Raw genomic sequence first — 45,752 nt, forward strand, 5'->3', positions numbered from 1 at the left:
AGCACATAATGGCACATCAGCTCGAAGCTCTCCGTCTCCACCACGGGTGAAACCTGACGGGAACTCTTGTTGGCCGCAAAATCCAGAAGATGCCGAACGCCAAAGCGGATGGAAGGTGCGATGTGAGGATGATCCAGACAATCGCGCAGGCGTAATTCCGGCCGGCTGGCCAAGGGGTGATCCGCCGCCATCACCGCATGCACGGTTTGCGGCACAAGCTGGATGACCTCGAAATCCACCATATAGATAGGCTCGAACACCAGAGCCAGATCACTGGCATAGCTGGCCAGTTCCTGTTCGGCCTGGTCACGGTCGCGCACATTCACGCTGAAGGTCACACGGGTATGTTCGGCGCGATAGGCGGCGATCTGCTCCGGCAGAAAATAGGGCAAAAGCGCCTGTGAACAGGCAATGGAGACATGACCGCGACGCTCGCCGATCAGATCCGCCACATGCCCCTGCACCCGCGCCAGGTCTGAGAGGGTAGCGCGGTAATGGTGCAGCATCAGTTCTCCGGCCGGATTGAGCCGCACCCCATTGGGCAGACGCTCGAAAAGCTCAGAGCCGAACTCCTCCTCAAAACGACGGATGCGCCGGTTCAGGGCGGAAGCGGTGATGTTCATATCTTCCGCCGCGCGCCGCATGGAGCCCGCCCGCGCCACGGCTTCAATCAGCCGGAATGTCTGCAAGTGTCTCATATTTAAAGATATTATTTGAGCGTTCGAATTTTTGCAACGGGCTGGTGAAATCATAGCAATTTATCGAACGCCTCGGAGCGCGCAGGGTTAGGTCAACACTTCTTCCCTACCTGCCCCAAACGAGGACTGGCATGTCTATCTCCCGGCGTGATTTTCTGAAGACCAGCGGCGTCCTGCTTGGCGCTTTGCCCTTTGCCCGCTCCCTCCCCGCTCAGGCAGCCCGGCGCGAGACACTCGTCGCCGTCATCAGCCAGACCGTGAACAGCCTTGATCTGCACCGCGTGGGCACCAACCGCGCCAGCTATCAAGTTGCCGTCAACTGCTATGACCGGCTGGTGAGTTTCGGCAGCAAGGCCCTGCCTTCCGGCGAGCTCTCCTATGATTATTCGAAGATCGAGCCCGAGCTGGCCGAGAGCTGGACGATCTCCGAGGATGGCAAGACCCTCACCTTCAAACTGAAGAAGAACGCCGTCTTCTTCGACGGCTCACCCGTCACGGCACATGATGTGAAATGGTCTTTCGACCGGGCGGTGTCTGTGGGCGGCTTCCCCACCACCCAGATGAAAGCTGGCGGCTTCCAGCGCCCGGACCAGTTCGAGGCCCTGGATGATGAAACCTTCGTGGTGAAGCTGGATCATCCCTCCAAGTTGTCCCTGCCCGATCTGGCCGTGCCGGTGCCCTTCGTCATCAATTCCCGGCTGGCGAAGCAGCACGCCACCAAGGAAGACCCTTGGGCAACCGACTATCTGCACAAGAACACCATTGGTTCCGGCGCCTACAAGGTTACCCGCTGGGATGCCGGACAGCAGGTGGTGTTTGAGCGCAATGACAAGTGGGTTGGCGGGCCTCTCCCGGCCGTGCGTCGCGTCATCATGCGCGAAGTGCCCTCCGCCGCCACCAGCCGTGCACTGATCGAGCGCGGTGATGTGCAGGTGGCCTTCGATATTCCCGACAAGGACGCCTCCGAACTCGCCAGCAAGGTGCAGGTCTATTCCACTCCTATCGAAAACTGCCTGCACGTTCTGTGCATGAACACCAAGTTCGAGCCCTTCCAAGATGAGAATGTGCGCAAGGCCGTGGCCTTTGCCGTGCCTTACGAGGCCATCTTCAAGGCGGCCGCCTATGAGCGTGGCGCACCCATGTGGGGCGGCTCCGAAGAGGTGACGAGCATCGCCTGGCCGCAGAAGTCGCCCTACAGCACAAATCTCGACAAGGCGAAGGAATATATGGCCAAGTCCGGCTTCGCGCAGGGCTTCGAGACCACGCTGTCCATCTCCACCGGCCTGTCCGCCTGGATGGAGCCTGCCGCCCTGCTGATTCAGGAAGCCCTCGCCAAAATCGGCATCAAGACCCAGATCGAGAAGATCCCCGGCGCCAACTGGCGCACCGCCGCTCTCGTGGAAAAGCGCCTGCCGCTGCACCTCGAAAACTTCGGTGGGTGGCTGAATACGCCGGATTACTACTTCTTCTGGGCTTATCAGGCCGGACATCTGTTCAATTCATCGAACTATGACAACCCCGAAATCAACAAGCTGGTCGATGAAACCCTGCACATGTCCATGAATGACCCCGAATATGCGCCCAAGATCAAGCGCATGATCGAGATCATCTTTGAGGATCTGCCGCGCGTGCCCCTCTACCAGCCGGCTCTCAATGTCGCGCTCAACGGGGCCACGGGTTACGAGTTCTGGTTCCACCGCCAGCTCGACCTGCGCACACTCAAGCTGGAGGGCTGACCATGGCCGGGCGTTCGGGAGCCATTCTGGGGCGCATCGCACAGGCGGTGCCCGTCATTCTGGGTGTGGTGGTGATTTCCTTCATCCTCACCCGCGCGCTGCCGGGAGACCCGGCCGTGCAGTTCGCCGGCCTTGCCGCAACGCCCGAGTCCATCGAGGAAGTGCGGGTCAAACTCGGCCTCGACAAACCCATGCCCGAGCAGTTCGCCATCTATGTGGGGCAATTGCTCCATGGTGATCTGGGCCAATCCGTCGCCACCGGTCGCCCGGTGGCGGAGGAGCTGGCGAGCCGCCTGCCCGCCTCGCTGGAACTGACCTTCTTTGCTCTCATCCTGTCCTGCGTGGTGGCGGTGCCGCTTGGCATTCTCGCTGCCACGCGACCGGGAAGCTGGGTGGATCAGATCTGCCGGCTTCTTGTCACGGCAGGCGTCTCTCTGCCCACCTTCTTCACCGGCCTCGTGCTGATCTATGTCTTCTATTATCAGCTGGGCTGGGCCCCCTCCCCGCTCGGACGGCTGGATTTCATCTTCATCGAGCCTGAGCGCGTCACCGGCTTCTTCCTGATTGACGCCGCGCTGGCGGGGGATGCCGAAACCTGGTTCGGTGCGCTGAAGCAACTCATTCTGCCGGCCATCACCCTGGCCCTGTTCACGCTGGCCCCCATTGCCCGCATGACCCGAGCCTCCATGCTCTCTGCCCTTTCGGCCGATTATGTCCGCACTGCCAAGGCTGCCGGCCTTGGAACCCGGCAGGTGCTGTTCACCTATGCCTTCCGCAATGCGCTGCTGCCGGTCGTCACCACTCTGGGCATGGTGTTCTCCTTCGTGCTGGGCGCCAATGTGCTGGTGGAGAAGGTGTTCGCCTGGCCGGGCATCGGCTCCTACGCCGTGGAGGCGCTGGTGGCCTCCGATTATGCGGCGGTTCAGGGCTTCGTGCTCGCTATGGCGCTGCTCTTCGTCGTGCTCAACCTCATCATTGACCTCACCTATTCGGCCATCGACCCGCGCTTCGGCACGGGCGCGCGATGAGCATGCAAGGCGAAACGGAAAGGAAGGTCTCCATGGCCACCGTCATCAACGCCCCTGCGGCCTCCGGCCAGCCCCCCCGAACGGTGAAGCCCGCCGTGGCGAAATCCGGTGCACTGGCGCACACGCTTTACGTGCTGCGCGAGAACCCCGTCACCGCATTGTCCTTCGGCATGTTCGCCTTCCTCGTCGCCTCGGCGGTGATTGGCCCCTCCATTGTGCCCTATGATCCGCTGGCGACAAATTCCGCCATGGCGCTTCAGCCGCCTTCCTTCTCCCACTGGTTCGGCACGGACAATCTGGGCCGGGACGTGTTCAGCCGGGTGATCGTGGCGACCCGTCTGGACCTCATCATCTCGGTGGCAGCGGTGGCGCTGTCCTTCGTGATCGGCTCGGTCATCGGCGCCATTGCCGGCTATCGCGGCGGCTGGCTCGACATGGTGCTGAACCGCTTCCTCGACATCATCATGGCCTTTCCGCTGTTCGTGCTGGCCATGGGCATCGTGGCGGCGCTCGGCAATTCGGTGGCGAATATCATTTACGCCACGGCCATCATCAACATCCCCTTTTATGCCCGTGTGGTGCGCGCGGAGGTAAATATCCGCCGCGAGGCCGGTTTCACCCAGGCTGCCCGTCTGGCCGGCAATTCCGATGCACGGGTTCTGGCCCTGCACATATTCCCCAATGCCCTGCCACCCATGATGGTTCAGGTCTCCCTGAATCTGGGCTGGGCCATCCTGAATGCCGCAGGCCTCTCCTTTATTGGCCTTGGCGTGCGCCCCCCCACCCCGGAATGGGGGATCATGGTGGCGGAAGGCGCGAACTTCATCGTCTCCGGCGAATGGTGGCTCGCGCTCTTCCCCGGCCTCTGGCTCATGCTCGCCGTCTTCACCTTCAACCTGATGGGCGATGGCCTGCGCGACATCGTCGACCCCCGTCGGAGGACCTGAACATGCTCTCGGTCAAGGATTTTGCAGTCGCCTTCCGCACCCGGCGGGGAGAAGTCAACGCGGTCAAGGGCATCAGCTTCGAGCTGGCCAAGGGGGAGCGCCTCGGCATTGTGGGCGAGAGCGGTTCGGGCAAGTCCGTCACCTCCTATGCGCTGATGCGCATTCTGGACGCCAACGGACAGATCAAGGCCGGCGACGCCATCTATTCCGGCATTGATCTGCGCCGCGCCAGCGAACGGGAGATGCGCGACATTCGCGGCCGGGAGATCAGCATGATCTTCCAGAATCCGCGTGCCGCGCTCAACCCCATCCGCAAGATCGGCCACCAGATTGAGGATGTGTTGCGCCGGCACAACCAGGCCAGCGGCCATGATGCGCGCGAAAAGGCCATCGCCGCGCTGGAGGCCGTGAAAATCAACGATGCCGCCAGCCGCTATGACGCCTACCCCTTCGAGCTTTCGGGCGGCATGTGCCAGCGCGTCGTCATCGCCATCGCGCTGGCCTGCGACCCCAAGCTGCTGATCGCCGACGAGCCCACCACCGGCCTCGACATCACCACCCAGAAAGTGGTGATGGATCTGGTGGATGAACTGGTCCGCGCCCGCGGCATGTCCTCCATTCTCATCACCCATGATCTCGGCCTCGCCTCGGAATATTGCGACCGCATCGTGGTGATGAAGGACGGGCGGATCGTGGAAGAAGGCCAACCAGCCTCGCTCTTCACCAATCCGCAGCACCCTTATACCCGCAAGCTGGTGGAGGCCACGCCACGGCGGGATACCTCCATCCGTGATCTTCTGCCAGAAGATGAGCGCACCCCCCTAGCCCCCCACATCATCTCGGAAAAGCCGCTGCTGGAAGTGCAGGATCTGAACAAGGTCTATGCCGGCAAATCCGGCCCGGTTCATGCGGTGCGTGGCGTCAGCTTCACCATCCGCAAGGGCGAAAGCGTGGGGCTGGTGGGCGAAAGCGGATGCGGCAAGTCCACCACCTCCTCCATGCTGGTGCGGCTGATGGATTCCTCATCCGGTCAGATCCTGTTCCAAGGCCAGAACATTGCCGATATGCCGGCTGTGGATTTCGCCCGCAATCCGCTGCGCGGACGCATCCAGATGGTCTTTCAGGATGCGACCGACAGCCTCAATCCCCGCCACACGGCGCGCCAATCCATTGCCGAGCCCCTGCGCCGGCTGATGCGCATGAGCGGCAGCAAGCTGGAGGCGCGAGTAGAAGAGCTGGCCCATCTCACCGGCCTGCCGCCCCATCTTCTGGATCGCTTTCCCCATCAGCTTTCCGGCGGCCAGAAGGCTCGTGTGGGCATTGCCCGCGCCATCGCCACGGAACCGGATTTTCTGGTTCTGGATGAACCCACGGCCGCGCTGGATGTCTCCATTCAGGCCGTGGTGCTCAACCTGTTGGCCGATCTGCGCGCCCGGCTGGGCATGAGCTATCTCTTCGTGAGCCATGATCTGAACGTGGTGCGCCTGCTGTGCGACCGCGTGATCGTGATGAAGGGCGGCCAGATCGTTGAAACCGGCCCCACCGAAAAGGTGATGAACACGCCCAGCCACCCCTATACGCGCGAACTTCTTTCCGCCGCGCCGCAGCCCCCGACACGCCAGACCGCAGCGTGACCCGTCATGGAATCCCCCGCCCTGACCACGCTCTGGCCCCCCTCGATGCAGGATCATGCCATGCCGGATAATGCCCTGAACGCCCCGCTTTCCGCCCTGCCCTTCACCTTGCCGGCCCTGCGTCGTGCCTATGCGGAGGGCCTCCGCCCCGAAGCCGTAGTGGCGGAAGCCTTTCGCCGCCTGGATGCGATCGCCGATCCCGGCATTTTCATTCATGACGCACGGGAAACCGCCATTGCAGAAGCCGCTGCACTGGGTGCACCGGATGGCCGCCCGCTCTGGGGCATCCCCTTTGCGGTGAAGGATAATATTGATGTCGCCGGCATGCCGACAACGGTCGCCTGCCCGGATTTCGCCCATATGGCGCATGAGGATGCCTTTGTCATTGCGCGGCTACGGGCGGCCGGAGCCATTTGTCTCGGCAAGACAAATCTGGACCAGTTCGCAACCGGCCTTGTCGGCCTGCGCACGCCCTATCCTGCCCCCCTGAATGCGGTGGACCCGGCCATAGTTCCGGGCGGCTCCTCCTCCGGCTCAGGCGTGATTGTGGGACGGCAGATCGTGCCCTTCGCGCTGGGTACGGATACTGCTGGTTCCGGGCGGGTGCCGGCGGCGCTGAATGATGTGGTGGGGCTCAAACCCACCATCGGCACGCTCTCGGCAAGCGGTGTCGCGCCAGCCTGCCGCACGCTGGATACGGTGTCCATCTTCGCGCAGACCGTGGCAGATGCCTGGGACATCTATGCGCTGACTGCTGCCCATGATCCGGCAGACGCCTATTCGCGCACCTTCCCCGCGCCGAAACTTTCCGCCCTGCCCCCCTCCATGCGCATTGCCGTGCCGGACGCTGCCTCCCTGATGACATATGGCGACAATGTTCAGGCCGATTATTTTCGCGATATCATCGCCCGCCTGCGCACCATCGGGGCCGTTGTGGAAGAGGTGGATTTCACCCCGTTCTACGCCATTGCTGAAATGCTCTATCAGGGCCCCTGGGTGGCCGAACGTATCGCGTCCGTGGGGGCGCGGCTGGATGAGGCTCCCGAAACGCTACACCCCACCACCCGCGCCATTCTGGAAGGTGGCCGCCATTTCACCGCCGTGGATGCCTTTCAGGCTCAATATCGTCTGGCCGAGCTGAAACAACGCTGTCTGGAAGAGATTGCGGAAGCCGATTTCATCTGTGTGCCCACCATTCCGCGCTTTGTGAGCGTGCAGGAAGTGGAAGCCGATGCCATGGGCCCCAATGCACAGCTCGGCATCTATACCAATTTCGTCAATCTGCTGGATCTGTGCGGCATGGCCGTGCCCACCACGCCGCGCGCGGATGGCAGACCCGGCAGCCTCACCATTCTGGGCCGGGCGGGCACCGATGCCCGCGTCGCCGCCCTGGCGCTGAAAATCGAGCGGGATGCCGCCAGCGGGCCGGTGGAGCTGGATGATCTTGCCCCGGATGAAATCGCGCTGGCGGTGTGTGGGGCGCATATGTCCAGCCTGCCGCTGAACCCGGAGCTGACCTCTCGCGGCGCGCGTTTTCTGCGCGCCTGTCGCACCGCTCCGCATTATCGCTTCTATGCGCTGGCCGGTGGCCCGCCGGAGCGTCCGGGCCTTGTCCATACCGGTGATGAAGCAGGGGCCGGCATTGCGGTGGAAGTGTGGGCCCTGCCCCGCACCGCGCTGGGAGATTTCATGGCCGGCATTCCCGCCCCGCTTTCCATTGGCACTGTGGTGCTGGAAGATGGAAGCCGTGTGAAGGGCTTTCTGTGTGAAGCCTATGCCAGCGCAACGGCCCATGACATTACTGCAAGCGGCGGATGGCGCAGCTTTCTGCGTTCGTCCAGAACCGCTGAAATGCGGCAGATGCGCGCCTGAAGACAAGGCCGGGTGGCTGCACCCGCCCGGCCCAGCCCCCACCCCGCACGGGTGACGGGTACCACCCTGCGCCAGCGGCGAGATCCACGCGTCCGCCATGGCGCGCCTCTTGCCTGCTCTCGTGCCAACTCTCTTGCCAGCTCTCTTGCCAGCTCTCTTGCAAAGGCCCCCCACCTCCGGCATCACAAGGCCGCTTTCGCTAATGCCCGCAGGAGCCTGCCCATGGCTGTTCGTCCCCTTGTCACCTTTCCGGACCCGCGCCTGCGCACCATTGCCGCAACCGTGGAGCAGTTTGACGACGCCCTCGCCACGCTGGCTCAGGATCTTCTGGACACCATGCGCGCCGCCCCCGGCGTGGGCATCACCGCCCTGCATATTGGCGTGGCGCAACGTCTCGTGGTGCTGGAGCTTTCGCCTGAAGAGGGACCGCGCATCTATGTCAATCCGCAGATTCTTGAAGCCTCGGAGGAGACAATGCGCCATGTGGAGGGCAGCGTCTCCATGCCGGGTGTAACGGAGGAAATTGAGCGCCCGGCCCGCATTCGCCTGCGCTATCAGGATCTGACCGGCCAGTTTCATGAGGAGGATGCAGCAGGCTTCGCCGCCGTGTGCCACCAGCATGAGATTGACCAGCTCGATGGCATCTTCTGGCTTCAGAGGCTCTCGCGCCTCAAGCGCGAGCGCCTCATCAAGCGTTATGAGAAATTGCGCGGCTGACGCCTCAGATTCTGGCAGCCGCCAGCGCCTGAAGATGGGCTGGCAGATCTTCCGCAACACCGCCGGCATTCAGCGTATCGAAATAATCATGCCAGCCGGAAAGGGCGATCCCCTCCAGCAGCGCCTTCAGGCCCGCCGCATCCGGCGCCTGCCAGATCGCAAAGAAGCGCTGCGGCGCGCCATGGGCCATCGCATCATCCACAGCCCCGAAAGCCATGGGCGTAATGCCCCGGCCCAGAAGCCCTTCCATGCCCGCCCCAATGCGCGCAAAAAAGGCTTGGCGCGCAGCTTCATCCAGCGCCAGCCACGCCGCACGCGGCGTATAAAGCTCAATCAGCATATGGCTCATGATGAACCCCTCTTTGGCTTGTCGAGAGAACGTAAAGCACGACGGGCGATACGCACCGTGTTGGGCGAGGCCGGCCCGTCCAGCCACCGCGCCACAACGCTGCGCACCCAATCCGGGCGGGACTTGGCCGCATCATTGAGCCAGTTGCCGACGGAATCCTGAACGTAGGGGGAAGGGTCCGCCCTCAATGCCTCCAGCAATGGAAGCCCTGCCTCCGGCCCGGTTTTGAGCGCAGCGATATGCCGACACCACACACCGCGCGGGCGCGTGGCTTCGCAGGCGAAGCGGCGCAGATAGGCCGAAGGCTCTTGCGTCCAGCGCATCAGCAGCGCAAAGGCTTTTTCCAGATTGTCCGAGAGAGCTGGCCGCACCGCCAGCCAGGCCCATTCCCGCACACCGAAATGCGGATCATCCGCAAGCGGGCGTATGGCCAAAAGTTGATCGGCAAGTGGAAGCCCCTGTGCGGCAATCATGAAACAGGCCCAGCCGCGCACCGTATCACTGCCATGCGCCTGTATTTCGGCCCGGCCCCCCGGCTCCAGATGCGCCAGAAGCAAGCGTCCGGTTTCCGCCATGCGCGCGGAAATGCCGAGTTGCTGCAAACCGGCCACCTCTTGCGGGCAGGCCCGCACCAGATCCGGCAACACCTCATCCAGCAAAGCCGGAAAATCCACCGCCAATATTTCCGACAGGTTGGAAGCCTCAGCCCGGCCAGCCTGCACCGCAGCAAGATGCGCCGCTTTCTTCTCTGCGGCGGTGTTCTCAACCATCGGTCGGCTCCTGCATGTCTGCGCCGGCCTGTGCCGCCTGCCGCCCGGCATCTGTTCGTGCAAAGGCCCTGTCCAGCAGGCGCGAAAGCAGCGCCCCTTCTTCCGGCGTAAAATCCGCAAACAGCGAGCCGATCCACTGATTGTGCTGCGTCACCAGCGCCTGACTCAGCTTCTGCCCTTCGGCGGATAGTCGGATGGTGAGGCGACGGCGATCTTCCGGGTGTGCATGGCGTTGCACCAGATGGCTGCGTTCCAGCCCATCCAGCAGGCCCGTCACCGTGGCGCGGGTAACGCCGGCCTGTTCCGCCAGCTCGTGCGGGGAAAGGCCATCCGGGGCCTTTCCCAGCAGATACAGCAGCACGAACTTGCCTTCGGAAAGCTGATGTGCCCCAAGGCGCGCCGCGCAATCACGATCAATCGCACCAGCCAGCGCCAGCACCTCGAAACACAGACGCATCTGCGCGAGAGGCAGAGCTGCATCCGCACCGGCCAGAAGGGCCTTGTATTTCTGCTCCAGAATCATAATAAGCCAACATATAGTATGGTACCATACTATATGGCAAGCCCCCTCACGACGCGCACCGGCACAACAGGGCTCACAAGTTCATGCCTGAAAATGGCGGATGCGATGCAAATTTCAAACGCCGTCCATATATTTTTCACTCCCCTGCCCTAGTTTGCAGAGAGAAACAGCCAGATCAGGTGCAGACATGGACTTCACGATTGCGACCAAACTGTTTGCCGCGCTTTTTGCAATCATGAATCCGCTCAGCACCCTGCCGGTCTTTCTTGCTCTGACAGCGGATCTGACCCCGGCAGACCGGCGCAGCGCCATGCTCAGCATGCTGGTCACCATCGTGGTAGGCGCACTGGTCTGCGCCGTTGCCGGGCAGTTCCTGCTCTCCATGTTCGGCATTGATGTGCAGAATTTCCGCCTCGCGGGCGGGCTTATCGTTCTTCTGATCGCCCTCAACATGCTGAATGGCGAAGAAAGCAGCGCCCACCATGGCACGGATGAGGAGAAGGACACCTTCAAGGCCGCGGCCAGCTCCGGCGTCTATCCGCTTGGCATTCCGCTAACCTTCGGCCCCGGCACTATTGCCACGCTCATCATCTTCGCCCCCTATACCGACACACTTGAAGGCGCTGTCGGCTATTATGCGGGGCTGTTGGGCTATCTGGTCTTTTTCGGTATTCTGCTGGTGCTGGCTCCCAGCATTGCCAAATGGCTGTCGCCCATGGCCCTTTCCATCTCCAAGCGCATCATGGGCATGATCCTCGCCGCCATTGCAGCAGAGATGATGACCGGCGCGCTGGGCAAACTCTTCCCGGCCTGGCTCGGTTAGGTTCCGGGCGCAGACGCACCCTCTCCCTCCGCAAATGCGAACCGCCGGATGAGCCGGAAACGCGCCTGTGGTGAAGGCTGGCGAAACAGCGCCAATTCAGTCACCGGCACGGGCGCTGCCGCGCCGCTACGGGCATAGGCCAGGCGCAACACCTCCTCCACCTGGCCGGCATGGTCCGGTTCCAATGCCCCTGTCAGTGTCATGTGGAAGCGGAACTCCTCTTTCACATGGGGATAGCCATAAGCCTCCAGCAAAGCGCGCTGGCGAGGGGCAAGATGAGCCGCCCTGCGCCGGACCCGATCCTCTGCTGTCAGCGGAGCACGGAAGCGATCCAGTTCCCGCACGGTACGCCAGGCCAGATCATCCAGCGCAGCCAACGGGCAAGATGGCACCAGAGCGCAGAAACGCCCCAGCCGGGCCAGCTCAAGCGGCGGCAACATAAAGGGCTGACACCCTGCAGCAAAAGAGGAAAGCGCCGTGATCAGGCCCACTTCATCACAATCGCTCGCGAGGCGAAAGGGAGCCTTCAGCGTGGCATGAAACCCGTAAAGGCGGGGCTTTTCTGTCCATGAGCGCCACTGCGCGGCATACTGCGGCGACAGTTCCGGCAGGCCGGGTGCATCGGTTTCCACACCGCTCTGCGCATCATAGCCCAGCCAGTCTGAGCCGAAGCGCCACAGGGCGCTGTGTTCCGGCGGCGCGAAATAAAGCCCATAGCGCGGCACCCCCGAAGAGGGAGAGAGAGAGGCCGAACAGCTTGCTGTTGAAGCCTTCTCCCCAACCTCACCCTGCCGATCTTCGCCACCGGCGCAAGAGACTGCTCTCTCCATCTTTCGGAAAGCCGCCTCAACCCTGAAGGAAGGGGTTGCTGGCGCGCTCATCCCCAATGGATGTCAGCGGCCCATGACCGGAGAGGCACACCATGGAATCCCCCAGAGGCAACAGCTTCTCCCGGATACCGGAAATGAGCTGTTCATGGTTGCCATAGGGAAAATCCGTCCGCCCCACAGAGCCCCGGAACAGCGTATCGCCCACCAGCGCCACATTGGTCGGCTTGTGGACATAAACCAGATGGCCCGGCGTATGCCCCGGCACATGCAGAACATCCAGCTCCAACTCGCCGATCCGCACGCTCTCGCCTTCCGCGAGATAGAGATCGGGCTTCACCGGGCGCGCGCCTTCCACGCCATAGCGGGCCCAGTCCGCATCCAGCGTATCCATGAGGAACTGATCCGCCGCCGTAGGGCCTTCCACCGGCACGCCCAAAAGTTCGGCAAGCTCCGCCGCACCGCCGGCATGGTCGAGATGGCCATGGGTGAGCAGGATTTTTTCCACCTGCGCGCCGGTTTCCTTCACTGCGGTCTGAATCCGGCCCACCTCGCCACCGGGGTCCACCACCGCAGCCTTCATGGTACGGGTGCACCACACAATGGAGCAATTCTGCTGAAAGGGCGTGACCGGCACGACGGCGATCTGAAGAGGCTGCGTGGGATGCGACATGTGATCTCCCGACCCGGCGTACCGGGCTATTGTCCTTCATGGTCGTGATGTGCGGCATGGGCATTGCGGATACGCCGCACCACCCACCACACGGCCAGAACCACCACCGGCACAAGCAACGCCGAAACCATGCCAGCCTTCAGGTGAAACCCGAGGGAAGTCTCCACCCCGGCCTCGAACACGCCCTTGATGAGATAGTGGATCAGGCTCACCACATAGTAGGAAATGGCGGCGACTGAAAGTCCTTCAACCGTGCTCTGCAACTGAAGCTGCATACGGGTGCGCTCATTCATGGATCTCAGCAGATCACGGTTCTGCTGCTCCAGCTCCACATTCACACGGGTGCGCAACAGGTCGGCGGCATTGGTGAGTTTGCGGGCGATCTTGCCCTGTCTCTCCTCCACCGAAAGGCAGGTGCGCATGGCCGGCGCCATGCGTCGATCCAGAAACTGTTGCCAGGTGGGATAGCCCTGCACCGGCACTTCCCGGATGGTGGCCAGGCGCAGATGGACGATTTCCATATAGGCCCGGCTTGCCCCGAAACGGAAAAGGCTGCCGGCGCTATCCGCTTCCAGCTGGGCGGCCAGCGCCACAAGCTCATCCAGCAATTTGTGATTGTCACTGAAGCCGGAGGTCTGCGTCATGGCCACGGCCACTTCCGCCAGCCGGCTTTCAATCCGGGCAATGGCCGGTGCCAGACGCTGGGCCTCCGGCAGCCCCAGCAACGCCAGCGTACGATAGGTCTCGATTTCCAGAAGACGTTGCACCAGTGCGCCGGCAGCGCCTTCGCCCAGCCCCCTGTCCCGCACCAGAATGCGCACATAGCCGGAAGGATCGGCCCGAAAATCACTCGCGATTTCGGCCAACCCGTCATTCACGTCCGCCCGCGCAAGGCTCGCCGGATTGAACAGCCGCTCCAGCATGAAGCTTTCTGCCGTATCCGGCAGCAGGTGAAGATCCACCGCGACCAGAAGCGGGCCGGGCTGGGGCACTTCTCCAAAGGGGCTGGCCAATGTCGCCGCCGGGGGCTGGAAGGGCAAGGCCCCTCCGGCCAGAGAGGGCGATGAGATATGCTCTCGCACAAGATCCGGCCCGGCCACATCCAGATCCGCACATGGCAGATCCCATGTATAGGTGCAGAATTCGGCATGGCTTTCCCAGCGCAGGCTGGCCCCGCCAAAAGCCACATAATGGTGCCGCGCCCCAGCGGCCGGCACCGGCACGCCACGCGACTGACACAGGCGTATCAACGCCTCACGGTCTTTCTGCGCCCCATCGCCTTCCAGAAGAAAGGCGGCGTGCAGCACCCGTCGCGGCGTGCTCACCGGCACGAAGGGGCGCGCATGCAGCTCCCTCAGCACGGCCGCCCGCAGCGGATGGGCCGCAAGGGTATGGCCTCCGCCGATCTGTAGATCATCGCGGTTGCCATCACCGCATGGCGTCGCATTCTGCTGCGCCATGTTCTGCGCCTCGCTCTGCCCCATCAACCCCTCCTGTCGCGCCCGGCATGATGGTGCGGTTCTGGCCGGAAGAATCAAGCTTTTCACAGCCCACCAACAGACAGATCTTCACAGATGTCGCAATAGCCGGGCCGGAGCCCGCCCCAACGCCCGGAAGGTACCCAGCAAACCAAACCCCACAGTGAGGGCCAGCGCGCCGGCCACTGCGGCCAGAGCAGCCCCCGGCGGAAAGACGAAGCTGATCTCCATCACCTGCGTCGTCACCCCCCAGGCCGCGAATGCGCCGGCGGCAATGGCGAATAGCGCCGTCACCAGCCCCAGACCGGCATATTCCAGCACATAGGCCCCCAGAAGCCTGGCCCGCGTGGCACCCAGCGTCTTCAGCACCACCGCATCATAAACCCGGTGCTGATGCCCCGCCGCCAGGGCTCCGGCCAGCACGAAAATGGAGGTCAGCACCGTGACAAGGCTGGCGATGCGAACACCGAAACCCAGATCGTCCAGCATTTGGCGAGCTTGTTCCAGCGCCTCTTTCACCCGCACGGTGGTCACGGCCGGCCAGGCTTGCGCCACGGCCTTCAGCACCTCCACCTCACGCGCCGTGTCCGCGCCCTGCGGCCAGCTGAGAGTGGCGAGCGTGGAATGCGGTGCTCCGGCGAATGTGCCCGGCGAAAACACCATGACAAAATTGATGCCCAGCCTTTCCCATTCCACCTCTCGCAGATTGGCGATGGTTGCGGTGATGGTGCGGCCCAGCACATTCACGCTCACCGTATCCCCCAGCGCCAGCCCGAGACGACCGGCCAGTTCCGCATCGAAGGAGACCAGAGGCCGGGTCTCGCCGGGCGCCCACCACTGCCCGGCGACCAGACGGGAGCCCTCCGGCAGCGTATCCGCCATGGAGATCCCCCGATCGCTTTGCAGCACCCATGCGGCATCGGCCGGCACCTTGTCGGCATCCGCCGGCGCGCCGTTCAGGGCCATGATGCGCCCGCGCAACATGGGCACGCTCTTCAGTTCGGCGCGAGGGGCTTGTTCCTGAATGAAGTCGCGAAAATCCGCCTCACGATCCGAGGGCACATCCACGAAGAAGAAGCTCGGCGCATCCTCCTGCAAGCGGCCGGAAAGTTCATGGGACAAGGAGCGGTCCACCAGCGTAATGGCCACCAGCAATGTGAGCCCCAGCCCAAGCGAGAGCACCACTGTAGGCGTCAGCGCGCCGGGCCTGTGGATATTGCCCAGCGCCAACCGCGCCATGGGCGCATGAGGGCGCGGCAGATGGCGGGCCAGCACCATCACCCCCTGCCCCACCAGCCGCAGCAGGGCAAAAACCAGCACGGCGGCCACAAGGAAGAACCCTGCAATCCGCATATCTTCCGCGCTCAGCACTGCCAGCGCGGCGAGCAACACCACCAGAACAGCCATGAGCCCCAGCGCCAGCCCCATGGTCATGCGTGATGAGCGCGGAGGGCGGGCATCAAACCCGCCTCGGAACAGCACGGAAACCGGAGCCTCCTGCGCCCGCGCCAATGGCCATATGGTGAAAACCGCCGCGACCAGAAAGCCATAGAGCGCAGCCAGCCCCAGCGCCGGCCAATCCACAAAGGGCTGCAACGGAAACGGCAGGAAAGGCGCAACCGCCGCACTGGCCACGAAAGGCAGGGCAGCCCCCAGAAACAGCCCCAGCACGATGCCGAACAGGGCGATCAACGCAATTTCCAGCCCGTAAGTGGTGAAGATTACCCGGCGCGGCGCACCCAGCGCCTTCAGCGTGGCAATCACCTCCTGTCGCGTGGCCAGATGGCTGGAAACGGCATTGGCCACCCCCACGCCGCCGACCAGCAACGCCGTGAGCGCCACAAGGGTGAGGAATTGGGCGATGCGCTTCACGCTACGCTCCAGCCGGGGAGCGGCGGCCTCACGCGTACGCATCTGGAAACCACCCTCCGCAAGCGCGGCTTCCGCCTGCACCATCACATCTTCAAGGGTCTGCGGGCTGGTGTCCGGCAGAAGCAGGCGATAGCTCCAGCGCACCAAACTGCCGGGCTGCACCAGATGGCTGGCCTCCAGCCCCGCCATGGACACGAGCAGCCGCGCCCCGAAACCAATGCCAGCGGAAAGCTGATCCGGCTCTTTTTCCAGCACGGCGCGGATTTCGAATGTCGCCTCCCCCACCTGCACATGACTGCCGGGAGAAAGGGACAGACGGGCCATCAGCACCTCATCGGCCAGCGCTCCCCATGCGCCATCACGATAGGCCAGAAGCTCCGGCAGAGGCCGGGCAGGTCGTGTTTCGAGTGCGCCGACAAGCGGATATGCGCCATCCACCGCCTTCAGCTCCACCAGCGCTGCATCGCCATCTGCGGCCCGCGCCATGGCGCGCAACAGCGCTACCTCACCCAGCCTGCCCTGCCCTTCCAGAAAAGTGCGCTCCTTCGTGCCGGCCTGTCTCTGCACAAGGGTGAAATCCGCATCCCCGCCCAGAATCGCCCGCCCCTCGCGGTGCAGACCTTCCGTCAGCGCCCCAGCAAAGCTGCCAATACCGGCAATGGCCATAACCCCGAGCACAAGGCAGGCCAGAAATACCGTGAAGCCCCGTTTCGCCCCACGCAATTCCCGCAGGGCCAGACGCAGTGAAACCGGGAGCCGCGCCCCGCTCTTCATCTGCCCACCGCTCATGCCGATGCTCCGGCCGAGTGCGGCGCGGCGGCCCCGCTGCTGTCTTCCACAATAGAGCCAGACCGCAGGCGCAACACCCTTTCACATCGTGCGGCCAGCGTGGCATCATGCGTCACCAGCACCAGCGTGGTGCCACGCGCGGCATGGGCGGCAAACAGCAGATCCATGATCTGCCGACCTGTTCCTTCGTCGAGATTGCCCGTCGGCTCATCCGCCACCAGTATGGGCGGCTCCGGGGCCAAGGCCCGCGCGACAGCCACGCGCTGTTGCTCCCCCCCGGAAAGCTGGGCCGGATAATGATGCGCGCGATGACCAAGGCCCACCGCCTCAAGCTCCTGCGCGGCGCGGGCAAAAGCATCCGCCCGCCCGGCCAGCTCCAGCGGAACGGCCACATTTTCCAGTGCCGTCATGGTGGGAATGAGATGGAAGGACTGGAACACAATGCCCACATGCTGCCCCCGGAACCGGGCCAGCGCATCCTGAGACAGGACAGTGAGCTCCTGCCCTGCCACCATGATCTTCCCGCTATCCACCTGCTCCAGCCCGGCCATCGCCATCAGCAGGCTGGATTTGCCGGAGCCGGAGGCCCCCACCAGCCCCACCGTTTCCCCCGCCGCAATGGTGACGGAAACCTGACGCAGCACATGCACCCGCGCTGCACCCTGGCCCAGAAACAAATCCACCCCGCTCAGGGCAAGAGCCGGCATGCCGGAGACCTGATCGGATAAGGCGGCGGAAGCGGATGGAACCATGGCGCGAACATATCCATGTGCTTGAGAAAAACAGACAGCCAATCTGCGGCGCAGCATAAAGCCTGACGCAGCGGAAATGCGAATGAATCATCGGCCGTAAGGCCACAGGAGAATGAAACATGCTGTTCAAGGCGCTGAGAGGGCTTCTGCCGGAACGGGCTCTGCCACTGGCCCTTCTGCCCGCTTTGCTGTTCACGGCCATGCCGGCTGCGGCGGATACCCGCACCTCCTCCCCCCTGCGCATCGTGGCGCTGGGAGACAGCCTGACGGCCGGCTATGGCGTGGCCCCGGCCGATGCCTTTCCGGTGCAGCTTCAAAGCGCCCTGAAAAGCCGCGGCCATAATGTGGTGGTGGAAAATGCCGGCGTCTCCGGTGATACCACGACACAGGGCCTCGCCCGGCTGGACTGGTCCGTTCCCCCCGGCACGGATGCGGTGATTGTGGAGCTGGGCGCGAATGACATGCTGCGGGGCCTGCCGCCGGAAGTGCCGCGCGCCTCGCTGAACAAGATCGTCACCCGCCTCAAGGCACGCGGGCTCGTGGTGCTGATTTCGGGCATGAAAGCCGCCCCCAATCTGGGGCCGGATTACCAGGCCCGCTTCGATGTCATCTTTCCCGAAATCGCCACCAGCCATGGCGTGCTGCTGCACCCCTTCTTTCTGGAAGGGGTTGCCGGCAATGCGCAGCTTCTCCAACCGGATGGGCTGCACCCCAATGCCCAGGGCGTCGCCCGCATTGTCGATGGCATTTTGCCGGATGTGGAAAAGCTGATCGCCGAAACACAGGCCGCCCGCGCCACGCCTTGAAAGATGGCGTGAACAGCAGCCTGTGACAGGCCGCGCAAAGCAAGCACCAGCCGGCCTGTAAGCCGGGTTCTGTATGGCGGGCCGAAGCCCACGTGGCGGCCATTCATCTGGGACGCCGGTTACCCGGCGCCTCTGGCAGTCAACCCGGACAGCGCCCCGCAAACAAGGGTGGTTTCCCGTGCTGTCCCTATTCGACCTTGCTCCCGGTGGGGTTTGCCGTGCCGCTTCCGTTGCCGGCCGCGCGGTGGGCTCTTACCCCACCGTTTCACCCTGGCCTGCGCATGCGCAGGTGGTCTGATTTCTGTGGCACTTTCCCTGAGGTCGCCCTCGCCGGACGTTATCCGGCACCGTGTCTGCGTGGAGCCCGGACTTTCCTCGACATCGAAATGCCGCGGCCGCCCGGCCGGCTGGTGGGGCGCACACATGGGCCGCAGCGGGCGCGACGTCAAGTGCCGCATGTGCAAAAGCATGGGAGAAGCCCATTTGGCCCACCGGCTCAGGCTGGCCACATCTGCGTGAGATGGTTCCCCATCGCTGGTGAAGAATGCTATCTCAGGCGCAGCCATCCGGCCCCTTCATGCCATCGCGCCCCATCCGGGCAACGGAAGCCTCTGCCCCATGACCACCTCTGCCGTCACCTCCGCCCTCGCCACGCTGCGCGCTGAACAGGACGGGCTGGAAGCCCTTTCCGCTGCGCTGGCCGGCCCGCTTGGCGAGGCCTTCGGAAAGGCTGTTTCCACCATTCGCACCGCTCGGGGCCGCGTGGTGGTGACTGGCATGGGCAAGAGCGGGCATGTGGCGCGCAAGATCGCCGCAACCCTCGCCTCCACCGGCACCCCCGCTTATTATGTGCACCCGGCCGAAGCCAGCCATGGCGATCTGGGCATGATCGCGGCGGATGATGTCATCATCGCCTTGTCGTGGTCCGGCGAAACGGCCGAACTGCGGGATATGGTGCATTATGCCGGGCGCTTCGGCGTGCCGCTCATCGCCCTGACCTCCCGGCCGGAAAGCGCGCTGGGCACAGCGGCCGATGTGCTGTTGGCCCTGCCTCTGGCCCCGGAAGCCTGCCCCCATGGCCTGGCCCCCACCACCTCCACTCTCATGCAACTGGCGCTGGGCGATGCGCTGGCCGTGGCCCTGCTGCAAAGCCGTGGCTTCACGGCGCGCGATTTCCGCCAGTTTCACCCCGGCGGCAAGTTGGGCGCCAGCCTCAGCTTCGTGCGGGATGTGATGCGCGCGGGCGATGCCGTGCCGCTGGTGAAGCAGGGCACCGCCATGGGCGAGACTCTGGTGGAAATGAGCGCCAAGGGGCTCGGCTGCGTGGGCGTGGTGAATGATGACGGGATTCTGGTGGGTATCGTCACCGATGGCGATCTCCGCCGTCACATGACTTCAGACCTCACCATTCAGCCCGTGGACGCCATCATGACGCCCGCCCCCAAGACAGTGCAGCCGGACCAGCTCGCCACCGAGGCGCTGGCGGCAATGAATGAGAAGAAGATCACCGCCCTGCTGGTGGCCGATCAGGGCAAGGCCGTGGGCGTGCTGCATATTCATGATCTGCTGCGCACCGGCGTGGCCTGAGGCCAAATGCCTGGCCCATGTTTCAGCCCGGCGCAAGCCAGATGCAGAATCCCATTGTCACCACCGACAGAACGGTGCTGACAAAAAGGGTGGAGGCCATCTCCTGCGCCGCGCATTTCGCCTCAAGCGCAAAGATCACCACAATAGCTGCGGTCGGCAGGGCCAGCGTCATCATCGCCAGGGCGCGTTCGGCATCCGGAACACCGCACAGCCCCATCAGGCCCAGGAGCAGAACCGGGATCAGCAGGTTCCGGCAAAACACATTGATGATGACAGGCCAAGACAGGCTGACATTTTGATCATAAAGGGCCACACCCACGGCAAACAGGGCGACACCGCTTGTCGCATGTCCCAGAAGGGTGAACGATCCCTCCAGCAAATGAGGCATGCGAAAGCCCAGAAGCAACAGGCCGAAGGCCAGCAAGGGTGCCCACACCACCGGCTGGCGTACGGCATGCAGCAAGCTGGCGCGCACAATGCCTGCCATCCCCGCAGACGCGCTATCCTGCCGGGTTTGTCCGCCGGCAAGAAAAATCATCACCAGAGGCAACTGAACGAGATACAGCAACATGCTGCCCGTCGCGATCGCCAGATCCGCATCCACCGGATAGAGCACACTCAGCACCGGGGTGCCCACAAAGGGCACGGCCGGCCCGCCAATGGCCAGCGCACGCAGGGCTGCCAGCTGGGCGGATGTGCGCAATGCCAGACGGCAGACACCAAACACCACCACAAGAGAACCGACCATGCCAATGGTGATCCACATGACAAGCCGGGTGTTGCGCGTAATCTCGGGAAGGGGCGTTTGCAGGATGCCGGAAAAGAGCAGCATGGGCAGGGCATAAAGCATCACCATACGGTTTAGCGCCGAGACCTGCTCCTGATCGAAATTCCGTCTCCAGCCTGCGAAAAACCCGAACATCAAAGTCACGACAATGGGCAACAATGCCGCGACGATGGTTTCCAACATATCAGCCCCTTCAGTCTGCAAGGAGGCTCAATAGCGCGCACATTGCCCGCGCACCAGCCATAGGCCCGCACCCTTCATATGAAACACGAAATGGGTGCCGTTTTCAGCCGCCTCGGGCGAGGCGCCATTCAGGCAATGACAGGCGCATCTCCGGGCCGGCTGAGCAGCAGGTTCCGCAGGGTCATGATGGTTCCGGCATCGGCCACCCCATCCACCCGCGAGCGGCGGAAATGGCGCTGAAAGGCCCGCACCACCGCTTCGGTCATGCTGTCATATGCACCGCTCACCGGAAGGCCATAGCCATAAAGGGCCAGCATGGCCTGAAGCGCCTCCACCGGCTGGCCAGCATCACCCGGCATGAAGAAACGCCCGCCCTCCACCTGCGCCTCCGGCACCATATGGCCCACGCCGGCCTCATGCAGCGTATCCCACGGAAAACGCTCGCCGGGGTCCTCCTTGCGATCCGGGGCCACATCGGAATGGCCCAGAACCCTGTCGGCGCGGATGAGATGGCGGGAGAGAATATCCCGACACAGCGCCACCACGGCGCTGATCTGCGCCGGTGGATAAGGCGGCAACCCGCCAGAATGGCCCGGATTGACAATCTCGATACCGATGGAGCGCGAATTGATGTCGCTCACGCCCTCCCACATGGCGCGCCCGGCATGCCAGGCCCGGTGCGCCTCAGCCACCATCTGCACCACGCCGCCATCTTCCAGCACCACATAGTGACAGGAGACCTCGGCCTCCGGCTTCTGCATGATGGCCAGGGCGGCCCCAGCGCTTTCCATGCCTGTATAATGCAGCAGCAGCATATCCACTGGCAGGCGACGCGCGCCGAAATTGGGAGTGGGCGCGAGAGACTGCACCAACGGACTGTCAGCACAGGAGAGAAGATCACTCATATTTGCAAACCATGGGCTCTGGCGTCCGGTCAGGCCGGGGCGCGCATGCTGGTGATACGGGCATAGGCGGCATTCAGGGCAACCACCCTGTCATGCGCCAGTTTCAGCGCGGCCGGCGGCAGGCCACGGGCCGCCAGCCTGTCGGGATGGTGCGTGGCCACAAGGGTGCGCCAGCGGGCTTTCACCTCGACGTCACTGGCTTCCGGCCCCAGATCCAGCACCGCGAAGGGATCATCCGGCCGACGCACATGGCGGGCCTCGATCCGCTCATAAGCCAGCCCTGTAAAACCGAGAATCTCCGCAACATCGCGCAGGAAATCCAACTCGCGCGGATGCAGGGCATGATCCGCCTTGGCGACATGGAACAGCGCGTCCAGCAGGTCTTCGCGCGTATCGGCATCATCGGCGAACATCTGCGCCACCTGCCGGGCATAAGCCTGATAGCCAGCCGTATCGGCCTTGGCGAGATTGAACAGCCGCGAAACGGCTTCAAACTCACCGGGCGGAATGGTGAAAACCTCCTGAAAAGCCTGCACTTCAGCAGGCACCACCACGCCATCGGCCTTGGCCATCTTGGCGGAAAGGGCGATGAGCGCGATGGAAAAGGCCGCCGGCTTGGGGGCCGGTGCCAGAAGGCGCGCCAGCACATGGCCGGCCAATGCACCGGCCAGCGCGCCCAGTGGCCCACCCAGCACGAACCCCAGTCCCGCGCCCCCCACCAGCCCGGCACTGCCAAGCAGGCGCGCGCCCACGGGGGAGCCGGCATGAACCGGAACCGGCAGGCCGGCATTGTCCTTCTGCGCGGAAGTCAAAAATCATTCTCCATGATGGCACCATGGGGAATCTAGAGCATTCGCGCGGCAGAGGCACCCGGCAAATCACCCTTGCCGGCCCAACGCACCGGCACGCGCCTCACATGCATGGGCATCTTTCGATGCCTTATTGCGATTGCATCGCGGGAGAATCCCCCCTGGCCCCGATCCGTACACTACAGGCTGACATGGCCTCGTCGGCGCACACCTTGTTGCGCCCGGTGCGCTTGGCCTCATAAGCCATGAGATCGGCCCGGTGGATCGCATCTTCCAGAAGTTCCTCCTCCCCGATTTGCGCCACACCGAAGCTGCCTGTCACCGAGCGTTCCTCCAGCCCTTCAAAACATGTCTGTTTCAGATGGGTGCGCACACGCTCTGCATAGGACACCGCCCCGGCCAGAGATGTGCCAACCAGCAGCACAACAAACTCCTCCCCGCCGAAACGGGCGGCCACATCGCCACGCCGCAACTCATCGCGCAATATTCTGGCGAAGTGGCGCAACACCTGATCTCCCGCAGCATGCCCGAAAGTATCATTGATGGATTTGAAATGGTCGAGATCACAAAAGACGACGCTCAGCGGGCGAGAAGCCTTGCCCAAGAACAAGCGACGGGCCTCGGCATCAAAATGCTGGCGGTTGAACAGGCCCGTCAGGGTATCTGTCGCGCTATCCCGGCGAATATCATCAATAATATCAGTCACCACCGCCAACAAGAACACGATGGCCAGCGCAAACCCGCAGATCAGAATGGAGAAGTTCAGGGTCTGCCAGAATGGCGAATAGGAAAAATTGGCGCTGATCTCCTCCCGGCTCAAACCAGCGCTGTACATCTCTCCGATTTTTGTAATTTCATCAGTGATCGGCACGGTCAGAGCGGTTCGCACGAAGAAGTGCATCCCAAACAGCAGAACCGCCCAGAACATGACCTTGTCTATCAGCGGGCTGTGGCGGCGATGCCGGATCGCGCCCGCAGCCACCAGCAGCATCAGCCCATAGCCGAAATTCTGCGTGTAAATCCGCATCATGAGAGAGGGCTGGATATAGGTGAAAACCCATAATAACCCCATGATGCCAGCAGCGATGAGGTAATAAACGGGTTTCAGCCCCCTGCGCCCATCACGCAACAACACGCCCTGTATCATCAGGGCGATGCAAGCTGTATAGATCAGGCCGCTGAGCAGTGCATTCACGGCATAGTTCTTTGGAATGCCCAGCATCTGCACCAAAGCCGCCAGAGCATATGCCAGAAACGCCAGCGCAAAATACAGCACATACCGTCGTTTGGTCTGATACAGAAATGCCAGCAGGAAGGCTGCGGCCATGATGATGGCAACCGCCGGCCCCGTGAACTGATACAGGCGTCCGTCCGTCATCCCAGCCCCGAGCTCAGATCTGAGCGGCGGATAAATGATCCAGGCACCCCATCGCCTGACAGCCCCCTGCCGCCGCACTACAACCTTTGATATATGCCAAGCTAGCGCACACCCTCTACCGATGGAAGGGGGCTCAGCCCGGCAATACCCGCGCCATTAGAGCTTGCGGCGGTAGATCATGCGGCCCAACTCCCCCTTCAGGCGCTGAAAATCCTGAAAGGTGAACCCCAGAAGCGCTGTGGCCAATGCGGCCAGAATGGCGGCTGTCATGCTCGACCAGCCCAGCGCGCTCGTGATGAAATCATAGACCAGATAAGCCAGTATGATTGTGACCACAGTCGCCAGACCATAATACACCTTGGGCTGCATTCTGGTCAGCACGATGCCCACGCCCACCCAGATGATGATGGCGATGAGAAGAGCCCAGCCCAAACCCAGACCAAACTTCGAGGCGACAAAATAACCGCCAGAGCCGCACAGCAAGATAAAGGCGACAAGCAGCAACAGCCCGGCCCTCAGACGCAGAACCGAATTCTTGCGGACGACCGGGGTGGGAGTATTCATTTGTACGGTCCTGAAATTTGAGCCTGCCAAGCCCGCACATGCCGCGCGGAACTGGCAGGATGCGGCGAAGCCGGGCGCAACTCAATGGCCGGAAGGCAGGAAGCGCACCACCTCCCCTGTTTTGCAGTGCAGAGATGACTTTCCAGCCTGTTGAGACCCATCGCACCCGGCAAACATGCCAGAGGCTGGGTTCATCCATACTCTTCCCGACCTATGCTGTCATGATGCCGGCGCGATTCGCAGGAGAGTCTTGATCTTCCCGGCCCTGCTCTTCGCCGGCATTGCCCTTCATCTTTTACCCTTCCCCTGAACCGTCCTTCTCCGGCTTTCTCCCATGCAGTTTCCCAGCCCCCTCATGCCTGCCCGCCTGCTGCGACGCTATAAACGCTTTCTGGCCGATGTACTGTTGGAAGACGGCACAGAAACCACAGTGCATGTGGCCAATCCCGGCGCCATGCTGGGGTTGACGGCGGAGGGCAGCCGGGTCTGGCTCTCACGCTCATCCAACCCGACGCGCAAATTGCCCTTGAGCTGGGAACTGGTGGAGGCGAATTTCGGACAGGGACCGGAGCTTGTCGGCGTTAACACCATGCATCCCAATGCGCTGGTGGCCGAGGCCATTGCGCAAGGCCGGGTACCCGCCCTGGCAGGCTATGCCCGCCAGCGTCGCGAGGTGAAATATGGCGTCAACAGCCGGATCGACATTCTGCTGGAGGATGATGCCCGCGATCCCTGCCTGGTGGAAGTGAAGAATGTGCATCTCATGCGCACGCCGGGGCAGGCCGAATTCCCGGATTGTGTCACTGCCCGCGGCGCCAAGCATCTGGTGGAACTCGCCGCACAGGTCGCGGATGGCCGGCGGGCGGTGATGGTCTATCTCAGCCAGATCGGTTCTGCCTGTGATATCCGGCTGGCCCGCGATCTTGACCCCGCCTATGGCGCAGCTTTCGATGCCGCCCACGCGGCAGGGGTGGAAGCCATTGGCCTTGTGTGTCATGTCGATACGCACGGCATCCGCGTGGCCGGGCAAATCCCCATGAAAGGCTGAATGCGGGCTGGTGAACGAACCTTCGGTCAACGCCACAAGACGACGCGAAGAAAGCAAGAGAGTCGCGCGGAAGACTTGCTTTGAAGCATATTCGGCTTAAATCTCCCGTCATGGATTGATCGGGTGCGCCGGACGGCTCCGGCATGTTTGACCCGGCAGAAAAACAGCGCAGGCCCCATGCCGGGCCGCGCGAGAACGGCTGCGGAAGGCCACCTTCCCGCAGCCGACGGAAGGCAAGGCCATGAGCTATGTGGAAGCGGCGGACGCGCCGCTGCGGAAGAACGGCAAGATCAAGATTTACGGCCCCGAAGCATTCGAGGGCATGCGCAAGGCCGGCCAGCTCGCCGCCCGCATTCTCGATGCCATCGCCGAACTGGTGAAGCCCGGCGTAACCACCGCCCAGATTGACACATTGGTCTATGAGATGACCGTGGCGGCCGGGGCGCAGTCAGCCACCATGATGTATCGCGGCTATCGCTATTCCGTATGCACCTCGCTGAACCATGTGGTGTGCCACGGCATGCCCAACAACAAGCCGCTGCGCGAAGGCGATATCGTGAACTGCGATGTCACCATCGTACTGGATGGCTGGTATGGCGATTCCAGCCGCATGTATGCCGTGGGCGCCATTCCCCGCAGGGCCGAGCGGCTGATCGAAGTGACCTACGAAGCCATGATGCTCGGCATCGCGGCCATCAAGCCCGGCGCACATGTGGGCGATATTGGCGCGGCCATTCAGGAATTTGTGGAACCCCAGCGCATGAGCGTGGTGCGCGATTTCTGCGGCCATGGCATCGGCCGGGTGTTCCATGACGAGCCCAACATCATCCATGTGGGTGAGCGTGGGCAGGGGCCGGAACTCGTGCCAGGCATGTTCTTCACCGTGGAACCCATGGTGAATCTGGGCAAGCCGCATGTGAAGGTGCTCTCCGACGGCTGGACCGCCGTAACCCGCGATCGCTCCCTCTCCGCCCAGTTCGAGCATATGTTGGGGGTGACGGAGACAGGGGTGGAGATCTTCACGCTCAGCCCCAAGGGCTATGACAAGCCGCCCTACTCCATCGCCTGAACAGGTTCCAGCCAGATCCAGCCCGACCGAGAGCCTGCCCATGGTCGACGATCCCCGCGACGGCCTGCATGAAGCCCCACTGCGAGACCCTTCAGCCCATGAAGGGCCCGCAGATAAGGGGTTTGCGCGTCCAGATCCTCCCCCCGCAAGCCCTCAACGTGAAGCGCCCCCGCATTATCACGGCCACCGTGACAGGTTGCGGGCGCGCTTTCGCGCCGCCGGGGGGCAGGCGCTGGCCGAATATGAATTGTTGGAACTCATTCTGTTCCGCGCCATTCCCCGTCGGGATGTAAAACCGCTGGCCAAGGATCTGCTGGCGCGCTTCGGTTCCTTCGCGGAAGTCGTCTCCGCACCGCCTGCCCTGCTGGCCGAGGTGCCGGGCGTGAAGGACGCCATCATCACCGAACTGAAGATTGTGGAGGCCGCCGCCCAGCACTTTGCACGAGCGCAGGTGAAGAACCGCCCGGTACTGTCATCCTGGAGCGCGGTGATTGATTATTGCCGCACCGCCATGGCCTATGCCGAGCGGGAGCAGGTGCGGGTTCTGTTTCTCGACAAGCGCAACCAGCTCATTGTGGATGAGGTGCTGCAAACCGGCACCATCGACCATGCGCCCATCTATCCGCGCGAAGTGGTGAAACGGGCGCTGGAGGTTTCGGCCTCGGCCATCATCCTGTGCCACAACCACCCTTCCGGCGATCCCAGCCCCTCGCGGGCGGATATCGACATGACCCACCGCATCATTGGCGTGGCCAAGCCGCTGGGCATCGAAGTGCATGACCACATCATCGTGGGCAAGGAAGGCCATGCCAGCCTGCGCGGTCTGGGCATGATCTGAGGCCGCACCCAGCGCGCCCTCCTGCGCACCGCAGGCATGAAAAAAGCGCCGCCCCGAAGGAGCGGCGCTTTCTTTTTCAATCTGTCCCGAAGATCACTTCAGATCAGAGAAGGCCACGTCGAAGGACAGCGAGGCCAGGAAGCGGTCACCGCAATCATTGCTGTTGCCGATCATGAGCACGCACTGGTCATCGCTCAGATCAGAGCCGTGATAGCGCAGATCCAGCGTGGCAGCCTTGTAGGTGAAGCCCACACCCACATTCCAGTAGCTGTAGCCGGAAAGGTCCACATAATAGGGCGTGAGGGTGATGGGGGTAAAGAAGGTGCCATTCCAGGCTGCGGAATCCAGCCACTGATAGCCATATTCACCAGAGATGTGCCAGCCAATGGCTTCACCCGGACCGAAGCTCGGCAGGGCCACTTCAGCCGTACCGGCCAGATAGGTGCCGTCGGTGTTGGTGGCTGCGAAATCGCTCGTCCAGTAGAGGTGCATGCCGACATTCAGCCAGTCGGTGACCTGATAGCTGGGCTTGAAGTAGATTTCCCAGTAGTTCAGATCCGTATCGGCATCGCTGCCCGGATAGGTGTAGCCGGTAAAGCCGGCATCCAGGGTCAGCTTGTCCCAGGTGTGGCGCACGCCAGCATACAGATCGACCTCAGCCGAGCCGGAACCCAGGAAGCTCACATTGGAGCCCCAGGCGCCCAGATAAACCCAATCAAACAGGGAGAGTTCCGCATAGCCCTGAATGGCCGCATTGCCATTGGTCTGGCTGACACCACGGAACACATAATCGGAAGCGCCGGTCACGCCGAAGGAAACATCCCACAGCGGAGCGGGAGCCGCAGGCTCAACAGCCTTCACGGGCATGGACATATCAGCCGCAAAGGCCGTACCGGAGATGAGGAGAGACGACACCGCCGCCAGCGCGATTTTCTTCATGGTTTGTCCTGCTTGGCTCAACACAATCTGGACAAATAGAAGCATTAATTCTGACAGGAGTTAATGACAAAATTTGAGCACAAACTGTCCTCAAATTAATCAAACCCGCATGAATGCTGGATTCTTATGTTGCAGTTTTACAACATGAGGACGACGTCGCATTTGCCTCATGTCCAAAACAGCGCCTGACATCCCCTTGACGCCGCGATTGCAGCCGCGTTGACCCGCACAAATGTGACTATCAAATCACACAATATGACATGCCCGGCGAACCCGGCGCGGCGCCCCTATGCGCCGCGCCCCACATGCAAACAGCGCCGCCGGAGCGCTCAGCAACGCTTCAGCCGGCACATTCCGGCACCGGCGTCACCGCGCCGCGCCCCGCAAACCAGTTGCGCAGATTATCCACCACAAGCTGGCCCATGGCGGCGCGGGTGGTGAATGTGCCAGAGCCCACATGCGGCAACACCACCACATTCTCGAAGCTCATCAGGGCCTCGGGCACATGCGGCTCCTGCGCGAATACATCCAGCCCCGCCGCGCCGATGCGCCCGCTCCGCAACGCTTCCACCAACGCCACCTCATCCACCACACTGCCGCGCGCCACATTCACCAACAGGCCCTGCGGCCCCAGCGCCTCCAGAACATCGGCATTCACCAGATGCCGGGTCTGCGCACCACCGGGCACCAGAACCACCAGCACATCCACCTCGCGGGCCAACTCCACAAGGTTGCCACGCCATATATAGGGCACATCCGCCCGGCGGTTGCGGGTGTGATAGAGCACCGGCACGCCAAACCCTTCCAGACGCCGCGCCACGGCCAGACCAATACGCCCCAGCCCCACCATGCCCACCTTGCGCCCACGCAGGGAGGGGCTGAGCGGAAACGCCCCTTCGGGCCAGCGCCCTTCACGCACATAACGATCCGCCTGCGGAATGCGCCGCACCGTGGCCAGCAGCAAACCCAGTGTCAGGTCCGCGACCTCCTCATCCAGCACGCTCGGCGTATGGGTCACCATCACATTGCGGCGCTGGGCTGCGTCCACATCCACGGAATCGTAGCCCACACCGAAATTGGCGACGATTTCCAGGGCCGGGAAACGAGCCATCAGCTCATCATCCACTTCGCGCCCAACGCCGGAAACGATGCCGCGCACCTGGCCCGCCTGCCCCTCCTCTAGAGCTTCGGGCATCAGAACGGTAAAATGCTCTGCAAGTGCTGGGGCCAGTGCCGGGTCCATGATCGGCCCGGTCTGGAACAGGATGGGGCGTGCTGTGTTGGTCATCTGGCGTGTCTCCCGGAATGCCCGGTTCGTCCGGGCCTTGTGCCGCCGGCATGAGGCGCGCACGGCAGGGCCTGTTTAATAAGCCAGCCAGCTCTGGTCCATCGCTTCTGCGGGCAGACTTGGGCAACGAGCAGAAGCAACGCGCAACGGGCAGGAAAGACCGGATCAAGAAACAGCCCGAATGGCAAAGGGCACACACACATTGGCACGGATGTTCAGCTGCAATCGTCCAGATACAGCAATTCTGTCACGCCCACGGCCTCTTCATCCGTGCGCTCACAGGCCACATCAATGATGATGCGATAGCCCACGCGGCGAAAGCACATATGCCAGCGATGCACCACGGCAGGGTCCAGCTCGATATCTGTCATACGCCGGCTGATCCCGCCAATGATGGCGACCTCCCCCTTGCGAATGGCCTGCATCAAATCCCTGTCGTCGGCCAGGCTTGCCGCCTCGTTCACAAGGCGGTGCGCCATGAAGTGCCCTTCCAGCCGGGCATATTCCGGCCACAACTGGCGATACCCCTGCGATGACGCCAGCAAGCGCGCGCCATCCAGATCAAACAAGGCGCGCCCACCCATGATGCGTTCCACGAACAGACGCTCCACAAGCAGCTCATTACTGGTGGAATCGGCCATCAGGTCGGTGATGCGTTGCAGATATGCAGCGGAGGGCAGGTCCCGCCCTGTCTCCCAAAAGGAGATGGAAGATTGCGACACACCCAGCATCTCGGCCAGGGCCGCCTGTTTGATATTATTCAGCCGCCGCCATGTTTTCAGCCGCTGTGCAAATTCCATCTTGTCCGCCGCGTTCGCAGATGCGGACACTGCGTCCTCCTTGCCGTCCTGTTCCGGCGTTTTCACCCGAGGAGGCATCCGACATTCACTCCATACCCATATTTGCGCTGTCAGCTATCTAGAACCGCCATTCCGGCGGAATAACATAAAGCGGAGACATGACATTCGCCCGACAGGTACGTTGATACACATCACCGCTCCTGTCCAGAAATCTGGCGAGAATTGCACAGCGCCTCACTCTTCCCGCAGGGCGCGGGCCATCTGGTCTGTCAGCGGCTTGGTAAGATAGCTCAGCGGAGAGCGCGTCCCCGCCACAATGAACACATCCGCCGGCATGCCCGGAACCAGCGGCTTGTCCACCCCCAGACGCGCCAGCTCCTGCTCATTGATGGAAACCTTGAGCGCATAATAAGGCGCGCCGGAATGCGGATCTGTCAGCCTGTCAGGTGAAACCGTGAGCAGCACGCCGTCCAGCTCCGGTGTCGTGCGCTGCTCGAAGGCGGTGAGGCGAATACGGGCGGGCTGGCCGGCATGAAGCTGGTCCACTGCGGCCGGATCGGCCCGCGCCTCCACGATCAGCGCTTCTTCCGCCGGAACAATCTCCATGATGGTGTCGGCCGGGCGCACCACCCCGCCTATGGTATGCACCGCCAACCCGTTCACCCGCCCATTGACGGGTGCACGAATATCCGTGCGCTGCAATCTGTCGCTGGCGGCAATGCGCTGCTCACTCAGATCCTGTACATTGGCGTCGGCCTCGCGCAGTTCAGCCAGCACCTTCTCGCGATGATCGCGCTGCAATTCCAAAACCTGAAGTTCAAGCTGGCCGATGGATTGTTCAATGGCCGCCATATCCGCACTGCGCCCAGCCATATTGCCCTCCAGCTCGGCCTGCTGACGCTCCAGCGCCAGCACACGCGGCAGGGACACCAGCCCCTTGTCATAGAGGGAACGGGTATTTTCCAGCTCACGGCCAATCAGGGCGCGCTGGCGCTCCAGCGCCTCCCGCTGGGCCTTCAGGCCGGCAATCTGCTCACGGCTCTGGGCCATGGCGGCCTCAAGGCGGCCCTTCTGCGCCTTCAGCGTTTCCCGCCGGGCCTCGAACAGGCGCTGCTGCCCGGAGAAGATGCGGCCAGCCATATCCGCATCCATTTTCAGGGTCGAGCCGAACACCGCCCTGTTGCCGGGCAGGCGGGCGCTGTCTTCGGCCAGCATGGCATCAAACAGCGCCGGGCGCATCATGTCAGGGGCCTCGTCACGCTCGGCCTCAAGGCGAGCCTGCCGCGCCAGCGCTTCGAACAGGCGATTCTCGATGATGGCGCGTTCGCTCGCAAGGCGAGTCTGATCCAAACGCAGCAGCACGTCACCAGCCTGCACCACATCTCCATCACGCACCGCAATGGCGCTGATGATGCCGCCATCCAGATGCTGCACCTTGCGGCTGCGCCCTTCCGCCGTCACCACGCCGGAGGCCACCACCGCGCTTTGCAGAGAGGCCAGAATGGACCAGCCACCAAACCCCAGCACCACCGCCAGACACACAAATGCCCCGAACCGCAGATGATGGGCCGGGTCCGCCGGATCATCCGTCGCTGTTTTCGCGCCTGTGCCCACCACATGAGGGCTCATCATGCGCAAGCCTGCCAAACCCGGAGAAACATGGCGGCCCCAGAAAAGACGAACTGAAAGCCACATGCGTCGCATGGCGCGCTTCAGCCCGCTGGCGGATGGGAAAGACAGAGCGCCCCTGTGCATCGTCACCCCTCCACCTTGCGCAAATGCGCTGCGCCTTTGGCCACACCTTGTGCCGTATTTGGGGAAGATGAAGCCGCATTGGCCTGCATCAGCTCGCGCAGCACCTTTTCCTTGGGGCCGAAAGCCACCTGCCGGCCGGCTTTCAGCATCAGCACCTTGTCTACCGCCACCATGCCGCCGGGACGGTGGGTGATGACGACCACAGCCGCACCACGCTTGCGCGCCACCAGAAGGGCGGCATTCAGGGCGGCATCCCCCTCCTGATCGAGGCTGGCGTTCGGTTCATCCAGCACGATGAGGGCCGGATCTCCATAAAGTGCGCGGGCCAGCGCAATGCGCTGCCTCTGCCCGCCGGAGAGCGCCGCACCACCGGGACCAAGGCGCGTCATATAGCCTTCCGGCAGATGCAGGATCATGTCATGGGCTGCGGCGGACTGGGCGGCGCGGATCACATCCGCATCGCGCGCATCGGCCTGATGGCGACAAATGGCATCGCGCACCGTGCCACCTATCAACTCCACATCCTGCGGCAGATAGCCGATATGTCGCCCCAGAAGGTCCGGGTTCCACTGGTCCAGCGTCGCGCCATCCAGCCGCACCGTTCCGGCCATGGGCTGCCACAGGCCCACCAGAAGCCGCGCCAGAGTGGATTTGCCCGATGCGCTGGGCCCGATGATGGCCAGCCCTTCCCCCGGTGCAATCTCGAAATTGAGCCCCTCCACCGCCGGGCGACGCATGCCGGGCGGCGCGGCGACCACGCCGGAAAGCTGAAGACGCCCGCGCGGGGTGGGCAGCTTGATGGTCGCCCGGCTCTCCTCCATGGCACCCAGCCGTGCATCCAGACGATCCCGCGCGGCGCGAGCAGCGGAAATGGCCTTCCAGTGCGCCACGATCTGGTCGATCGGGGCCAGAGCCCGGCCCAGCATGATGGAGGAGGCGATCATCACCCCGCCCGTGGCGGCATGTTCAATCACCAACACAGCGCCAATGGCCAGCGTGGCCGATTGCAGGAACAGGCGGAAACCACGGGAGATGGCCGCAATGCGAGCGGCCCTGTCGCCGCTTTCGCGCTCGGCCGTCATGGCCTCATGGCGCGCACCGCTCCACAGCCCCCCCACATGGGGGCGCATGCCCAGCGCTGTCACCGCTTCGGCGGAGCGACGCGCGGCCTCCAGCATGGAGGTTGCCGCCGCCGCATGGCCCGATGCCCGCACCATGGCCCTGGATGTGAGGCGATCATTGGCAAGGGCGAGGGCAATCACCACCGCAGCGCCCACCAGCCCCACCAGCCCGAGCGACCAGTGTAGCAACCCCAGAATGCCAAGATAAAGTGGCACCCAGGGCAGATCGAACATGGCCAGAGGCGCAGGCCCGGACAGGAATCGCCGCACCGTGGCCAGATCCGAAAGTGCGCGCCCGTCAGCATTCTGCCCCTTGAAGGCGTCCGCGAGTTCGGCCCGAAAGGCGGGGTCCGCCAACTCCTTCTCCAGCCTGTCGCCCATGCGGGAGAGCACCCGGCCACGGGCATAATCCACCATGGAAAAGGCAATATAGAGCCCCGTCGCGATCAGCCCCAGCACCATGAGCGTGGGCAGGGAGCGGCTGGCCAGCACCCGATCATACACCTGAAGCATGAAGAGCGGCCCCGTGAGCATGAGCACATTGGCCACGCCGCTGAACAAGGCCACACCGATAAAGGCATGGCGCGCATTCAAAAGGCACGTCTGGACAGCGCCGGGTGCACGTTCGGATGCGCGACGGGATGTTTTGCGAAGGGTCATGACAAGGGTTCCCATGTCAGTGGCATCCATGGCCACGGAACGGGCTCAGCGAAAATGGCGTGGGCCGCAAGGACGGTCAGGAAGGCAAGAAGGCAGGAAAAATGAGGTGGCGGGCCGATCCGGGGCAGGATAGACCGGCCCGCCCTCAACCCCTCCGCCAGAAGCGGAGGGGTGAATGGTGCAACTCAGACCAGAAGGCCATCATGCGCGTGGAGCGGATCGGTCACGCCAAGGGCGGCGTCTTCCGCACCGGCCTCATCCGCAGCGTCGGCACCCGCAACCAGCGCGGCATCCTCCACGACAGCAATCTCGGCCAAAAGCGCATCCTCTTCCGCATCCAGCAGGGCGGGTACATCCGAGCTCAGGCTCTCCGGCACCGCTGGAATGCCAGAGAAATCCAGCGTATCGGCAGCTGTCGCATCAGCGGCATCCAGCAGGCTGCTCCATTGCGCCAGCGTGGCGGCATCGCGGGCGGAGATATTGTCGAGGCTCAGCTCGGCAAGGCTCACCCCTTCCAGGCGATAGCTCTGCGCATTGGAGGGAATGGAGATGACAACCGCGCCATTCTCTTCCGACACCTCGAAGGCATCCGCCGTCATCCAGACGAAATCGAGCATATCGCCACCAGCCGCGTTGAACTCCAGCGTTGTGGTTGCGCCCCACTGCCAGGAAATGACCGTCGTCACCGGAATGTGCGCTTCTCCAGCCGGCAAATCATCGGCCGGCACATCCCCGCTGGCCGTCTCTTCTGAGCCGGGATCAACGCCGTCATCGCCGGTACCGCCCTGCTGCGTCTCCCCCTCATCCGAGCCGGAGGGCGGGCTCACGCTGCCATCATCCTCGACAAGAGAATCCAGCGCGCCATTTCCGCCAATCACCACATCCGGGGTCAGGCTGGAATCTGCAATCACCTCCTCGAAGCTCAGGCCCAGAACCCAGCTGTCATGGGCTGCCTGAATGAGGCTCTCGGCCACATCCTGCGTATCACCGGACAGATCCCAGAACATCATGCCGCCCAGGCCCTGCGCCTGTGCCCATTCCGATTTCAAGGCGATGGAGGCCGGGGTCTCGAAGGTGGAGAAGATGCCCTGTGCCTCATTATAGACATAGGCCGCCTGGGCTTCATCATCCCAATAGAGGGTCCAGCCGCTGTCCGGCTCCTGCAACTTGTTCAGCAGATCCTTGTAATCATAGACGCCGCGTTCCCAGGTGCCATCGGCAAGGCCGGTGCTGGAGGCGTTCCAGCCGCCATCTTCCCCGGCCTGCACGCCAGACCATGCCCGCGTATAGGCCGGTGCACCCAGCACAATCTGCGAGGGGTCAAGGCCCGCCTCCAGATAAAGCTGCACGGCGGTGGCCACGTCATAATCCCCGCCCACAGTGTCATGGAGCGGCGCCTGATGCCCGGTGGTGGTTTCCCAGCCGCCATGGAAATCGTAGGCCATCAGGTTGAAGAAATCGACATATTCGGCAAGGCCCTCAAGATTGAAATTCGCAATCTTGTCGGACCCCGCCGGCGAGGCGACGGAGATTTCATATTCACGGCCGGTCCGGGCTTCCAGCTCATCCAGCGCGGCGCGTACCTCGGCCAGAAGAAGGGCGTAGTTTTCGCCATCCTCGGCCCGCACCACATTGCTCTCCAGCCCGCCACCACCGGGATACTCCCAGTCGAAATCAAGGCCATCGAACATGGTGTAGGTCTGGAGGAACTCCACCGCCGAAGCCGCGAAATTCGCCCGGCCTTCCGCTGTGGCGGCCACATCCGAGAAATTGCCAGAAAGCGTCCAGCCCCCCACGGCGATCAGCACTGAAAGGTCGGGATTGGCCGCCTTGAGTTCTGCCAACTGGTTGAAATTGCCGGCGAGGGTCTGGTCCCACGTATCGGCCACACCATCCACGCTGTCATCCGCGCTGAAGGTCTTCTCGATAGCCGCATAGCGATCATAAAGCGCCATGTTGCCGGCGGAATCGATCTTCGCGAAAGCATAGATCAGATGGGTGAGATTTTCGGCCGGCACATCCGCCACATTGAACTTGCGGCCATAGATGCTCCACTCCGTATAATAGGCGGCGATGATGGGGCCTGCATCGCCCTGCGCCCCATCTCCGCTTCCGGTGGAAGGATCAGACGGCGGGTTACCCGCATCGCCCCCATCTTCTTCGCCAGTATCCTCTTCGCCAGTGCCTGTTCCGGCTTCGCCTTCATCGGGGGTTTCACTGTCCTCGCCCGAGCCGTCACCGGCCCCCTCCCCGGAAGCATCTCCCGTGTCCTCGCCCGGATTTTCGCCGGAGCCCGGATTCGCCTCGCCCGTATCGCCGCCCTCTTCTTGGCCATCATCCGCATCACCGGCGTTCACCAGTGCGGTTTCCCAACGCGCCACGGCGCTGGCATCCCTGGCAATGATATTGTCCATCGACAGATCGGAAAGTGAAACGCCATCCAGCACATAGGTCTGGTTGTTGGACGGAATGGCGATGACAACGGAGCCATCCACCTCGGAGATGGTGAAATTGTTGCCGGAGAACCAGCCAAAATCCAGCCGGTCATGCTGGGGCTCGAAGGCCAGCACCGTGTTGGCCCCCCAGGACCAGCTGATGGTGGTGATGGTGGGCGCGCCATCGCCACTACTGGCCGGCGCATCTTCACCGGTTTCACCGCCCTCGCCGGTTTCACCGTCTCCGGCATCACCCTCATTATCCGGGTTCTCGCCCCCTTGCGGGTTATCGCCCCCTTCGCCGGCGTCACCTTCACCCGCACCTTCGCCATCGCCCGGCTCTTGCGTCGATGCGCCAGCCATGGCGGCTTCCCATACCGCCCGTGCGGTGCTGTCATTGGCGAGGATATTGTCCATGGACAGATCCGCCAGCGTCACGCCATCCAGAATATAGGTCTGGTTGTTGGACGGAATGGCGATGACAACGGAGCCATCCACTTCGGAAATGGTAAAATTGTCACTGGAGAACCAGCCGAAATCCAGCTTGTCCTGCGCCGGATCAAACTCAATATGCGTGGCCGTGTTCCATGCCCACTTGATGATGGTCACGCCATTGGCATCCGGCCCCTGGGCACTGCCGCCGGTGGGCGTGGTGCCCCCACCCGTAGCGCTGCCACCGGTGTCATCACCACCCGCATCTTCGCCGGAAGAGGCGTCGCCAATATCGTAATCGCCCCCTTCGCCGGGCGCAGCGCCCTCATGGGTGGCGATGACGCCATCGCCATCAAAATCAATCTGCCACAGGTTTTCGGCCAGCTCCATATTGGTGCCGTCCTCATAGGCTGCCCGCAGCACATCGGCATCAAGGCTCTCATAGCCCCCGAACTTGTCGATATATTTGAGGATGGACGTGCCGTTCTCATCGGTCGAGACAACGCCATTCTGGAGCAGGGCCAGCGTGCCCCACGCCCCGCGCAGATGCGCCGCCGCGAGAATGCCGGTCAGGGTCAGCGTCACCTCGATGGTCTGGCCGCTGGTGCTGTCTACATAGCTGGCCGTGGTGCCGATGAAATCATCAAGGCTCTTGCCCTGCGTGGCCAGCCCGTCCTCGATCACCTTCAGATTGAAGCCGAAGGCAGCCAGGATGACGGCCTCCTGCACATTGGTCTTCAGGTCATCCAGGCTTTCGATGCCATCCTTGCCGGTGAAGCTGCCCTGCCACAGATTGGAACCCGCGCCATTGCCGTAATAGGTCTCGGCCTCATAATAGCCGGTGTCGATGAGCAGGGCCTCGCCCAGCTGATAGCCAACAAAACCCAAGCTGTTCTGCGACTGATACTGCATGTCGCGCCAGCTCAGCTCACCACTCTGCCAGGCGGTCCAGGCGTCTTCCCCCACCCACTCACGAATCTGCCACTGGGAAATCTCCCCGGACTGATAGCGATCCCAGTCCACACCGGATTCAAAAGCCCGCAGGGCATTGAGAAAATCTGCGAAGGTGCCGTTCGACATGTCTCTCTCCATTGAGAAAGTCTGTTTAGGGCTCCAAAATGCTCCGCAAAGCTGTTCAGATCTTTGGAACCCGGCGTGTATCCGGCGCACAGACTACACAATTGAGGCGAAAAATGAGAAAGCATACAAATCTAATATTTTATTGATAACTTCAATATATGCAGAAATCGCAAATCATACGCAAGTTGATACAAGAAATACGAGTGGTGGAAATGCTGCATATCTATGGCGCCCCGGCATGGGCGCGCGCGTCCATCCGGCGGAAGAACAAGCGGGGCGTGCATCCTTGCCTGCGCCACAATCGGCTGCGTAACACCTGACATGACAGCTGGAAGGAAAACGGCGTGATTGCTATCGGATGTCTGGCCCCCCTCATTCTGGGTGCAGCCGGTGCGCTTGCGGGCCATTGGCTGGCCGGAACCGCAGGGTTACTGTGGGGCGGTGGTGGCGGCCTTGTGGCTGGCGGCATATTTCTTTCCGCCGTTGCGTGGCTTGCCCGCCAGATCAAGCATTCGCAGTAAATGCCGCGCGCAGGCACCTGACACGGCCTTTCAAACATAAACAGCCGCACAGCCCCCCCCAGTATCCCGAGAAGCGAAACCTTGCCCCGCACCCTGCTTTTGAAGACCCGTTCAAAAGCAACGCCGTATGTGTAAGCAGACAGAATATTCCCCAAGGCGGAGCACCATACATCCCCCCGCCTTTTCAGGCTTGAAAAGGTGCCGGGCGGCCCCCGCGCCGCCCGGCGGGCCTGTCAGCCAGCCGCGCAGATCGACGCGGCCAGCGTCACCAGTTCCAGATCGCTGTTGCGACGACCCAGAAGGGACAGGCCAATCGGTGCACCTGCCACGCGCGCCAGCGGCATGGAGACCTGCGGCAAGCCCGCCAGGCCCGCCGTGCACAACAGATTCATGGCCAGATGACGATAGGTGACTTCAGTATCCGCCGCAGCAGAGCCACGCAGCGGCGCGATGCGCGGCGTGGAGGGCAGCACCATGACCGTTCCGGGCGGAAGCAGATCCACCATGCGCGCCACCACCGCCTCACGCACCGGACGGGCGGCATCCACCTCGGCAGGATCAAGCCGGGCTGCGGCCTCGAAACGTTCCTTCACGCCGGGGCCGAAACCCGGCTTCACCTCATCCACCCACGCCCCCACGCTCTGCCAGATCTCCGCAGCCTGCAAGGTGCGGAAGGCGGCAGACCAGTGCGCCAGACCATCCGGCGAAAGTGTCACCGGCGTAGCGCTCCCCAGCAGCGCTTCCACCCGTGCCACGGCCGGCATCAGCGCGGTGCGCACATCCTCTTCCAGCAGATCAAAGGCATCCTGAGCCAGCAGCAGGCGTGAGGGACGCCGGGCCGGCCCTTCTTCCTCCAGCAAGACCGCGCCAACGGCGGCAAACACACGCGGATCACGCGCAAACCAGCCCACGCAATCAAAGCTGGGAGCGAAGGGGGCGATCCCTTCCGCACAGATCCGGCCATGGGTCGGCCTCATACCCAGAAGGCCGCAATAGCTGGAGGGCACCCGCACCGAGCCCCCGCAATCCGAGCCCAGTGCGAAATCCACCAGCCCGGCCGCCACTGCCGCCGCAGACCCGCTGGAGGAGCCGCCCGGAACGCGGTCCGGTGCCGCGCTGTTCAGCGGTGTGCCATAATGGGTGTTCTCCCCTGTCAGCGAATAGGCCAGTTCATCAGAGATGGTCTTGCCCACCACATCCGCGCCTGCTGCCAGAATGCGCGCAACAGCAGAGGCATGATGACGGGCCGGAGCATGGGTGCGCGCCCAATCCGGGTTGCCATTCCCGGTTACGGTGCCGGCGACATCCAGCACATCCTTCACGGCGCAACTCAGGCCGCCCAGCGCACCGTCGGCGCTTCCCGCCACATGCACGCGCGGACCGGGAATGAAAGCGCCAACACCCTCCTCATCCGGCTGCCCTGAAGACAGGGGGAAAGAACCAGCAGTGAAAGACGGGTCGGACGAGACGACAGACGACATGGCGGCAGCCCCCTGATGGCAAGGGTTGAGAATGCGTCGGGCGCGCAAATGCCTGAAAAACAATGCCTCGAAGCCAAATATGCGCAACGCTTCGTATCAGCCATAGCATGTAAGTAAATTTTTGCATATAAGAAGATTCATCAAGCCGTCATCGCGTCCGGCCACCCCTGAAGAGGTGTCGCTTGCCCAAGATCCCTGATTGCGCACAACAATCCGCCAGCCCACAGCCTGCCTCCGAAAAGCCGGCACAACAGATGGCCCGGCAGCACGTCCAGTCCAAGGCCCCGAAGCGGGATTCAGCCGCCACCCGCGCCCGCATTCTGGACGCTGCGCGCGAGGCTTTTGCGCGAGATGGCTTCGCCGGTGCACGCGTGGAACGCATCGCGGCGCAGGCCGGCACGAATGTGCAACTCATCTACCGTTATTTCGGCAACAAGCACGGCCTCTATCGCGCGGTGCTGGAACACACCTATCGCCATTTGCGCACGCTGGAACAGGGACTGGACCTGACAACCGCTCCCCCGCGTGAGGGGCTGAGGCGGCTGGTGGAGTTCACTTTTGATTATCTGCGCGACACACCGCAATTTGTCGCCATCATCCGCAATGAGAACATGTCCGGGGCCGCCTTTGCCCGCGACATGCCCGAAATTCACGACACCATGAAGCCTCTGATGCAGGCGCTGGATGCACTGATGGCGCGGGGCGTGGCGGATGGCGTCTTCACCCGCCGCCTGCCGGCCATGGATCTCTATCTCACCATTCTGGCGCTCTGCATCACCCATGTGGCGCAGCGTGAAACCCTCTCCGTGCTGTTCCAGCAGGATCTCGGAGATCCGGTCTGGCTGGCCCGGCGTCGCACACAGGTGGTGGAAATGGTGCTGTGCTTTTTCACAGCCCCAGCCCTCACACCCAACGACGCCGCCTGACACATTCTTCCGCCCCTCCCCGCTGTTCTGGAAACTGCGATGACATCTTTCAACTGGAATGCCGGCTTTGCCTCCCGTCGCCTGCCTGTCTTCGGCAGCAATGCGGTTTCAACCTCGCATCCGCTGGGCAGTCAGGCCGGCCTGCGCATGCTGCTGAAGGGCGGCAATGCGGTGGACGCCGCCATTGCCGCAGCGGCCGCCATGACCATTCTGGAGCCCAACAATAATGGCCTGGGCTCGGATGCCTTCTGCATTCTGTGGGATGGGGCGCAGTTGCACGGGCTCAACGCCTCCGGGCGCGCACCGGCGGGCTGGACCCCGGAGTATTTCCGCACGCGCTATGGGCAGGATGCCACCCGACCGCCCCAGCGCGGGTGGGATGCCGTGACCGTGCCCGGCGCTGTTGGCGGCTGGGTGGCGCTTTCAGAGCGCTTTGGCCGCCTGCCCTTTGCCGATCTGCTGGAACCGGCCATGGAGATTGCGGAAAACGGCTATCCCGTTCCCACGGTCATGCAGGCCAAATGGGCGGCTGCGGCCCTCCAGCCCACCATTGCCAGCCAGCCCGGCTTCGCCGAAGCCTTTCTGCCCCATGGCCGTGCGCCGGAAATTGGCGAAATCTTTGCCCTGCCCGGTGCTGCGCGCACCCTGAAAGCCATTGCCGAAAGCCGGGGCGAAGCCTTCTATCGCGGTGAAATCGCAGATGCGCTCGAACAGGCCGCCCGCGCCGGTGGCGCAGCCCTGACAGCGGCAGACATGGCCGCCTATGCCCCGGAATGGGTGAAGCCCATTTCGCGCACCTATCGCGGTTACAAGCTGCATGAAATTCCCCCGAACGGACAGGGCCTCACCGCGCTCATCACGCTGGGCATTCTCTCCCAGCTCGATCTGGCAGCTCATGAGATGGACGGTCCTGATGCCCACCATCTCATGATCGAGGCTGTGAAGCTCGCCTTCGCCGATGTCTATCGCTATGTGACCGACCCGGCCCATATGGAGGTGACGGCGGAACAGATGCTTGACCCCGCCTATCTTGCCGCCCGCGCCCGGCTCATCGACATGAAAAAGGCCCAGCCCTTTGCCCCCGGAAATCCGGTGAAGGGTGGCACCATTTATATCACTGTCGCCGATGCCTCCGGCATGATGGTGAGTTTCATCCAGAGCAACTTCAACGGCTTCGGCTCAGGTGTGGTGCTGCCGGAATGGGGGCTCTCACTCCAGAACCGGGGCCATGGCTTCTCGCTGGATGCGGCCAGCCCCAATGTGGTGACCCCCGGCAAGCGCCCTTTCCACACCATCATTCCGGCTTTTCTCACCCGCGACGGCGCACCCGTGATGAGCTTCGGCGTGGTGGGCGCGAACATGCAGCCGCAGGGGCAGGTGCAAACGCTGGTGCGGATGCTGGACCATGGCCTGAACCCGCAAGCCGCCTGCGATGCGCCCCGCTGGCGTTTCAACTCCGGCCTGGAACTGGATATGGAAGCCACCATGCCGGCCCTCACCATTGAAGCCCTCGCCGCGCGCGGGCACCACCTGAAGGTGGACGCCAACCCTTATGAGAATTTCGGCGCGGGCCAGTTCATCTGGCGCATGGGCCCGGCTGCCCGACCCTATTATGCCGTGGCCAGTGATCCAAGACGTGACGGGCAAGCCGCCATTTTCTGAAAGCCACCATCTCATCGCATGGCCCTGCGCATCCATTGCAGTGTTCGCCCGCGGGTCCACCCGGCGGGCCTCTGCGGCATGCGCCAAAACGAGGCTGGAAGCTCACCCTTCGCGCAAAATATATGCAGCATGCTGCGCAAAATCAGGACACACCAAACCCGCCACTGCGCGCCCCGTGTGTTTTGACAATTTTCTTCATTAAATCAATAAGAAGTCGCTGTTCCTCAGGGCTCAGCATTTCCACAGTGGCGGCATGGGCGCGCTGGGCGGCCTCTTCCATATCCACCAGAATGGCCCGGCCCTCATCCGTCAGCCGACAGCTCTGGGCGCGACGATCTGTCGGGGAGACAGCACGACGCACAAACCCCCGTCCCTCAAGGCGTTTCAGGGCTCCGGTCGTGGTGGTGCGATCCAGTGAAACAATGCGGGCAAGCGTGGTCTGGTCTGCCTCCTTCCGCCTGCTTAATGCTGAAAGCAGGCTGTATTGCACCGGCGTCACGCCGTATGCGCTGCACAGCTCAGAAAACAGGCTGACATGGATCTGATGCACCCGCCGCGCCAGAAAGCCGGGCCGCTCAAACAGCTCCAGATCCTCTTCCGGCCCACCCTCTTCAGGCTGCACGCATCCATTTGACAAGACTTCGCTTTTCATCACGCTTTCTGCCCCTGCACCACCTGAGCGCCTCTGTTCTGATTGCTTCGGATCAAACCTGGCACGCGGCTTGCTTTGGAAAATACGAAGCATACTTCATATCTAACGCGACACATTCCGCAAGACCGGGTGGAGGCCCTTATGGCTGAACATGCAGGCTACGACATTCTCTTGAAGAGCGGCCACGTCATCTCTCCCGCGTCGGACCTTGACGGCATTTTTGACGTGGCCGTGCGCGACGGACGCATCGCGGCCATCGCAACCGACATTCCCGCCGCATCCGCTCTGGAAACCATTGATGTCTCCGGCAAGCTTGTCCTGCCCGGCATGATTGATACCCATGGGCATGTTTACCAGTATGTCTCCGGCCGCTTCGGTCTCAACCCGGATATGGTGGGTGTGCATTCGGCTGTCACTTCTGTTGTCGATCAGGGCGGCGCATCCTGCATGACCTTGCCCGGCTTCCGCAAATTCATGGTGGAGCCCTCTCGCAGCCGTGTCTATTCCTTCCTGTCGGCCTATCTCGTGGGTGGGCTTGAAGGCCACTATTATCCCAATCTCTACAGCCCGGATTGCGTGGATGTGGACGCCACCGTCCGCTCCGCCATCGCCAACCGCGATCTCGTGCGCGGCATCAAGGGCCATGCCGAGATTGGCGGCTTCGCCCGCTGGGGCATCAAGGTAATGGTGATGGCGGCGGAGATCGCCCGGCGCGCCGAGATCCCGCTCTATGTACATTTCGGCGCGCTGTGGGGCCTGCCGGAAAGCGGCACGAATGGCGAGGATGCCGACACCATTCTGGAGCGTGTCATTCCACTGCTGAAGGAAGGCGATATTCTCGCCCACCCCTTCACCAAACATCCCGGCGGCTTCGTGGACAAGACCGGCAAGGTGCATGATGTGATCCGGGCGGCGCTGGATCGTGGCCTGAAGGTGGATGTGGGCCATGGCAGCCACTTTTCCTATCGTATCGCCCGCAAGGCCATTGCCGCCGGCGTCGTGCCCACCACACTGGGGGCGGACATGCATGGCTACAACACCCGCGTGCCGTCTCCGGCCGGCACCCCGGCCAAACATCCCGATGAGGAAACCCACCCCTTCCTCGGTCAGGCCCGCTTCAGCCTCACCCAGGCCATGAGCTCGATGATGGCGCTGGGCCTGCCACTGAACCATGTGGTGAAAATGGTCACCTCCAACCCGGCGGAAATGCTCGGCCTGTCGGATCGTCTGGGGGCGCTGAAAGTGGGTTATACCGCAGATATCTCCGTGCTGGATGACAATAGGGGCCGCTATGTCCTGCGCGATAATGAAAAAACAGAAGTGAAGATGGATCGCCTCCTCACCCCGGCCTTCTGCCTGCGGGCCGGCGCCTGTTTCAAGGCGAACGCCCCCATCCTGCCCATCCCGGAGGTCGTATGAGCACGCCCCCCGACATGCACGCGCCACAGATGATCTGGGACACCCTGTCCCAGCCGCAGCGTGACGCCGCCTATAACAACAATGCCGCTGTGGCCAACAGCCCACAGTGGGTGGCCGCGCGCGATGTGGCGGCGGAAGCCTTCCGCGCTGCCCATCCGGCCGGGCTGGACACACCCTATGGCCCGCATGAGCGCCAGAAGCTGGACCTGTTTCCAGCGAAAAACCCTTCCGCCCCCTGTCTGGTGTTCATCCATGGCGGCTACTGGCAGAAAAACTCCCGCGAAGTCTTCGCCCATTATGCCGAAGGGCTCATGACCCATGGCTGGTCCGTGGCGATGGCCGGCTATCGCCTCGCCCCCGGCGCCCGCCTGTCCGAGAGTGTCTCGGATATCGGCAAGGCGCTGGATTTCCTTGCCAGTGTCGGTGCGGAACATGGCATAGCCGGGCCTCTGGTCATCGCCGGCTGGTCGGCCGGAGCCCAGCTTGCAGTGATGCATCTGCACCATCCCGCTGTAATGGCCGGGCTGGCCATTTCCGGCGTGTATGAGCTGGCTCCCATCCGCGACACCTTCCTGAATGCCGCGCTTGATCTCTCAAGCACGGAGATCGCCTCACTCTCCCCGCTGCGTCTGCGCCAGTCCCACTCGCCTCTCATCGTGGCCTATGGCACGGCGGAGGTGCCTGCGCTGGTGCATGATTCCCGCGCACTCTCCGCACGGCGGGTGGAAGCCGGCGCGCCCGGTGCACTGCTACCCATTCCGGGTGCGGATCATTTCTCCATTCTCGAACAACTGCGCCAGCCCGAAGGTCTGCTCACCCGCGCTGTCCTCGATCTTGTCTGCGGAGATGCGGCATAAGCCCCTTCCCAGCCCTTCAGAAAAAGACGCAGGGCAGAAAGATCACGCAGCAGACGCTTCAGGGGTCCACCGGCGATGAAAAAGGGGCGCGCTGTCCGCGCGCCCCTGTCATGTTGTGCAGCCTATTTCGTCTCATCGGGCAACAGTGCAGGCTCTTCGGCTGCGGTTTCCTCAATGGCCTCCAGCATGTCGGCGCGGGAGGCATGACGCCCGGCGATGAAGCCCACAATGATGAGTTGCAGGAAGTGATACACCATGATCG

At 62.9% G+C, this 45,752-nt stretch carries 40 protein-coding genes and 1 other RNA gene (1 of these 41 only partly in view); 18 read left to right on the plus strand and 23 right to left on the minus strand.

Annotated elements, in window-relative coordinates:
• Positions 1-698, minus strand: the 5' portion of a protein-coding gene (locus tag ACT6QH_RS05250; RefSeq protein ID WP_444973754.1) for a LysR family transcriptional regulator. It extends 223 nt beyond the left edge of the window; the window shows 698 of its 921 coding nt (coding positions 1-698); its start codon is at positions 696-698; its stop codon lies off the left edge, out of view.
• Between the two features lie 131 nt (positions 699-829).
• Here ACT6QH_RS05250 and ACT6QH_RS05255 point away from each other — a divergent pair, with 131 nt between their 5' ends.
• The 6 genes from ACT6QH_RS05255 to ACT6QH_RS05280 all read left to right on the plus strand — a co-directional run bounded on the left by ACT6QH_RS05255 (position 830) and on the right by ACT6QH_RS05280 (position 8,632).
• Positions 830-2,434 carry an ABC transporter substrate-binding protein gene (locus ACT6QH_RS05255; RefSeq protein ID WP_444973755.1) on the plus strand — a complete coding sequence of 535 codons (1,605 nt, stop codon included), beginning with the start codon at positions 830-832 and terminating at the stop codon, positions 2,432-2,434.
• A gap of 2 nt (positions 2,435-2,436) precedes the next feature.
• Positions 2,437-3,462: an ABC transporter permease gene (locus ACT6QH_RS05260; RefSeq protein WP_444973756.1), complete on the plus strand. Its 1,026-nt coding sequence runs from the start codon at positions 2,437-2,439 to the stop codon at positions 3,460-3,462.
• Positions 3,463-3,494: 32 nt separating this feature from the next.
• Complete coding sequence (locus tag ACT6QH_RS05265; protein ID WP_444973757.1) at positions 3,495-4,409, plus strand: ABC transporter permease; 915 nt, start codon at positions 3,495-3,497, stop codon at positions 4,407-4,409.
• A gap of 2 nt (positions 4,410-4,411) precedes the next feature.
• Entirely contained in the window at positions 4,412-6,043 is a 1,632-nt protein-coding gene (locus ACT6QH_RS05270; protein WP_444973758.1) for a dipeptide ABC transporter ATP-binding protein, read from the plus strand.
• A 60-nt stretch (positions 6,044-6,103) separates the two neighbouring features.
• A complete protein-coding gene (atzF, locus tag ACT6QH_RS05275; protein ID WP_444973798.1) occupies positions 6,104-7,915 on the plus strand; it encodes an allophanate hydrolase in 1,812 nt (603 codons plus the stop codon).
• A gap of 222 nt (positions 7,916-8,137) precedes the next feature.
• Entirely contained in the window at positions 8,138-8,632 is a 495-nt protein-coding gene (locus tag ACT6QH_RS05280) for a peptide deformylase (RefSeq protein WP_444973759.1), read from the plus strand.
• Between the two features lie 4 nt (positions 8,633-8,636).
• On the opposite strand, the gene ACT6QH_RS05285 is transcribed toward ACT6QH_RS05280, so the two are convergent.
• From ACT6QH_RS05285 to ACT6QH_RS05295, 3 genes are read right to left on the minus strand one after another with little or no spacing between them, the layout of a single operon-like run.
• Positions 8,637-8,981: a DUF6616 family protein gene (locus tag ACT6QH_RS05285; RefSeq protein ID WP_444973760.1), complete on the minus strand. Its 345-nt coding sequence runs from the start codon at positions 8,979-8,981 to the stop codon at positions 8,637-8,639.
• On the minus strand, positions 8,978-9,751 hold the full coding sequence (locus tag ACT6QH_RS05290) for a DNA alkylation repair protein (protein WP_444973761.1): 774 nt from the start codon (positions 9,749-9,751) through the stop codon (positions 8,978-8,980). The genes ACT6QH_RS05285 and ACT6QH_RS05290 overlap by 4 nt, the downstream gene beginning before the upstream one ends.
• The gene (locus ACT6QH_RS05295; RefSeq protein ID WP_444973799.1) at positions 9,744-10,277 is read right to left on the minus strand and encodes a MarR family winged helix-turn-helix transcriptional regulator; all 534 of its coding nucleotides are present in this window, start codon (positions 10,275-10,277) and stop codon (positions 9,744-9,746) included. Before ACT6QH_RS05295 ends, ACT6QH_RS05290 begins: the two co-directional genes overlap by 8 nt.
• Before the next feature lie 184 nt (positions 10,278-10,461).
• On the opposite strand from ACT6QH_RS05295, the gene ACT6QH_RS05300 reads away from it, so the two are divergent.
• Complete coding sequence (locus tag ACT6QH_RS05300; protein WP_444973762.1) at positions 10,462-11,097, plus strand: MarC family protein; 636 nt, start codon at positions 10,462-10,464, stop codon at positions 11,095-11,097.
• Here ACT6QH_RS05300 and ACT6QH_RS05305 read toward each other — a convergent pair.
• The 5 genes from ACT6QH_RS05305 to ACT6QH_RS05325 form a co-directional block, all read right to left on the minus strand.
• Entirely contained in the window at positions 11,094-11,927 is an 834-nt protein-coding gene (locus tag ACT6QH_RS05305; RefSeq protein ID WP_444973763.1) for a DUF1045 domain-containing protein, read from the minus strand. The two genes, ACT6QH_RS05300 and ACT6QH_RS05305, sit on opposite strands and share 4 nt — an antisense overlap.
• A gap of 16 nt (positions 11,928-11,943) precedes the next feature.
• Positions 11,944-12,597, minus strand: a complete 654-nt coding sequence (locus ACT6QH_RS05310) for an MBL fold metallo-hydrolase (RefSeq protein WP_444973764.1) — start codon at positions 12,595-12,597, stop codon at positions 11,944-11,946.
• Positions 12,598-12,623: 26 nt separating this feature from the next.
• On the minus strand, positions 12,624-14,057 hold the full coding sequence (locus ACT6QH_RS05315) for a DUF3422 family protein (RefSeq protein WP_444973800.1): 1,434 nt from the start codon (positions 14,055-14,057) through the stop codon (positions 12,624-12,626).
• A gap of 108 nt (positions 14,058-14,165) precedes the next feature.
• Positions 14,166-16,736 carry an ABC transporter permease gene (locus ACT6QH_RS05320; protein ID WP_444973765.1) on the minus strand — a complete coding sequence of 857 codons (2,571 nt, stop codon included), beginning with the start codon at positions 16,734-16,736 and terminating at the stop codon, positions 14,166-14,168.
• Complete coding sequence (locus tag ACT6QH_RS05325) at positions 16,733-17,443, minus strand: ABC transporter ATP-binding protein (RefSeq protein ID WP_444973801.1); 711 nt, start codon at positions 17,441-17,443, stop codon at positions 16,733-16,735. Before ACT6QH_RS05325 ends, ACT6QH_RS05320 begins: the two co-directional genes overlap by 4 nt.
• A 164-nt stretch (positions 17,444-17,607) precedes the next feature.
• On the opposite strand from ACT6QH_RS05325, the gene ACT6QH_RS05330 reads away from it, so the two are divergent.
• The gene (locus tag ACT6QH_RS05330) at positions 17,608-18,294 is read left to right on the plus strand and encodes an arylesterase (protein ID WP_444973766.1); all 687 of its coding nucleotides are present in this window, start codon (positions 17,608-17,610) and stop codon (positions 18,292-18,294) included.
• A 42-nt stretch (positions 18,295-18,336) separates the two neighbouring features.
• Here the strand turns inward: ACT6QH_RS05330 and rnpB are convergent.
• Positions 18,337-18,705, minus strand: an RNA gene (gene rnpB, locus ACT6QH_RS05335) — RNase P RNA component class A.
• A 207-nt stretch (positions 18,706-18,912) separates the two neighbouring features.
• On the opposite strand from rnpB, the gene ACT6QH_RS05340 reads away from it, so the two are divergent.
• Positions 18,913-19,881: a KpsF/GutQ family sugar-phosphate isomerase gene (locus tag ACT6QH_RS05340; protein ID WP_444973767.1), complete on the plus strand. Its 969-nt coding sequence runs from the start codon at positions 18,913-18,915 to the stop codon at positions 19,879-19,881.
• A gap of 22 nt (positions 19,882-19,903) precedes the next feature.
• On the opposite strand, the gene ACT6QH_RS05345 is transcribed toward ACT6QH_RS05340, so the two are convergent.
• The 5 genes from ACT6QH_RS05345 to ACT6QH_RS05365 form a co-directional block, all read right to left on the minus strand.
• Positions 19,904-20,851: an AEC family transporter gene (locus ACT6QH_RS05345; protein ID WP_444973768.1), complete on the minus strand. Its 948-nt coding sequence runs from the start codon at positions 20,849-20,851 to the stop codon at positions 19,904-19,906.
• Between the two features lie 128 nt (positions 20,852-20,979).
• Entirely contained in the window at positions 20,980-21,756 is a 777-nt protein-coding gene (locus tag ACT6QH_RS05350; RefSeq protein WP_444973769.1) for an N-acetylmuramoyl-L-alanine amidase, read from the minus strand.
• Between the two features lie 29 nt (positions 21,757-21,785).
• Positions 21,786-22,568: a TerB family tellurite resistance protein gene (locus ACT6QH_RS05355; protein ID WP_444973770.1), complete on the minus strand. Its 783-nt coding sequence runs from the start codon at positions 22,566-22,568 to the stop codon at positions 21,786-21,788.
• Between the two features lie 127 nt (positions 22,569-22,695).
• Positions 22,696-23,943, minus strand: a complete 1,248-nt coding sequence (locus ACT6QH_RS05360) for a GGDEF domain-containing protein (protein WP_444973771.1) — start codon at positions 23,941-23,943, stop codon at positions 22,696-22,698.
• Positions 23,944-24,099: 156 nt separating this feature from the next.
• Positions 24,100-24,507, minus strand: a complete 408-nt coding sequence (locus ACT6QH_RS05365; protein WP_444973772.1) for a hypothetical protein — start codon at positions 24,505-24,507, stop codon at positions 24,100-24,102.
• A 334-nt stretch (positions 24,508-24,841) separates the two neighbouring features.
• On the opposite strand from ACT6QH_RS05365, the gene sfsA reads away from it, so the two are divergent.
• The 3 genes from sfsA (at position 24,842) to radC (ending at position 27,462) form a co-directional block, all read left to right on the plus strand.
• On the plus strand, positions 24,842-25,555 hold the full coding sequence (gene sfsA, locus ACT6QH_RS05370; protein ID WP_444973773.1) for a DNA/RNA nuclease SfsA: 714 nt from the start codon (positions 24,842-24,844) through the stop codon (positions 25,553-25,555).
• A gap of 241 nt (positions 25,556-25,796) precedes the next feature.
• Positions 25,797-26,624 carry a type I methionyl aminopeptidase gene (map, locus tag ACT6QH_RS05375; RefSeq protein WP_444973774.1) on the plus strand — a complete coding sequence of 276 codons (828 nt, stop codon included), beginning with the start codon at positions 25,797-25,799 and terminating at the stop codon, positions 26,622-26,624.
• Positions 26,625-26,664: 40 nt separating this feature from the next.
• On the plus strand, positions 26,665-27,462 hold the full coding sequence (radC, locus tag ACT6QH_RS05380; protein ID WP_444973775.1) for a RadC family protein: 798 nt from the start codon (positions 26,665-26,667) through the stop codon (positions 27,460-27,462).
• A gap of 93 nt (positions 27,463-27,555) precedes the next feature.
• Here the strand turns inward: radC and ACT6QH_RS05385 are convergent, their stop codons facing one another.
• The 6 genes from ACT6QH_RS05385 to ACT6QH_RS05410 all read right to left on the minus strand — a co-directional run bounded on the left by ACT6QH_RS05385 (position 27,556) and on the right by ACT6QH_RS05410 (position 37,972).
• Entirely contained in the window at positions 27,556-28,401 is an 846-nt protein-coding gene (locus ACT6QH_RS05385) for a TorF family putative porin (protein WP_444973776.1), read from the minus strand.
• Positions 28,402-28,741: 340 nt separating this feature from the next.
• Positions 28,742-29,689 carry a 2-hydroxyacid dehydrogenase gene (locus tag ACT6QH_RS05390; RefSeq protein WP_444973777.1) on the minus strand — a complete coding sequence of 316 codons (948 nt, stop codon included), beginning with the start codon at positions 29,687-29,689 and terminating at the stop codon, positions 28,742-28,744.
• A gap of 215 nt (positions 29,690-29,904) precedes the next feature.
• Positions 29,905-30,519 (minus strand): helix-turn-helix domain-containing protein, encoded by a 615-nt coding sequence (locus ACT6QH_RS05395; RefSeq protein WP_444973778.1) that lies wholly within the window; start codon positions 30,517-30,519, stop codon positions 29,905-29,907.
• 204 nt (positions 30,520-30,723) lie between these two features.
• Complete coding sequence (locus ACT6QH_RS05400) at positions 30,724-32,121, minus strand: HlyD family type I secretion periplasmic adaptor subunit (protein ID WP_444973779.1); 1,398 nt, start codon at positions 32,119-32,121, stop codon at positions 30,724-30,726.
• A 125-nt stretch (positions 32,122-32,246) separates the two neighbouring features.
• A complete protein-coding gene (locus tag ACT6QH_RS05405) occupies positions 32,247-34,025 on the minus strand; it encodes a type I secretion system permease/ATPase (protein WP_444973780.1) in 1,779 nt (592 codons plus the stop codon).
• A gap of 185 nt (positions 34,026-34,210) precedes the next feature.
• Positions 34,211-37,972 (minus strand): glycoside hydrolase family 18 protein, encoded by a 3,762-nt coding sequence (locus ACT6QH_RS05410; RefSeq protein ID WP_444973781.1) that lies wholly within the window; start codon positions 37,970-37,972, stop codon positions 34,211-34,213.
• Here ACT6QH_RS05410 and ACT6QH_RS05415 point away from each other — a divergent pair.
• Complete coding sequence (locus ACT6QH_RS05415; protein WP_444973782.1) at positions 37,971-38,285, plus strand: hypothetical protein; 315 nt, start codon at positions 37,971-37,973, stop codon at positions 38,283-38,285. The genes ACT6QH_RS05410 and ACT6QH_RS05415 overlap by 2 nt on opposite strands.
• A gap of 31 nt (positions 38,286-38,316) precedes the next feature.
• Positions 38,317-38,493: a hypothetical protein gene (locus ACT6QH_RS05420; RefSeq protein WP_444973783.1), complete on the plus strand. Its 177-nt coding sequence runs from the start codon at positions 38,317-38,319 to the stop codon at positions 38,491-38,493.
• A gap of 233 nt (positions 38,494-38,726) precedes the next feature.
• On the opposite strand, the gene ACT6QH_RS05425 is transcribed toward ACT6QH_RS05420, so the two are convergent.
• Positions 38,727-39,974: an amidase gene (locus ACT6QH_RS05425; RefSeq protein WP_444973784.1), complete on the minus strand. Its 1,248-nt coding sequence runs from the start codon at positions 39,972-39,974 to the stop codon at positions 38,727-38,729.
• Positions 39,975-40,156: 182 nt separating this feature from the next.
• Here ACT6QH_RS05425 and ACT6QH_RS05430 point away from each other — a divergent pair, with 182 nt between their 5' ends.
• Both ACT6QH_RS05430 and ACT6QH_RS05435 read left to right on the plus strand, forming a co-directional pair.
• Positions 40,157-40,900 carry a TetR/AcrR family transcriptional regulator gene (locus ACT6QH_RS05430; RefSeq protein ID WP_444973785.1) on the plus strand — a complete coding sequence of 248 codons (744 nt, stop codon included), beginning with the start codon at positions 40,157-40,159 and terminating at the stop codon, positions 40,898-40,900.
• 39 nt (positions 40,901-40,939) lie between these two features.
• A complete protein-coding gene (locus tag ACT6QH_RS05435; protein WP_444973786.1) occupies positions 40,940-42,562 on the plus strand; it encodes a gamma-glutamyltransferase family protein in 1,623 nt (540 codons plus the stop codon).
• 142 nt (positions 42,563-42,704) lie between these two features.
• Here the strand turns inward: ACT6QH_RS05435 and ACT6QH_RS05440 are convergent, their stop codons facing one another.
• A complete protein-coding gene (locus ACT6QH_RS05440; protein ID WP_444973787.1) occupies positions 42,705-43,214 on the minus strand; it encodes a MarR family winged helix-turn-helix transcriptional regulator in 510 nt (169 codons plus the stop codon).
• Between the two features lie 141 nt (positions 43,215-43,355).
• Between ACT6QH_RS05440 and ACT6QH_RS05445 the strand changes: the two genes are divergently transcribed.
• Both ACT6QH_RS05445 and ACT6QH_RS05450 read left to right on the plus strand, forming a co-directional pair.
• Positions 43,356-44,633, plus strand: coding sequence for an amidohydrolase/deacetylase family metallohydrolase (locus ACT6QH_RS05445; protein ID WP_444973788.1), 1,278 nt, complete (start codon positions 43,356-43,358; stop codon positions 44,631-44,633).
• Positions 44,630-45,490: an alpha/beta hydrolase gene (locus ACT6QH_RS05450; RefSeq protein ID WP_444973789.1), complete on the plus strand. Its 861-nt coding sequence runs from the start codon at positions 44,630-44,632 to the stop codon at positions 45,488-45,490. The genes ACT6QH_RS05445 and ACT6QH_RS05450 overlap by 4 nt, the downstream gene beginning before the upstream one ends.
• Positions 45,491-45,752: the final 262 nt, after the last annotated feature.

This window comes from Haloleucobacter albus, assembly GCF_052492075.1.

Excerpts from the sequence above, each read along its gene's own strand:
- ACT6QH_RS05255 (WP_444973755.1), top strand. The coding sequence starts at position 830 with ATGTCTATCTCCCGGCGTGATTTTCTGAAGACCAGCGGCGTCCTGCTT.
- ACT6QH_RS05260 (WP_444973756.1), top strand. The coding sequence starts at position 2,437 with ATGGCCGGGCGTTCGGGAGCCATTCTGGGGCGCATCGCACAGGCGGTG.
- ACT6QH_RS05265 (WP_444973757.1), top strand. The coding sequence starts at position 3,495 with ATGGCCACCGTCATCAACGCCCCTGCGGCCTCCGGCCAGCCCCCCCGA.
- ACT6QH_RS05270 (WP_444973758.1), top strand. The coding sequence starts at position 4,412 with ATGCTCTCGGTCAAGGATTTTGCAGTCGCCTTCCGCACCCGGCGGGGA.
- atzF (WP_444973798.1), top strand. The coding sequence starts at position 6,104 with ATGCCGGATAATGCCCTGAACGCCCCGCTTTCCGCCCTGCCCTTCACC.
- ACT6QH_RS05280 (WP_444973759.1), top strand. The coding sequence starts at position 8,138 with ATGGCTGTTCGTCCCCTTGTCACCTTTCCGGACCCGCGCCTGCGCACC.
- ACT6QH_RS05285 (WP_444973760.1), bottom strand. The coding sequence starts at position 8,981 with ATGAGCCATATGCTGATTGAGCTTTATACGCCGCGTGCGGCGTGGCTG.
- ACT6QH_RS05290 (WP_444973761.1), bottom strand. The coding sequence starts at position 9,751 with ATGGTTGAGAACACCGCCGCAGAGAAGAAAGCGGCGCATCTTGCTGCG.
- ACT6QH_RS05300 (WP_444973762.1), top strand. The coding sequence starts at position 10,462 with ATGGACTTCACGATTGCGACCAAACTGTTTGCCGCGCTTTTTGCAATC.
- ACT6QH_RS05305 (WP_444973763.1), bottom strand. The coding sequence starts at position 11,927 with ATGGAGAGAGCAGTCTCTTGCGCCGGTGGCGAAGATCGGCAGGGTGAG.
- ACT6QH_RS05310 (WP_444973764.1), bottom strand. The coding sequence starts at position 12,597 with ATGTCGCATCCCACGCAGCCTCTTCAGATCGCCGTCGTGCCGGTCACG.
- ACT6QH_RS05315 (WP_444973800.1), bottom strand. The coding sequence starts at position 14,057 with ATGGCGCAGCAGAATGCGACGCCATGCGGTGATGGCAACCGCGATGAT.
- ACT6QH_RS05320 (WP_444973765.1), bottom strand. The coding sequence starts at position 16,736 with ATGAGCGGTGGGCAGATGAAGAGCGGGGCGCGGCTCCCGGTTTCACTG.
- ACT6QH_RS05325 (WP_444973801.1), bottom strand. The coding sequence starts at position 17,443 with ATGCCGGCTCTTGCCCTGAGCGGGGTGGATTTGTTTCTGGGCCAGGGT.
- ACT6QH_RS05330 (WP_444973766.1), top strand. The coding sequence starts at position 17,608 with ATGCTGTTCAAGGCGCTGAGAGGGCTTCTGCCGGAACGGGCTCTGCCA.
- ACT6QH_RS05340 (WP_444973767.1), top strand. The coding sequence starts at position 18,913 with ATGACCACCTCTGCCGTCACCTCCGCCCTCGCCACGCTGCGCGCTGAA.
- ACT6QH_RS05345 (WP_444973768.1), bottom strand. The coding sequence starts at position 20,851 with ATGTTGGAAACCATCGTCGCGGCATTGTTGCCCATTGTCGTGACTTTG.
- ACT6QH_RS05350 (WP_444973769.1), bottom strand. The coding sequence starts at position 21,756 with ATGAGTGATCTTCTCTCCTGTGCTGACAGTCCGTTGGTGCAGTCTCTC.
- ACT6QH_RS05360 (WP_444973771.1), bottom strand. The coding sequence starts at position 23,943 with ATGACGGACGGACGCCTGTATCAGTTCACGGGGCCGGCGGTTGCCATC.
- ACT6QH_RS05365 (WP_444973772.1), bottom strand. The coding sequence starts at position 24,507 with ATGAATACTCCCACCCCGGTCGTCCGCAAGAATTCGGTTCTGCGTCTG.
- sfsA (WP_444973773.1), top strand. The coding sequence starts at position 24,842 with ATGCAGTTTCCCAGCCCCCTCATGCCTGCCCGCCTGCTGCGACGCTAT.
- map (WP_444973774.1), top strand. The coding sequence starts at position 25,797 with ATGAGCTATGTGGAAGCGGCGGACGCGCCGCTGCGGAAGAACGGCAAG.
- radC (WP_444973775.1), top strand. The coding sequence starts at position 26,665 with ATGGTCGACGATCCCCGCGACGGCCTGCATGAAGCCCCACTGCGAGAC.
- ACT6QH_RS05385 (WP_444973776.1), bottom strand. The coding sequence starts at position 28,401 with ATGAAGAAAATCGCGCTGGCGGCGGTGTCGTCTCTCCTCATCTCCGGT.
- ACT6QH_RS05390 (WP_444973777.1), bottom strand. The coding sequence starts at position 29,689 with ATGACCAACACAGCACGCCCCATCCTGTTCCAGACCGGGCCGATCATG.
- ACT6QH_RS05400 (WP_444973779.1), bottom strand. The coding sequence starts at position 32,121 with ATGATGAGCCCTCATGTGGTGGGCACAGGCGCGAAAACAGCGACGGAT.
- ACT6QH_RS05405 (WP_444973780.1), bottom strand. The coding sequence starts at position 34,025 with ATGACCCTTCGCAAAACATCCCGTCGCGCATCCGAACGTGCACCCGGC.
- ACT6QH_RS05415 (WP_444973782.1), top strand. The coding sequence starts at position 37,971 with ATGTCTCTCTCCATTGAGAAAGTCTGTTTAGGGCTCCAAAATGCTCCG.
- ACT6QH_RS05410 (WP_444973781.1), bottom strand. The coding sequence starts at position 37,972 with ATGTCGAACGGCACCTTCGCAGATTTTCTCAATGCCCTGCGGGCTTTT.
- ACT6QH_RS05425 (WP_444973784.1), bottom strand. The coding sequence starts at position 39,974 with ATGTCGTCTGTCGTCTCGTCCGACCCGTCTTTCACTGCTGGTTCTTTC.
- ACT6QH_RS05435 (WP_444973786.1), top strand. The coding sequence starts at position 40,940 with ATGACATCTTTCAACTGGAATGCCGGCTTTGCCTCCCGTCGCCTGCCT.
- ACT6QH_RS05440 (WP_444973787.1), bottom strand. The coding sequence starts at position 43,214 with ATGAAAAGCGAAGTCTTGTCAAATGGATGCGTGCAGCCTGAAGAGGGT.
- ACT6QH_RS05445 (WP_444973788.1), top strand. The coding sequence starts at position 43,356 with ATGGCTGAACATGCAGGCTACGACATTCTCTTGAAGAGCGGCCACGTC.
- ACT6QH_RS05450 (WP_444973789.1), top strand. The coding sequence starts at position 44,630 with ATGAGCACGCCCCCCGACATGCACGCGCCACAGATGATCTGGGACACC.